A 57,671-nucleotide genomic window follows, 5' to 3' on the forward strand; every position below is an offset into this window, starting at 1 on the left:
GGAATGGAATGGCTTTTGCTCAACAAACCCCATAAACATTAAAAAATATCACAATGAACTTAATTATCCGACTTTTTATTACAGCAATTGTTGCTTATCTTTTAACTAAAATTTTACCGGGAGTGCAGTTTGAAGGATTTTCTTCAGCCATCATCTTTGCGATTGTACTTGGGGTTCTTAACATATTTGTAAAGCCAATTTTAAGTCTGTTTGGCCTTCCGCTGACTATTCTTACCTTAGGATTCTTTGCGCTGGTAATTAATGCCGCAATAGTCCTGATTGCAGACTATTTCATAGACAGTATGGTTGTAGATGGGTTCTGGTGGGCATTTATCTTCAGTATATTATTATCAATCGTAACTTCTCTGGCGAATTCAATGTTCTCAGATGGAGATTAATTAAAATCATAAAGATCAAAAAAGAAATCCGCTCAACGAGCGGATTTCTTTATTTTTTAATGAACTTCAGTAACACGAGGTCTCCTTTCGAATCTTTAAGCTTTAAAAAGTAATTTCCTGAAATAAGCTGACTAATTAAAATTTCTTTCATAAACTGATCTTTTAAAATCACCCTTCCATTCACATCTATAATCTCATATTCGTTGAAGTTCCGGTCAGTATTTACTTTTAAAATATCTGAAACAGGGTTCGGATAAACTTTGATTAAAACGCTTTTATTTTTAGAGACTGATTCATTAGATGCTAAAAATAAACATGAAGGCGGAGTGGTTATTACCCCATCTGTAAAATCATAATACAAAGTACTTCCCATCGGAATCAGATTGGTACTGACGGTAGCAGGAATATTCTCAAATAGAGTACAGTTATTAAAACGGACATTGGCACTTTCAAAATCTCTCGTAGTCTTATACCATGATTCACATCCGGCAGGTTGCATTACAACTCCGGGCCAGAATGTATCGATTGCAAATCCGTCTATAGAATTGGGACTGACCATATCAACCATTACACAGCTTCCTGATGCCCATGTGGAAGGTGCTTTAAAATAAATAGCAGCAGTAGGAATACTTCCTGTGTAATACTTTTTACTGATTACAGGAGACGAACTTCCTTGTCCGTTAACAAGAAATGCCTTGATCTCTTTATTCTGATCAATAGAAATCTGCACATTATTTACGGCAGAGGAAGAACTAATCGTCGGAGTGCTTCCGTCAGTGGTATAATAAATAGTCCCGTTTCCATTAATAGTGACCTGATAAGGATTATAATAATGATTGGGAAAAGGACTCATCGTAAGCTGTGAAAAAAAAAATGAGGACACACAAAGTGAAGAAAAAAGTATAAATTTTTTCATATTAAATGGGTATTAGTTTAGTTTTTTGTAAAACTAATAAAATTTTTGCCATACATAAATCAATTATTTTTCAACTTTAAAAACTTAATGTTAATTCTTTCGTCCGTTTTTATTTTAAATATTAACTTTGGCAATCTTTGAATTTAATAAAAGGATGTAGGAAATCAACTGATTTTGTACATCCGTTAAAAATGAATATCAACATATGAAACTTAAGTACAGCCTGCTGGCTTTGGCAGCTCCGCTTTTAATGAATGCACAACAAGTAATGACGCCTGAAATTCTTTGGACTTTGAAAAAAGTTGGGGTACAGGCAGTTTCACCAGATCAGGGTTCTCTTATCTATAAAGTAGGGCAGGTAGACCTGAAAACAGAGAAAACGAAAAATGAAAACTATTTTCTGAATGTTCTTAATAACCAGTCTTCCAAAATCGATTTCGGGAAAAAAGCCCTTATTCAGTGGGATAAAAACGGAATCTATGCTCAGGAAGGAGATAAAATCTATCTTTCTAAAGATGCCGGAAAAACCTGGACAGAATTTTATACCATTGGTGAAGCAGATAATATCGTAATTTCTCCTGACGGAAAGAAAATTGCTTTCAGCAAGCAGGTATTGGTAGAAAAAGTAATGGGGAAAGATAAATTCAGCGATACTCCTAAAACAACGGCTCAGGTATACACAGACCTGAATCACAGACACTGGGATTATTTCAATGAAGGAAAATATAACCATGTATTTGTAGTGAATACAGCCGATAAAGTAGAAGGAGCGAAAGATCTTCTGGAAGGAAAAACCTGGGATTCTCCGCAAAGACCTTTCGGTGGTGCTGAAGATTTTATCTGGAGCCCGGATTCTGCACAGCTTTTATATGTTACCAAACCTAAAAGTGGTAAAGAATATGCTACAAGTACCAATACCGATATCTTTGCTTATGATCTGGCATCAGGTACTACCAAAAACCTTACAGAATCCAACAAAGGATATGATGTAAACCCAAAATTCAGCCCGGACGGAAAATCTCTGATCTGGCAGAGTATGGCCAGAGATGGATATGAAGCAGATAAAAATGATGTGAAAATCCTGGATTGGAAGTCAGGGAAGACCACTAACCTTACCTCAGGCTGGGATGAAAGTGTTTCAGGAGACGTTCTTTGGGGAGCAGATTCAAAAACGATCTACTTCACAGCGGCATTCAGAGGTACAAAACAGCTTTTCTCGCTGGATTCAAAATCAGCAAAAGTACAGCAAATCACTAAAGGAGATTTTGACGTAAACGAAATCTTTACAGACAATAAAACTTCACTTTTAGTAGGAAGAACAGACGTAAACCATGCTACAGAATTATTCTCTGTAAACGTTAAGAATGGAGAAATGAAGCAGGTAACTGAAGCGAACAAGGAAACTTATGCTAAGCTGGCTCAGGGGAAATCTGAACTTAAAATGGTGAAAACTTCAGATGGTAAAGAAATGGGAGTTTGGTTCCACTATCCACCGAACTTTGACCCGAACAAAAAATATCCGACTCTGGTATATTGCCAGGGAGGCCCACAGTCTGCACTTACTCAGTATTTCAGTGTAAGATGGAACTTTGCTTTAATGACAGCTAATGATTATATCGTGGTAGCTCCGAATAGAAGAGGTATGCCGGGCTGGGGAACAAAATGGAATGAAGAAATTTCAAAAGACTGGGGCGGACAGCCAATGAGAGATTATCTGGCAGCCACAGATTTTGCGAAAACTTTACCATATGTGGACGGTGACAGGGTAGCAGCTGTAGGAGCTAGTTACGGAGGATACAGTGTATTTATGCTGGCCGGAATCCATGAGAACAGATTCAAAACATTTATAGCTCATGATGGTTTATTTGATATGAAATCATGGTATCTGACTACCGAAGAACTATGGTTTGCCAACTGGGATCTTGGTTCTCCATGGGAAAAACCACTTCCAAAAGCGTACACAGAATTCAATCCAAGCAATTTTGTAGAAAAATGGAACAAACCTATTATGATTGTTCAGGGAGGAATCGATTTCCGTGTTCCCTACGAGCAGGGTCAGGAAGCTTTCCAGGCTGCAAAATTAAGAGGATTAAAATCTAAACTGGTGTACTTCCCGAACGAAAACCACTGGGTACTTCATCCACAAAACGGATTGGTATGGCAGAGAGAATTCTTTGACTGGCTGAAGGAAACTTTGTAGACAAACAATATAAAATATCAATAGAAACGGGCTTTAGCCCGTTTTTTTAATTAAAAAAACAATGACTTTAGCCAAAACCTCAATAACTTCCTTCTTCAGGCTCCCGGTTTCCTGCCTAATTAAAATAAATTAAATCTTTATATTTGAATATGCAAAAGCGTATTTCTTCATTTCCACCCATTATTGACGCTCAGTCTGAAATTCTGATTTTAGGATCAATTCCCGGAGTGAAATCACTGGAAAAACAGCAGTATTATGCCCATCCGCAAAATAAATTCTGGAAAATCATTTTTGAATTGCTGAACGAACAATTTACTGATGATTACACACAAAGAATTGAAACGATAAAGAAACATCATATTGCCCTGTGGGATGTCATTGATTCCTGCGAGAGAAAAGGAAGTCTGGATTCTGAAATCAGGAATGAAGAAGCCAATCAGATTGCAGAACTGTTAGAAGAACATCCGAACATCCAAGCTATTTTCTGCAACGGCGGAAAGTCATACAAGAACTTACAGAAACTGCTCGGGAAAGATTATAAGCTGCCCGTTTTTTTATTGCCTTCTACCAGCCCGCTTCATACGGTTTCTTTTGAAAAGAAGCTGGAAGAGTGGAAAAGAATTTTGGAATTTTTGGGTGATTAGGAGTTCTGGAATTCGAGGTGCGGGATTCGGGATATTGACTGGGAGAGTTTGAGAGTTTGGGAATGAGAGGGTTTGAGAGGGAGAAGATAAAGCTAGATTCTTACGGAATGGACAACTGGGACGCTTTATTTATCCGTACACTTTGTCTTTCAGTAGGAATCTATATACTTTATAAACCCAGCCCTCAAACCCTCAAACTCTCCGACTCTCCACCAGCTCCCAGATATTCTCTCAATCCTTTCAACAGTTCCAATTGATTTTTAGTTCTGTCCAGATTGTGTTCAGGATGCGCGATAGAATAATAGGTACTCCCATTCAGATAATCGGTTAAGAAACGAAGTTCCTGAATATAAATGGCGACCTGTGCTGCATAATCGAGATTCTCAGTTTCCAGCGGTGTCAGTTTTTCTTTTAAATGAAATAAAAATCCTTCTTTTACGACTTTATACATTTCAGGGTTGAAATTATCTATGGCACTTCCATCATCTTCCTGGGTGGTATTGGTATACGACTGGATCATCGTTCCAAAATCATATAAAATGGTAGAAATCATTATGGTATCCAGATCAATCACAGCCAGCGGCTTATGATTCTGATCAAAGAGAATATTACTGATCTTTACATCTGCATGAATAATTCTTTTTGGGATCTGATTGTTTTTCTCCATTTCAATCCATCGGTCCGGCAAGGATAAAAGCTGGTTGGTGATTTCAATTTCAGCCCGGGCATTTTCTTTTAAATGAGGATCTGCATTTTTGAGTGAGTTTTTATAATCTGCAACCCTCTTCTCAAAATTGAGGAAATTGGGAAGAGAATCTTCAATGGCAGCCAGTCTTTCAGTATTTACCGTATTGAGAAAATAACTGAAGGTTTTAGCAGCATCAAAAGCCGTCTGCAAAGAGGGAGCAGTAAGGAATGTTGTACTGTTTTCTATAAAATTGAGCATACGCCATGGCTGGCCATTTTTATCTTTTACCAGAATTTTACCGGTAAGAGAAGGAACAGGTTCTATAATTTCAAATTGATAATGATTTGACCTGAGCACTTCATTGATCATTAAATGGTTATTAACGACCACTTCCGGCTGTTTAAAAACATGATTGTTGATTTTCTGCAGAATAAACTTTTTCCCCTGACCTTTATCCTCCAGAAGATAGGTGGTATTGATCAACCCGTCAGTAATAGGAGTAAGGTCATAACTATCCGTACCGATAAATTCAGCAACAATATCATTTAGCTCCATAGATTTTCCGGGTATCTGTTGTTTTTAATCTCTGAAATCAGAAAATCTTTAACTTCCTTTTTATCATCAGCATATGTAACTCCCATCCATGGGGAAGGAGATACTTTCACCTTTACCTTTACTCTGTTTTCATCCATCATTCTTTGTACTGCAGAAGGAATATAAAATTCCTGATCAGGCAGTGGATCAGATTCTATGAAATCATAAAAATAGGTGTCCAGATAACAGAAAATGTGAGGGTGGAAAATAAAAAAATTCATGGATACCAGGGTGTCAGGATCCAGTTGTATACTTTCTCCGTTTTCAATGTAAACAATTGAGTTATTTATTCTTTGAATGGATGTTTGTTCCACTACTTTGATCAGGTAGTTTTCAGCATCCAGCGTACATATTCCTCTGGCTACAGTACCATTTCCACTCAATGTTGTACCCACAGGATAAGCAATCATCCCTAATTGTGTATCTGATATATGATGATGGTTAATTTCATGTGCAGCGAGCTGATACACTTCTTTTCCGTAGAAATCATCCGCGTTAATCATCACAAAAGGTTCCTGTATTGAATATTTGGCGCAAAGTACGGCATGAGCGGTTCCCCATGGCTTATTACGATCGGGATAATCAAAACCTTCCAGTGAAATAGGAATGCTGTCTATCTCCTGATATACCCAAAGCAATTCAAAATTTTTAGCTTTTGAAATGCCGTTGAGCCTTTCAATATAACTTTCAGGAATCAGTTTGTTGACAATAATAACTACTTTTTGGAAACCGGCTTCCAGTGCATCAAAGATGGAATACTCAAGAATTGGCGAGCCGTTATCGAGTATTCCGTCTACCTGTTTAAGCCCCTTGTATCTGCTTCCTAATCCGCCTGCCAGTATAAGTAATGTTTTCTTAGAACTCATCGGTCATTCCAAATACAGGTTTACGGGTTTTCCATTTTCCATTGGTGAAATCAGGAATATCAACTACCTGACCTCCTTTGGCAATAGACTCTTCGCTTAATGGTGTAATTGAATACCACAATGCAAGATCATACACATCCATCGGGAACTCTATATTCCGTTTGATACATTCAATAAAAGTATTCATTACAAAGAAATCCATTCCGCCATGTCCTGCGCCTGCAGCAGTAGCTTCAAACTTTTTCCACATCGGATGATCGTGTTCTTTCATCCATTTTTCAGTATTGTCCCAACGGTGGGTATGGTTCATGGTTTTTTCAAAATAAATATGTCCCTGGTTGAAATCTCCCCATCCGAAATCCTGCCACAATCCTTCAGTTCCCTGAACTCTGAAACCAAGATCATAAGGTCTTTGTAAACTTGTATCATGAGTAAGAAGAATGGTTTCTCCATTGGCACAGGCAATCTGAGTGGTTACAATATCTCCCTGGTTGAATTTTACTTTGGCATTAGGATGGTTTTCTCCCCCTTTGGGATGCTCAACAATATATTTATGAAGCCCTACAGATTTTGAAGAGAATGAAGAAAGCCTTGTTAAACGGTTCCCTCTGTTGATATCCATCATCATTGCAACCGGACCTAATCCATGAGTAGGATAAAGCTCGCCGTTACGCTTTACATAATGTTCGGTTCTCCATTTTGCCTCACTGAAGCCTTTTTCTCCAAACTCAGCACCGGAATTGTATGGATTAACCCCGTCATTGAAAAGAACACCTCTCAGATCATGCTGATAACCGCCTCTTCCATGTACCAGTTCTCCGAACATTCCTTTACGGACCATATTCAGGATGGCCATAATATCTCTTCGATAGCATACATTTTCCATCATAAAGATAGGAACTTTCGTTTCCTCATATACCTTTACAAATTCCCAGCAGTCCTGAAGCTTTATCGCTCCGGAAACTTCCATGCCTACAATCTTTTTAGCGCGCATGGCTTCCACACCCTGGGTAAGATGCCATTCCCATGGAGTAGCGATCACAACAGCATCTATCGTTTTTAATTTTAAAAGATTCCTATAATCATATTCCCCGTTGGAAAACTCCTGGGCAGCCGGTTTATTGTTGTCTTTTAAGATTTTTTGAGATGCGGCAAGCATCCTTTTTTCCGGATCTGCAAACGCCACAATTTCCACATCATTACGTTTTGCTAGTAATTTTACATGCTCCTGGCCACGAAGACCTACACCGATAAAACCGACGCGGACTTTTTTATCTGTTTTAAAATCATTGGAATAAGCAAATAAAGAATTGGGTAAAACCAATGCCCCAAAGCTTGCCAAAGCTGCAGTCTTAAGAAAGGTTCTGCGGGAGTTACTATTGTTCATCTATATATTTTTTTTAAATATATTAAAACTTTTGTAAATCCCGGTAAGGTGATAGATAATTAGAGAATGAAGTGATGAAGGTGGTTTGTAAGAATTTGAGGCTTATTGGATTTTAAAATTGAACAGTTTTGTAGTTATTAAAATATAGATTATTAATTTTCACTTTTTTATTGGTTTTGCTCATTTATATTTTTTTAAAAATATTTGTTATATACGTGAAAATTTATTGATTGATCCAGTCTTTTCTTAATGCAATTTGTTTTGAATCAGGGTTGGAGTCATGAGTTACTTTTCCAGTGGCTTCATCATAACTAAAACTTGCTTTTTCCAGATATTCTTTTAAAGGAATGGGATGGCTGCCCTCAATATAGTCTCTGAAAAATGTTCGTATTTCAGAATAAGTCATTTTTGTAATCTCATCAAAAAGTTCATTATCATTAAAGTATGTACACTAAATCTCTTCACAATTTGTCTCTTTTATTTTTCCATATAATATACCTCCTCATAAGGCTGAATCAGTACCCATCCATGTCCTGAAAATTTCATCTGAAACTCTTCGCCGCTTCCTCTGCCGATAAGACTTTTGAAAGAAACATTCGTTTTCAGTTCCGGGCTTAGGTTTCCGGACCATGCCACAGTAGCATTCGGATCTGTAAATACAGGTGTATCAGGAGTTACAAGTAAAGTTAAAGGATCTCCGTGAGTTGTAATAGCAATATGGCCCGTTCCTGAAAGTTTTGCCTGGAAAAGACCTCCGGACATCATTCCAGCAATGCTTTTCAGCATAGTAATATCACTTTTTACGCTTTGTTCGTGGGCAAGGATATCATTTCCGTTTACACAAACAGATTCATTGTTCAGATACAGAATACGGACTTTCTTCCCGGAATCTGCAACATATAGTTTTCCGGTTCCTTCTGCTTTCATCAGCCTGGCTCCTTCACCGCTGATAGCTTTCTTTAAAAGATTTCCAATTCCTCCGGACAGCATTCCCTGTCTTTCAAAATTGATATTTCCCACATAGCTTACCATGCTTCCTCTTTTCGTCCATACTGCCTGATTGTTAAGGTTGATTTCCAGAAGATGTTTCGTTTCCAGTTCAAAATAATCTCTTTGCTGCGGATTTTCTTTGGTTTCGTTGATAAATGCTTCAATTGAATATTTACTCATAATGATATTTTTTAATTGGCTGTTTTTAGAGTGTTATTACTTTAGTTTGTCGAGTTTATACTCCCTTTTGTTACTTTTAGGATTCAGATCTACAAATTCATACGCTTCAAAATGGGCAAGTCTGGTTTTGAACATCTCAGTTGCCTTTTCCAGTGACCAGGTTTTAGGGTAATGAAAACCTTCAAATTCTGTATTGAAAATTTCCGCTTTGAAATCATGTGAAAACTCATAATCGCCTGCGTAGGTCAATGCTATTTTGCCTGTCCATATAATATCATACCGGTGATTCTCTTTTTTTGAAAACCGGATCTGATGTCCGGCACAGCTGTCATGCCCCAGCAGGTAGATGTTGAAAGCAAGATCATCATCATCAGAATGTTGTTCAGACGGAAGATCATTACTGAAAAGATCATTTTGAACAACAGCATCGAAATCTAATTTTTCATCAAGGTTATTAATTCTGATTCCTCTCTGTTCACCCCAATAGTTGGACGAGAGTGTACAGGCATGATAGTTTCTCCATACGATTTTGGAGTCCCAGTCGGACAGATCTTCGTCGTCGTCTTCCCCGTTTTCATCGTCATTGGCGTAATAATTTTCAGTTTTTAAATGAAAATCAAACCAGATAAATCCAGATTCATCAATTCTTCCACTCCAGCTAAAGGTTTCAATTTTGTGGCCATTAGGATACGGATTATCAATGAAGTATATTTTACTTACAGGTTCCATATTGAATTTTAATTTTTCCAAAAATACTCTTTTTATGTCTTGAAACTCCCCGTAAAATCACGGTTTTATATTTGATTGTAAATAATACTTGACAAAGGGGTGTTCAATGTCGTATATTTGCACTCCGAAAATTACACCTTGTAATTTCAATAATTTTTAAACCGTAATTTAAAAAATGAAAACATCAGATTTTAATTTTGATCTTCCTGCGGAATTATTAGCAGAACACCCATCAGAGCACAGAGACGAAGCGAGATTAATGGTACTTGATAGAAAAACACAGACTATCGAGCACAAATTATTCAAGGATGTTGTGGATTATTTTGATGAAGAAGATTTGTTCATCTTCAACAATACAAAAGTTTTCCCTGCACGTCTTTACGGAAATAAAGAAAAAACAGGTGCTAAAATTGAAGTTTTCTTATTAAGAGAGCTTGATAAAGAAACCAGAGTTTGGGATGTTTTGGTAGATCCTGCAAGAAAAATCAGAATTGGTAACAAATTATTCTTCACTGAAGATGAGTCTTTGGTAGCTGAGGTTATTGATAACACAACTTCAAGAGGAAGAACATTAAGATTCTTATTCGACGGATCTTACGACGAATTCAGAACAAAACTAAAAGAATTGGGAGAAACTCCACTTCCAAAATATATCAAAAGAGCTGTAGAACCTGAAGATGCAGAAAGATATCAGACAATCTATGCAAAAGTAGAAGGAGCAGTAGCTGCCCCTACAGCAGGTCTTCACTTCTCTAAGCATTTGATGAAGAGATTGGAGATCAAAGGGATCAATTTTGCTGAAGTTACCCTTCACGTGGGATTGGGAACATTCAACCCGATTGAGGTAGAAGATCTTTCCAAACATAAAATGGAGTCTGAAGAAATCATTATCGATGAGAAAAATGCTGCCATCATTAACAAAGCGGTAGAATCTCACAGAAGAGTATGTGCAGTAGGTACTACTACCATGAGAGCATTGGAAACTTCTGTTTCTTCAAACAAAAAAATCTCTGCTTTCAACGGATGGACAAACAAATTCATTTATCCTCCTCACGATTTCGGAGTAGCGAACTCAATGATTACGAACTTCCACACACCGAAGTCTACTTTAATCATGATGATTGCTGCATTTGCCGGAAGAGATTTTGTAATGCATGCTTATGAAGAAGCCGTAAAAGAAAAGTATAAATTCTATTCTTACGGTGATGCAATGTTAATTCTATAAAAAAGATAATAGGTAAAAGGTTGCAGGTAATAGTATCTGCAACCTGCCACCTAAAATCTACAACCTTACAATGAAAGATATCCGTACATTATCACTAGACCAGCTTAAAGAATACTTTGTGTCTTTAGGAGAAAAGCCGTTTCGTGCGAAACAGGTCTATGACTGGCTATGGAGTAAAAACCTCCATTCGATTGACGAAATGACGAATCTTTCAAAATCACTTCGTGAGAGAATTTCGGAAGAATATACCATTAATCCTGTTTCCGTAGACCTTCTTCAAAAAAGCTCTGACGGAACCATCAAAAACGGAGTGAAACTTCATGACGGACTGATGGTGGAATCTGTTCTTATTCCTACAGAAACAAGAACAACAGCCTGTGTATCTTCGCAGGTAGGATGCTCATTAAACTGCGAATTCTGTGCTACAGCAAGACTGAAAAGGATGAGAAACCTTGAAGTTGCTGAAATTGTGGATCAGGTAGCCCTGATTGACAGCCAGAGCAGAATGTATTTCGACAGACCGCTTTCCAATATCGTATTTATGGGAATGGGAGAGCCGATGATGAATTACAAAAACGTAGTGGAAGCCATCAAAAAAATTACCCAGCCGGAAGGATTGGGAATGTCTCCAAGAAGAATTACCGTTTCTACATCCGGTATCCCTAAGATGATCAAAATGCTTGCAGATGATGAACTGCGCGTGAAACTGGCTTTATCCCTTCATTCTGCTATCGAATCCAAGCGCAATGAAATTATGCCTTTCTCTGATAAGTTCCCATTGACGGATATTATGGATGCTCTTCAGTATTGGTATCAAAAAACAGGTTCTGTGATTACTTTTGAATACTGCGTATGGAAAGGAATCAATGACGGCGATGAAGACATTAAAGCTTTAATCAAATACTGCAAACAGGTTCCTTCAAAAGTAAACCTGATTCAATACAATCCGATCGGGGACGGAAAATATGACCAGTGTAACAAGCAGGCAGAAGAAAATTACATCCGTCAGCTTGAAAATGCAGGGATTACTGTAATGGTCAGAAGAAGCCGTGGAGGTGATATTGATGCCGCCTGCGGACAGTTGGCCAACAAAACAACAGATTAAAATTTCCTTAAAAAAAGCCTAAAACTTTCTTAAAAAATAGCTTAAAACCCTACCTTTGCACAAATTATTTTGTGATGATGGATTTTCTTATGAGCGAGGACGGGCTGGAAAATGTGTATGCATGGGCTATCCCATTGCATGCCACTGTTATTTTAGCGGAAATGATTTACAGCCACGTTTCAGAAGCTAAGTTATATAGCGGGAAAGATCTTGCCACCAATGTTTATCTTGCATTGATGAACTTTGGCCTTGACCTTATCATGAAGGCATTTGCTATGGGCGTAATGTTCTTCTTTTACCATCACAGGCTTTTCTCTTGGGACCTTAGCGTATGGTACTTGCTGGCATGTTTTATCATCACAGACTTTGCCTATTATGTGCTGCATTATGTGGACCACCGTTCCAGAGCATTCTGGGCAGTTCATATTACGCATCACAGCTCAGAATATTTTAACCTCACAACAGGATTCAGAAGCCCGGTATTACAGCCGCTTTACAGATATCTATATTTTTCGCCGCTGGCATTTTTAGGATTCAATCCCTGGCATATTATGGTGGCATACGCTATAGGACAAGTGTATGGAACATGGGTGCATACGCAGACTGTGAAGAGTATGGGATTTCTGGAATATATTCTGGTAACGCCTTCTCATCACCGTGTACACCATGCTTGTAACGTAAAATACCTGGATAAAAACATGGGAATGTGTCTCATTATCTGGGATAAAATATTTGGAACCTTCCAAAAAGAAGATCCGAATGTACCCGTGAAATATGGAATCTATCCAAAAATGCCGGATAACAGACCGGATACGGTATTATTTTATGAATGGAGAAAAATCTGGAAAGATCTGAAGCAGCCTGGATTAAAATTTACAGACAGAATCAATTATATCTTTAATTCCCCGGGATGGAGACATGATGGAACAGGAAAAACCGTAAGGCAGTACCAAAAAGAGTATTTTGCAAGACAGGCACAAAAGAAAGAACAACAGCAAAATCAGAAAGAGCAGAAAACGGCTTAACTTCTGATTTAAATCAATAGAAATCTAAGGGAAAAGCGGACTATTTTAGTCCGTTTTTCTATTTTTAGAATGGGCATTTTTCAAAGGCTATACAGTATTTATATTCCGTAGGAATCTCCACTCTTATCTCAAACCCCATCCCGAAACCCGTACCTCGCATCGCATGCAAACGCTTTTAGCTCAAACCCTCCAAGTCTCCAAGTCTCCAAGTCTCTAACTCACAATAAAACCTTATTTTTGTCTTATGAAAAAACTCCTTCTGATTGTTGCACTTTTCGTTGGCCAATCTGCATTTTCCCAGCGGACTGATTTTCTGAAAATAAAAAAATACAGAGTTAATTACCTAGATGATAAAATTCAGGAAACTTCAGGACTGAATATTTTAAACGGAAGATTGTATACATTCAATGACAGTGGAAATCCTGCCGAACTTTTTGAATTGGATAAAAAGAGTGGAGAAATTATCAGGACACTGAAAACCAATTTGATCAATACAGATTGGGAAGCGTTAGCTAATGACGGAGAAAATTTTTATATCGGGGATTTCGGAAACAATACCGGAACAAGAAAAGATCTGATGATTTACAAAGTCCCATACCAACGTCTCAATGAGTCTAATGATATTAAAATTCCCGGCTCGGAAAGAGCCTTTGACGGAACAAAAATTCTGTTTTATTATCCCGAACAGATTGAGTTTATTTCTAAAAACACAAAAAACGATTTCGATGCGGAAGCCATGATTTATCTGAATGGAAAGCTGCATATATTTACCAAAGAGTGGGCTTCAAAAGCAACCTCACATTATATCGTAGATCCGGAAATTTCAGAACTGCAGAAAGCAGAGAAGATAGAAACCTATAAAACAGGTTTCGTGGTTACAGATGCCTCTTATTTTGATAAAAAGCTTTATTTAGTGGGATATACCAGGAAAACGGAGATCTTTTTAGATGTTTTTGCAGAAACGGAACCCGGCATATTTTTTAAAGAAAAACCCAGACATTATTACCTTGGAACTGCGCTTTCATTATCACAAATTGAAGGGATAAGCGCAGATGAAAACGGAATTTATATTTCAGGAGAAAAATTCAGGTCTCCGTTGGGAACTGCAAAACCTTCATTTTATTTTATCCCGAAAGAACAACTCAAAGATTAATTTGCCTTAAAATTGAGCGAAAAAAATTATCTTTGTGAGAATTAATAATTATTCACCCAGCATCGCAGATTGTGGCAAATACAGTAGAAGAGATTAAACGACCGATCAATGATGAAATGAAACTTTTTGAACAGAAGTTTTATGAGTCAATGCAGAGTAAAGTAGCTTTATTGGATAAAGTAACCCGTTTTATTGTTACCACCAAAGGAAAGCAGATGCGTCCTATGTTTGTGTTTCTTTGTGCCAAACTGGTGGGTGAGGTGACGGAAAAAACATACCGCGGTGCTTCAATGATCGAACTGATCCACACCGCTACTCTGGTACACGATGATGTGGTTGATGAAAGTTTTAAACGTCGTAATTTCTTTTCAATCAATGCACTGTGGAAAAATAAGATTGCAGTTTTGGTGGGGGATTACCTTTTATCAAAATCAGTTCTACTATCTACAGACCACAAAGATTATGATCTGCTTGGCGTGATTTCCAGAACGATCCGTGAAATGTCTGAAGGAGAACTTCTTCAGCTGGAAAAGGCCAGAAAGCTGGATATTACGGAAGAGGTTTATTATGAAATTATCCGGCAGAAAACAGCAACACTGATTGCGGCATGCTGTGAAATAGGAGTTCTTTCCAATAATGCGGATGAAGCTTTAGCCAAAAAGATGATGGATTTCGGTACTTATACCGGTATGGCATTTCAGATTAAAGATGACCTTTTCGATTATTTAAGTTCAAACGTGATCGGTAAGCCTGTTGGAATTGATATCAAAGAACAGAAAATGACCCTGCCTTTGATTCATACCCTGAAAATAGCGCCTGAAAAAGATAGAAAGTATTATTTCGATACCATAAAACGATATAATAACAATCCCAAACGAGTAAAAGAGCTGATAGAATTTGTGAAAAGCTCAGGTGGATTGGATTATGCCATTACGGTGATGAAAGAATTTCAGCAGAAAGCTCAAAATATCCTGAATGAATTTCCGGATTCCGAAGCAAGAAAATCACTGCATATTATGCTGGATTATGTCATTGAAAGAAAATTCTGATATTAATTTTTTAATCAGTCCTGATTTTTTTATTATCCTATTTCCTTTAATCCTGCATGGTGTAACGGATCCTCATTATTGAAAGGAAAATAATCGTATCTTTCAATAATTCAATGAGTTGTGATTATTTTGTTTTTTTATAACAGTAAATTACTGTAAATTAATATTTTGCATAACTCTAATAAAATAATTGCGAATAATTCATTGATTTTCAAAATATTTGTTGTTTATTTGTCATTACAAAAAAACAACAAATAATGAAAAAAATAACAACTATGATGATAGCGTGTGCTATCAGTTTAAGCTTTACTACGTACGCACAGGTGGGAATAGGTACTCAGAATCCCCAGACAACTTTTCATATTGACGGCTCTAAAGACAATCCTGCAACAGGAATTCCTTCTGTAACCCAACAGGATAATGATTTCAGTGTAACTTCAAGTGCTAAAGTAGGGATTGGTACGGTTTCACCCACTGAAAAATTAGATGTTGCGTCTGGAAATGCCCGTATCCGTAATATTAATTCGAATATTGGTATCGGAGGAACCGACAGGGTAGTTGTAGCTGATGCTACCGGAATTCTGAAGACCATAGATTTTACTGCTTATTCACTGTTTCATGCGCGTTTAGCAGCGAATCAGAACATCAGTTCTTCTACGATCACGACTTTATTATTCGCAGCACCGATAGCGACTTCCCCTTTCTATTCTTATAATACCGGAACTGGGGTGATGACTTTTAACCAGCCTGGAAATTATCTGGTAACGCTGCAGGCAAGTTTTACCAATATGCCCGCAGGAACACAGCTGCTCATCGGTATCAGACCTGTACCGGATGCGAATTATCTGGGAAGAGGAAGCCATTATAACGCAGTTGCTGCTTCAGGAACTGTAGGTGAACTGATGAATTATACGACCGTGGTTGTTGCACCTACAGCCGGATATCAGATCCGTTTTACGGCAGCGCCGAATCAAAATTCTACGATTATTTCGACAGAAACCGGATCTACAGGAAGTGGAAATGTTACCAATGTAACTGTTCAGAAGATCTGATTCTATTTTTACTTTAATAAAACTAAAGTGCTGTATATAGATTTTCGGGAAACTGAAAATGTATATACAGCACTTTTCTTTTTAGATTCAGAATCTCATAGTGATTCAGTGTAAAAAATGAGAAAGAGCTGCTTAATGAATTTTTTATCTTCATATAATAATCCTTATTTATTACCTTTGATTGTTTAATTAAGCGAAAAATTTAAATTAAATAATTTTCAGGGTTACAATGATAACGGCTAGAACTATACAAAATAAAGCGATTAAAAATAAATAATCCGCAATGTTCTCAAACGTGTATTCCCGCTTACTATTTTTTGTTCTGATTGCCAGAAAGGAAAAGAAACAGCTGCAGGCAAAAAGAATACAGGCAAATCCTGCAAATTCGTCCAAATAGGTATGCTGACTGATTTTAGAGATTTTCAATGAGGTGATAATGAGTAGGGAAAATCCTAAAAGATTGCTGGAAGCATTCAATATATGTGGCGATTTTTTTTCCATCTTTTACATTTTTTTTCAAAATAAAGCACAATTTTTTTTATTATCAAATTTTTAAAAAAGATTATTAAAAATTAAAATTAATTTAAAAAGTGTATATTAGCAAAATACTTGAAGATTAAAAACTTTTTTACTTAGCTATGCAAACAACCTATATTGAAACACAGCAAATATCCTTTCAAGATTTTAAAAATCAGATACTTGAAGACTACAGGTTAGGAAGGATCTCTCGTGAAATGTCTTATCTCGGAAGGAGAGAAGTACTCACTGGAAAAGCTAAATTTGGAATTTTTGGGGATGGAAAAGAACTTCCTCAGCTTGCAATGGCGAAAGTTTTCAGAAATGGAGACTTCCGTTCAGGATATTACAGGGATCAGACTTTTGCATTGGCAATAGATGCCTTGACGGTAGAAAGTTTCTTTGCGCAGATGTATGCAGATACCAGCGTGGAAAGAGAACCTGCTTCAGCCGGAAGACAAATGAACGGGCATTTCGCAACAAGAAGTTTACATGAAGACGGAAGCTGGAAAGATCTGACAGCTCAGAAAAATATTTCTTCCGATATTTCTCCTACAGCAGGGCAGATGCCAAGATTATTGGGATTAGCTCAGGCTTCAACTATTTATAAAAGCGTAAAATTTGACGGTTCAGAAAAATTCTCAAGAGAAGGGAACGAAATTGCTTTCGGAACCATTGGGGATGCTTCTACAGCAGAAGGACACTTCTGGGAAACCTTGAATGCTGCATGTGCTCTTCAGGTTCCAATGATTGTTTCTATCTGGGATGATGGGTATGGTATTTCAGTTCCTACAAAAAACCAGAGAGCAAAAGCGGATATCAGTGAAATGCTAAGTGGTTTTCAGAGAAAAGAGGGAGAAAACCAGGGGTGTGAAATTATCCAGGTGAGAGCCTGGGATTATCCTGCATTATTAGATGCATACGCTAAGGCAGAACATTTTGCAAGAACAGAAAGTGTACCGGTGGTAGTGCACGTGGTTGATGTTACTCAGCCACAGGGACATTCTACATCCGGATCTCACGAAAGATATAAAAACGAAGAGCGTCTTGCATGGGAAGCTGAGTATGACGGTCTGGCGAAATTCAAAGAATGGATCCTGAACTATTCTATCGAAATTGATGGGAAAGAAGAAGTGATTGCTACAGCTGAAGAACTGGAGGCTATTGATGAAGAAGCGAAAAAAGCAGCAAAAGCCGGACAGAAAGCAGCCTGGGAAAATTATCAGAAAGCCATTTCAGAACTTATTCAGTCTGTTTTACCTTTAGTAGAAAACCTTAAAGGGCAGAATGCTGAAGTTGAAAATTATATCGCTCATTTCAACAAATTGATTTCAAAAGCTAAAAAAGACATCTTCCATCTGGTAAGACAGACTTTACTGGCGACAAGAGGAACAAATTCTGCGGAAAGAAATCAGCTGATGCAGAAATACAATGAAGTATCTGCTGTTGAAAAAGATAACTATTCTTCTCACTTATATTCTCAATCCCAATGGAAAGCTGAGAATGTTCAGGAAATCAAACCTGTATATTCTGACAGTTCCGAAGAGGTAGATGGAAGAGTAGTGATCAGAAACAATTTTGACAAAATTTTTGAAAAATATCCTGAAACTTTAATCTTTGGAGAAGATACCGGAAACATTGGTGACGTCAACCAGGGATTGGAAGGAATGCAGGAGAAATATGGCGCTTTACGTATCGCTGATACAGGAATCCGTGAAGCAACAATTCTTGGACAGGGAATTGGTATGGCGATGAGAGGTTTAAGACCAATTGCTGAAATCCAGTACTTAGACTATGTTCTTTACTGTTTACAGGGAATGAGTGATGATCTGGCAACGGTACATTACAGAACGAAAGGAGGCCAGAAAGCTCCGTTGATTATCAGAACAAGAGGTCACAGATTAGAAGGAATCTGGCACTCAGGTTCTCCAATGGCTGGTATTCTGAACCTTTCAAAAGGTATTTTGGTATTGGTTCCTAGAAACCTTACGAAAGCAGCAGGATTCTACAACACAATGCTTCAGGCTGACGAACCTGCGATCATCGTAGAATGTCTGAACGGATACAGATTAAAAGAAAAACAACCGGATAACTTAGGCGAATTCACTGTTCCTGTAGGGAAAATTGAAGTGACAAAAGAAGGAAAAGATGTTACTTTGGTCACTTACGGATCTACCTGGAGAATTGTAACGGAAGCAGCTAACGAATTGGAAAAATTAGGAATTTCCGCAGAGGTAATTGATATCCAGTCATTGATTCCTTTCGATTTATCCCACGAAATTGCTGAAAGTGTTAAGAAAACCAACAGATTAGTAGTGATTGACGAAGATGTGGAAGGGGGAACTACAGGATTCATCTTACAGCAGATCCTTGAAAAGCAGAAAGCTTTCAGATACCTGGATTCAGATCCGTTGACGATCTCCGCCAATGATCACAGACCAGCATATGCAAGTGATGGTGACTACTTTAGTAAGCCGTCTGCAGACGATATGGTAGAAAAAATCTACGCTATGTTTAATGAAACAAATCCTCAGAAATATCCAGCTATATTTTAATTGGGATTTTAGATAAATATGAAACCGCTTCCTTTTTGGGAGCGGTTTTTGTTTGCTAATCCTCTTCCGCCAAAGCAATCCTCAACTTATTCAAAGTATTCATCAAGGTAATACTTGCGGTAAGCTCTACAATCTCTCGTTCTGAAAATTGGTCTATCAGCTTTGCTTTGGTGCTTTCCAAATTATCTTTGCTGTAAATGACAGCTTCTGTCCATTCCAAAACAAGCTTTTGTTGATCATTGTAGACATTGGTATGCTTCCAGCCCGGAAGTCTGTTGATGAGATCCTGCTCAACGCCAAAATCAAAAAGTTCTTTAGCGTGATAACTACAGCAATAGGCACATCCATTGATTTGAGAAACACGCAGCTCCACCAAGGCAATTAGTTTTTCATCAATTCCGGATTTTCTAATGCTGTTGTGGGCTCTGTAGAGATTTCCAATGGTTTCTTTTGCAATTTCTTTGTAATTCATAATGAACATTTTTCTGCAAATTTGCATCAGAAACACTTTAGAAACTATATACTTACACTTTGGTGATATACTTACCTTTTTGAAAGTGTTATCCAAGATAAAAGGCTATCAAACATTGACAGCCTTTTTATTTTTTACATCTTCATTCAGAAAAGCACAATCTTTATCTTCATGCTGTCCTTTCACCTGATATTTTGCTTCCCACTCTTCCAGCAAATATAAAATCGGCAGTAGAGCCAATCCCTTTTCTGTAAGAGAATATTCCACTCTTGGAGGAAGTTCTTTAAACTCTTCACGAATAACCAATCCATCGGTTTCCATTTCTCTAAGCTGATCAGTTAATACCTTCCTGGAAATGACATTAATGCGTACTGCCAGTTCTCCAAAACGTAATTTTCTGTCTTTAATCACCAGAACAATAATAGGCTTCCATTTGCTTCCCAAAGCGGCCATGGCCTTACCCAGAGGGCAGCTGTATTGCATTAATTCATTCTTTTTCATAGAAAGATCTTTATTATTTTAATATCATATGAAACTGCAGTTTCATATGTTACTTTGATGTTACTAATGTAAGTTACTGCGAAGTTACCACTATTTTTTTAATAAAAGATACAAAAGTGAACTATTATTAGTTACTTTGTGTAACAATTATAAAATATAAATTTAAATATGAGCACATCATCATTATTTAAACCGTTTCAATATAAGAATTTACAGCTTAAAAATAGGATTGTAATGGCTCCAATGACCAGAGCACAGTCTGACAATGGAGTTCCCACTCAGAATATTGCAGATTATTATGGAAGAAGAGCTGCTTCAGAAGTAGGATTGATTCTATCCGAAGGAACTGTTATCAACAGACCTGGATCAAAAAATATGCAGAATATCCCGGATTTCTATGGAACAGAAGCTTTGAATGGCTGGAAAAACGTCATTGATACTGTACATCAGAATGGAGGTAAAATGGGTCCTCAGATCTGGCACGTTGGAGATACAAGAATGACAGAAGACTATCCGTTGGTTCCAATGGAAAAAGCTTCTACGATGACCATTGAAGATATCCAGGATACCATTGCACAGTTTGCTGCGTCTGCAAAGTCAGCGAAAGATCTTGGTTTTGACTGTATTGAAATTCATGGCGCTCACGGATACCTCATCGACCAGTTTTTCTGGGAAGTAACCAATACCAGAACCGATGAATATGGCGGTAAAACATTGAAAGAAAGAAGCAGATTTGCTGTAGAAGTAGTAAAAGCAATCAGAGCAGCAGTAGGAGAGGACTTTACCATTATTATCCGCCTTTCCCAATGGAAGCAGCAGGATTATAAAACCAGACTGGCATTCACTCCAAACGAAATGGAAGACTGGTTATTACCATTAAAAGAAGCTGGTGTGGATATTTTCCACTGCTCACAGCGTCGTTTCTGGGAGCCTGAATTTGAAGGTTCTGACTTAAACTTTGCAGGATGGGCAAAGAAAATTACCGGACAGCCAACCATTACAGTAGGTTCTGTAGGTTTAAATGGTGATTTCCTTAATGCTTTTGCAGGGCAGGGAACAGAAAAAAGAGACCTTACAGAATTGATCAGAAGACTTGACAATGAAGAATTTGACCTTGTTGCGGTAGGTAGAGCTATTCTTCAGGATTACCAGTGGGTACAGAAGATCAAAGACGGCAATACAGAAGCTCTTCTGGATTTTTCAGCAGAAAGTATGAGCGTCTTATTTTAATATCAACAAGGAATGGTGAATTCGCTTTGCTGTCGGTTAACAGCATAATTTTGGGGCTTGCGAAGTAGAATTGACTATCCTGACAGGTTTAGATCAGCATAATTCACTTTATTTTATATTTAATTTTCACCTATTTATTAAAGAACCGGCTTTCAGGATTTCCTGAAAGCCGGTTTTGTAAATTTATGGACACCCAACTGAATCCAGGACACATTTCCAGCGAGGAGGGATTCCATTGCTGCCAGGAATGTAGCAGGCTGTAGTCCCTTCCGGACAATCAGGAGCATTTCCACCATTGATTTTTTTTAGATCTGGTTTTAATAATTTTCTTAGATTTTTCATAGGTAATAATTTGTTGATTTACACAAATATAATATTTTTTGAAAACGCAACAACACTTTACGGATAATAATGTGAAATACATTATTTAAATACGACAAGATAAAATAAACCCGCTCACAGAATTTTCATGAGCGGGTCTTAACAGATTTAAATATCTAAAACTGCCTGTAAATTGGCAGAAATGATTTCCTTATAAACCAATATTCTTGGTCGGTTTCAATTGTTTTAAGATACTTTTCGGGATGGCATTCTTGTGAACAAGGATTGCTGTTGATTTGTATTCAACATAAGGTCTTGTTACATAAATATATCCGGCAAAATCATTGGTTACACCCCATGAATTTTTCACCATATAATATTCTTTACCAGTCTGGTCTTTTGCCAAACCTACGATATGCATGCCGTGGTCATCCGTTGTAGAAAGATTATTAAGTGCTTTCTGACGCATGTCTTCAGTGATGCTTTTATCCTTTTTAGGCTCTGTAAATAAAGTCTGCTTGTTCTCAGCGGTAATCTGGTCAAGATCCATGTCCGGAACATAAGCTACCCCGTTTTTGTAAGAGAAATAAGGTTCAGAAACATCCGTTGCCCAACCTACAGAATATCCTTTATTTACAGCGTTATCAATAATTGCAGTAAGATCTTTCATCGGAACATTCCAGTCAGAATCGTGGCTCCAGTTATCAGGAATCGGAACTACAAATTTCTGAAAATATGGATAATCTTTATAGGAAGATAATTCTACATAATCTTCAGGGTTGATTCCTACTACTTCTTTAGCAAATGTTTTCGGAGTATAGTTTTTCCCTTCATAAGTGAAGTTGGCAGGTACTTTTCCTAAATATTCATCAAGAATAGCATCTACAGAATCCATCCAGTTATCGGTCAGTTTTCCTTTTGAAGAAGCCTGAACAAGGCTGTCAAGAACAGGTTTCAGTTTTCCCTGCATTTCCTTGAAGTTATTGGTAGTCTGTCCTGCTTTTAATCCTGTGTAAACATCCTGAGGAACTGCACCGTACTTTTTGTACATATTGATTACGTCATGAAGTTCTCCTCCGTCACCCCAGCTGATAGCGCCATTATTCAAAACATATAATTTTGCTTTATCGTGGTAAGAATTTCTTGCGGTAAAGATTTCAGCAAGATCTACAGGTTTTTTGCCCATTCTCTGCATTTCAGATTCAAGGAAAGAGTTTCCGGAGTAGCTCCAGCAAGTTCCTGATGAACCCTGGTTCTTTACAGAAGTCGCACCTACGTCCTTTAACGTTGTGAACTGAAAATTAGCATTTTGTGATTGATTGTTTTTTAACTTGTTGATTAAGTCATCTTGGGCAAACATCATACTTCCTGCAGACAAAACAAAAAGTAATGATGCAATTTTGGCATTTTTCATTACTATAAAAAGATTATTTGTATTAATAGTCGTTGATAATAGAGATTTGTTACAAGGGGAAAAGTTAAATTTGAAATTAAAAAAAGACTCAAAAGAAGTAAGAAGTTGCTTTATATTTTATTTTTTAATTATTTTCTTAAAAAAGTTGATCATGTTTCCAACCCTTTCAAAAGTTTCCGCATCTATCATAGTATAACTCCTGACTATGGAACAAGAATTATTATTGGAATGCCAGCGTAACAACCGCAATGCCCAGCGGAAGGTTTACGAGAAAATGGCGGGCAGACTCTACGCAGTCTGCAGACGCTATCTGAAAAACGACGAAGATATAGAAGAAGTATTGGCTGATACATTCTATAAAATCTTTACGAAAATTACTCAGCTTCAAAATACCGAAACTTTTGAAGCATGGGCAAGAAAGATAGCGGTAAACGAATGCCTGCAGAAGTTGAGATCAGATAAAGGACTGTTTATTTCCCAGAAAGAAAATTTTCCTGCTCATCCTGAAGGAACTACAGAAAACCTTTCTCTGGAAAAAGATATTCTGAGCTTACTGAATTTTCTTCCTGAAGGCTGCAGAGCCATCTTTAATCTTTTTGCTATTGAAGGATATCCTCATAAGGAAATAGCGGCGATGCTTTCCATCAGTGAGGGAACATCAAAATCCCAGCTCAATTTTGCAAGGAAAAAGCTGCAGGAACTTCTCGTAAATCAAAACATTTAAACTTTTACAACAATGGAAAATAATCATATAGATCAACAATTCAATGAAGCTTCCAGGCTTTCAGAAGAGCCAGCTGTTTTTCCTGGTTTTGAGAAAGTATGGGATAAAATTGAAGAGAAATTAGATAAAAAAGAAGATAAAAAGAAAACAATTCCACTTTGGCTGCCGTATGGTATTGCCGCAAGTTTGATGATTGGTTTAGGGGCTTTCTACTTTATGAATAAAAAAGAGACTGCAGAACCTTTACAACCTGTAATTGCAGAGAATACAAGTTCAAATGGCCCGATTAACAAAACGGATATTGCAAAGATAGACAGGACTATCAAGGAGAATATCAGAAAAGAAGAATTGCCTGTAACGGTACCTCTTCCCACAGAACTTAAATCTTCATCAGTTGCAGGAATAGATCCGTATCAATCTCATCCTACCTGTAATATACCGTCAGTGGAAGCTTCTGACAGAGTAACAGCATCTCTGCCTCAGGTATACAATGACACCTTAAAAACAAAAGAAATTGACGAAGTTGTTGTCACTGCGTATGGGATTAAAAAGAGTTATGAGTCCGTTACAGCATCTTCAACAGTTATGATTGCTTCTACAGATAAAATTCCTGTGCATGCTCCGGCTGCCGTTTCTTCACTAGCTGGAAGAGTTGCCGGGGTAGAAGTGTCAACCGGAATTAAAAAGAATGATGCTATATTAATACGGGGAACAAAAAGTATAGATGGTCGGTCGCCGGCTCCTTTATATATTGTTGATGGAGTTGTGTTAGGCAGAGAATCTGGATTTTTAAATACTCTGGATCCTAAAAAAATAAAAGAATTGAAAGTACTGAAAGGGCTTGAAGCTACTGCCCTGTATGGAAGCAAAGCTAACAACGGAGTTGTTGTAATTTCCACAAAAGGATTATCTACAGAAGAAATAGAAAAACTTAAAAAAGTTTCTTCAGAAAGTAAAGAAGAAATAGTAAAAGAACCTGAAGAACCTGAAAAAGTACTTCCAAAAGCAGGCCAGCTCACAGCAGGAGAAGTTAACGATTTTTCTAAGTGGGATTATTGGAAAGATATTGCAGTTCCTATTCTGGATCAGTATAAAAATACATGGAAGTTCTTCCCTGATAAAAGGGTTTCAGTTCAGTTGGTCAATAAAGACCGAAAACCGGTAATAGGGGAGAAAATAAAACTATTGGATGACCAGAAAAATACAATTTGGGAAGCTGTTTCAGATAATCTGGGCAATGTGGAATTGTGGATATCACCGATGACTGATAGGAAATCAGCCCCAGGGAAATATTATTTATCTGATGGTTCAGGGCAGATCATCAGCAGCAATCTCAGAACCTTTAAAAATGGACAAAATCTGATTATTCTGGATAAACACTGTCTGCAGAAGCGTGTATTGGATCTTGCCTTTGTAGTGGATGCTACCGGTTCTATGGGGGATGAGATTTCTTATCTTCAGTCTGAACTTTTGGATGTTTTAAAAAAGATCGAAGGACAGCTTAAAAATATAACAGTAAGGTATGGATCCGTTTTTTACAGAGATCATGGAGATGAATATGTGACCCGAAAATTCGATTTTTCAAATAAAGCAGAAGATCTTGTTGGATTTATTAAAAGACAGAAGGCCGGTGGTGGCGGCGATACGCCGGAAGCTGTTGTAGAAGCACTAAAAGTTTCTGTTGATGAGCTGAAGTGGAGTGATGAAAATTCTACTAAAATAATGTTTTTGATTCTGGATGCACCACCACACCATTCAGAACAGAATATAGAGAATTTATATAATACAATAAAAGCTGCAGCAAAGAAAGGAATTACCATTATTCCGCTGGCTGCCAGTGATACTGATAAACAAACGGAATATCTGATGCGTACATTTGCTTTACTCACCAATGGAACTTATACTTTCCTTACAGATGACAGTGGAATAGGAAACAGCCATATCAAACCTACCATAGATTCTTACGAAGTTGAAAAACTGAATGATTTATTATTAAGATTAATCCTTCAGAGAGCTGTTTTACCAGAATGCAGCGCAGGAATTTCAAATGATAACATCAACAAAAAAATGGAAAAAGAAATTGATAGTCAGATTGATATTAAAACCGTACTATTTCCAAATCCTACAAAAGGTCAAATGCAGATAAAAACAAGAAAACCAATTGAAGAACTGTTTATCTATGATCTTGCCGGAAAGATTATTATGAGAAAAGAAAAACTGCCGGAAGGTAAAAATACAATTGATTTAACTTCTTATCCTCAAGGGATTTATCTTGTACGTATTCATACTAATGATCTGTGGGAGACATTTAAGGTCATAAAAAATTAATTATCTTAAAAAAAGAAATTTCCCCGGAAATTTCTTTTTTTATATTTTTAAGCATACTAATAATTGATGAAAAAGAATTATTTGCTGTTATTGCCATTTACGATTACCTTATTACAGGCACAAAATTCACAATTGTACTATTCCGGAAAATTTTTAACATCTAAGGATAAAGAACAGAACTTTTTAAAGGTTTATAATAAAAACAGTGGTATTTATGAGCTGACTGATGAAAAAGGATTTGCCATTATTGCAGCTAAACCTTATGATACCCTAGTGTGGAACCAGGGGAAAAATACCCATGTTATTTCTTCTTATGAACTCAGGGAATTAAAAACGATTCTGGAAAATCAGACAGGAAGTAAAAGTGTAGAAAATGTTTACAGTAAAGCCTATGACAGTCTTGTTTCAAAGGAGATTAAAGACGATTTCAGTATTGAAAAAACTAAAACTCAACTCAGTAAAAGATCACATTCTTATTTTGATAAAATAAGAAAATTAAAGCAGAAGAATGATAGTGTTTATGTTTTAAAAAGGATCAATAAGACAACTTTGCTTTTTAACGGAAGCTTTACCACGTCTTTTGATATTAAAAGCAGGAATGCTGTTCCGGGGACTCAAAATAAGTATGTCCAGGGAAGATCTGAAAATGGAAATCTTGTTTGGAAAGGCCCTGAAACGAATGAAATGTTCAGTTTTGGACCAGAGCTATCTACCCTTGGATTTAACGGATTACCTTATGAGTATGATCAGAATGGAAAACTGATTCCATGGGTTGATGGACTTCAGGGTGCAAAAAGATATGATAATAACCTTTTTAAAACCACAGTAGGTTATAATAACCAGTTGAATCTAAATGCTTTTATACAACAGGGTAACAATGAAAAACTCCGTCTTGCACTGAATCTGGGGCAGCAAAAGAACCAGATGTACTTTATGGATCAGTTTGATATTACCAATACCCTTAAAGCAAAGCTGAATGCAGATTTGGGTAGATATTACATTAATCTTGCTTTTAATTATGAAGAAAATAAAGCTACGAATACCAATAGAATAGGGCTGTTCAACAGAGCTTACCAAAACTCATTGTTAACGCCGGTTTCTTTTTCAAATGAACAAAATACTCTCCTGAATAACGGTTCGCAGAGAAGCTACAGCAAATATGCAGACAATCCTTCTTTCCTTTTTGAGCAGGATAACAAATACCGCTACAAGAATCGGGACAGACAGTTGAGTCTCAACGTAGCGAAAGACTGGGATAAGTTTAAACTGAATATTACTCAGTCCTATGAAAGTATTACTACCTGGAATCAGGACCAATATAAACCTTCTACTTATGGTTTCATCAGCGGTGTATCGAATGAAAGGATTCAAAACAACAGCTCTTATCATTCCAATTTACAGGGCTCTTATTCATTGGGAAACTATGACTTTAGAAATACTTTCAGCCTGAATTTTATTTTAAATGATAAAAAATCTGACATTTATAACAGCCTTACCCATCAAAGATATCTTTATCAGAGAACTTCACAGGATCATATTTTTAATTATAATATGAATATCCGCGATTATGATTTCGAAGCAGGTTTTAATCTCGGGAATTCATTTTACATATCCAATACTTCACTTAAAAATAATTATTGGCTTCCAAAAGCTAACTTTTATCTGAAGTTCAATGAGATCTTCAATTGGTATAATTACAATTTTAAATTGTTGGGAAGCTACACACAATTAAGTTCCGAACCGGAAATTACAAGATCCTATGCTTCGTATTCTAGTACTTTGCTGAAGGCGGAAAATTATAATCAATACTTTCCGGTACAGGAAGTAGAAAGTTTCCGGGGTTTATCAAATATTGATACTCGGGAATGGAAGATTGGAGCCAGGCTGAATCTTGGGTATAAAATAAGTGTAGATGGAGAATATTTTAATAAAAAGAATACTGACGATATATTTCCTATCTTTGAAAACAATCAGCTGAGGTTAAAGAATGTAGCAGATCATACCTACAGCGGATATGAATTCAATTTTGCTTACGAACGATTACGTCTGGGATACGATATGTATACCACCCATAAAGTTTCCTTTTTCAAATATAAAGATATTGTAGACCGCATGGCTCCCGGATATCAGAACCTTGCCGTTTCGGGATTTAAAGACATTTACAAAACATTGGCAGAAGGTCAGGTTTTGGGTGCTGTCATGGGCAGTTACTTTGAAAGAAATGCAGCCGGACAACTGATCATTGATGAGTTTGGGTTTCCTAAAAAAGCAGACGGAATGAAAATTATTGCAGATCCTACACCGGATTTTGTGATGAAATTCAATCACAGTTTTGCCTATAAAAACTGGTCTTTAGATATCAATTGGGAATGGAAAAAAGGAGGCCACCTTTGGAACGGGACACAGGCGGTTCTCGATTACTACGGTCGTTCTTACGGCTCAGGAGAAGAAAGGAATATCAAAAATTATATTTTTGAAGGTGTACAGGCCAATGGAACTGTCAACCAGATTCCTGTGGACTTCTATGATCCCAACCAAAATGTTATGGAAAACAGATGGTCGAGGTACGGTTATTTAGGCGTGGCTGAAAATTATGTTCAAAAGGCAGATTATATAAGAATAAATAACCTTTCACTTTCCTCAGATTTCCCTATTAACAACAGGAAACAGAATCTTAAACTGACTTTTTATGTAAACAATATCATGCTCTGGCAGGCTAATAATGGGGTAGATCCCAACCAGAATTTCTACGATATGAGCAATGGAAGAGGATTGGATTTTTTTAATCTTCCTTCCTTTAAAACATTTGGCTGTATTGTTTCACTTAAATTTTAACTCATGAATCTCAAGTTTATATCCAACTATATCATCCTGCTGTGCTTATTGTTTTCAGCCTTTTCTGTGAAAGGCCAGCAACCATTTCAGGATTTTGAAAAAGAAAAGACCTACATCCAGACCAATCATGTTTTTTATAAACCTGGGGAGCAAATGTATTTTAAAATATATGTTGTAAAAGGAAACAATAATTTACCGGTCGAAGAAAGCAGAGTAGTAAATTTCGAAATAACAGACCCTGCAGGAAGTGTTGTGAAAAAATTGAAATATGAAATTACCAATGGATACGCCCGGGGAGATTTCTATTTTGCTGAAGACATGAAGGGTGGCATCTATAAAATCAGAGCTTTTACCAACTGGATGCAGAACGAAGAAGGGAAAAATACCTTCGAAAAAGAAATTACCCTCCAGAAAATTGTATCTCCAAGAATTTTAATGAAACTGGATTTTCCTAAAAAAGGTTATGGCCCTGGAGATGAGGTAAGTGCTTATTTTTCAATGAGAAGTCTTAGTAATCTTCCGATTCCTTTTTATGAAGCAGATTACACCGTAATGCACAACGGAGAAACGGTTTCAGAAGGAAAACTTATTACCGATAAAGAAGGTAGAAAACTGTTAACCTTTAAGCTTCCTGAAGTTTTGAAATCCTCTGACGCTCTTTTGAATATCAAGGTGAATTTTGACGGATTTACCGAATCCATCTCCAGAAATATTCCTGTTGTCCTGAATAATCTGGATGTGAAATTCTTACCTGAAGGCGGAACTTTTGTCAATGGAATAGAACAGAATATCGCTTTTAAAATTCTGGATGAGTTTGAAAAACCTGTAGATGCTGTTTTGGCAGTTTACAATCAGAATCACGAAAAAATAAAGGAAATTTCAGCCTATAATTTCGGAATGGGAAACTTCCGGTTTACGCCTAAAATAGGAGAAACTTATTATGCAAAAGTGCTGAAACCGGAAAATATTACCCAGACTTTTAATCTCCCGGTAGCAAAAAATGAAGGACTGGTTTTGAATATTCGGAATGAAAATAAAAACCTGAATGTTACCATCGTTTCTACCCGGGAAAAAACAATTACCCTGTTGGGAAGTTTCCGCGGAAAAGACGTTTACAGCAAAATCATTTCGCTGAAAAAAGGAATGAATTCTTTAAAAATTGCAGAAAAGGATTTCCCTACAGGAATCTGCAGGTTCACTGTTCTGGAAAACAGTATGCCGATTGCAGAAAGGATTGTTTTCGCTAATAAAGTAAACCAGCTGAATATAAAAGTTACCCCTGTAAAGCAACATTATCTGCCGAGGGAAAAAGTGATGCTGAATATTGAAACTACCGATGAAAATAATAAACCTGTTCCCGCTAATCTTGGAATAAGTGTTGTAGATGATAAGCTATGGACATATGCTGATGATAAACAGAATCATATTATTTCCTGGCTTTTGATGGACTCTGAGCTCAAAGGGAAAATTGAAAAACCTCAGTTTTATTTCGATAAAAAAGAAGAAAAAGCAGATAAAAGCTTAGATCTTGTGATGCTGACAAACGGTTACCGATATTTTGAGCCTATTCCGGAAATTGTGAAGAGTAATAAATACAAATACCTTCCTGAAAAGAAAAACACAATCTATGGCGTGGTAGAAGATGAAAACAAAAAACCGGTGAAAGCAGATGTTTTTCTTTTGGACACCTATAATAAAAAGATCCTCAAACAGACTGTTGCTGAAAACGGGAAGTTTTATTTTTCGGATTTAAATGCAAATAATTCTTATAAAATTATTGCAAAGTCTTTTCAGCCTAAACATCAGCTGAAAATCAAAATTCTGTCTTATAATCTGGATATTAATCCTTTAGCAAAACAGAAACTTACCCATATAGACGTAGAAGAAATTGTAAAGGAAGCTGAAAGAAAAGAAGAAGTAAAAAAAGAAAACAGAAACAATACCAGTCAGCTGAATAATCCCGGCAGAGCAAAAACCGATACCATCAGTAGAAATAAGAGTATTGAAGAAGTAATTGTTGTGGGGTACGGTGTAAAGAAAGATCAATTAACGGTTGCTTCTACCACAGTATCTTCTTCTATGGAAATGCAGAATGCCAGCGTAACTTCTCTGTTGAGTGGAAAAGTAGCAGGATTAGTTATAACAGGTACCGGACAGTCGGGGACAGGTGAACAGATCAATATCAGAGGAACGGCCTCTATTACCAATAAGAACCCGCTATTCATTGTGGATGGTATTCCTGTCGAAAACTTTAATACGACGATTAATCCAAATGATATCAACAGTATTACCGTTTTAAAAGATGCTGCGGCTACCGCTATTTACGGAAGCAGAGCTGTGAATGGAGTAGTGATCGTCAACTCATCCAAAAATAGAAAATCAGAAATAAGTTTTGATATTACACCGAAATCTTACCTTGCCATAGAAGCCGTGCCTTATGGAAAACTAATAGCATATGAGGGGGCAAGAGAATTCGTTTATCCTGAGTATAAATCCACCAATACCTCTTACCGTTTTGATTACAGAGAAGCGCTTTACTGGAATCCGGTAGTAGAAACCGATAAAAGCGGAAAAGCAAAAGTGGAGTTTTATAATTCAGATGCGAATTCCACTTTCAGAATTATGACAGAAGGAATTGCCGCATCAGGACTTTTGGGAAGAGATGAAACAACATATGCTGCCCAGAGTCTGATTTCGATAGATACTAAAATTCCTCAGTACCTGACGAGAACAGATCAGATGACAATTCCTGTGGTAATTAAAAATAATTCTTCTGAAACGCGTAAAATGACCATGGACGTTATTGTACCGAACCATGTGAAACTCATCAGTTCTGATAGTCTTATCACTCTGAAACCATTAGAATCAGGAAGATTATTTGTGAAAATACAGGTTGATGAGATTGTGAATTCTGATATTCAGTTTTCAGTGAGATCAGGAGATTTCAGAGAGACAATGATTCTTCCGTTTAAAGTAGAAGAAAAAGGATTTCTCCATCAGTTTTCCATCATTAATAATAAAACAGAAGATCTCAAAATCAATATACCGGAGTATATCAATGGAAGTCTGTATTCATCCTATTATGTATTTGAAAGTACGGCTTTGAAGATGTTTGGAGACATAGAGCAACTTAAAAAGGAACCTCATGGATGTTTTGAACAGCTTTCCTCAACAGTATATCCTAACATTTTTATTCTTGATTATTTAAAATCAAATAAAAAAATAGACACCGCAACTGAAAATCTGGTGATAAAAAACCTGAAAAAAGGCTTCCAGAAGCTGCTGAGTTATAAAAATAAAGACGGAGGTTTCGGATATTTCAGCTCCGCAGAATCAGATGTTGCCCTTTCAGCATTTGCATTACTGGAATTTACGGAGTTAAAGAAGTATGTGAACCCGGATGCTAAGCTCATCCAGGGCCTTTCCTCATTTATTTTGTCAAAAAAGAATGCAAACGGATTATTCGAAGTAAGAAAACCCTATGAATCCCAAAAGGACTTTTCTGAATTTTCCTGGTCGAGAAATATGTATGTTGTATATGCTTTATCCAAACTGGGCTTTAAAAATGAAATTGAAGATTCCTTTCAGGTAATGCTGAAAAGAGCTTTGGCTACAAAAGATTCTTATCAATTGGCTTTACTTGCTAATGCAGCAGCATATCTGGGAAAACAAAAAGAATATGACGATATGATAGACATTCTGGACAAACAATATAAAACAAAGAAGGTAAAATCTGAAGTTACTTTTACTGGTTCATGGGGAATGTCTGCAGATGCAGAAACACTTTCATTATATATTATTGCGCTTCAGAAAGATGAGAAACTCAATCAGTTGAAAATCGCTGAAGCAGCTGATCAGCTTATTGGTTTGAATGGTTATTTCGGATTCGGCTCTACACAGGCCACAACACTGGCAATCCAGGCATTATCTGATTTTTTCTCTAAAAATGAGAAATTGTATGGAACTGAAAAACCGGTTATTAAGATTAACAAAGCGAATACTTATCCTAATATAAGTCTGTCATCAGCATATAAAACAGGGGAAAATGATATCACTATTCATTATCCATCACAAAAAGGACTTCCTTATAAGCTGGAATATCAATATTACACGCTGCAAGCTCCGGAAAGCAAGGATATTCCACTTACCATGGAGACCAAATTAAAATCCGGAATGTCAAAAACAGGGGAGACCAGGAGAATGACCATTACTGTAAAAAATAAAATAAACGGTGAGCTGCCGATGACCATAGCAAAGATTGGTATCCCGGCAGGACTAACGCTGCAAAATGCTTTACTGAAAGATATGGTTGATAGAAAACAGGTTTCTTACTATGAGATTTTCGATAACTATCTGGTTTTATACTGGGAACATTTCAATGCTGAGGAAACAAAGACTATTAATCTTGATCTCAAAGTAGAATTTGCCGGAACGTATACAGGAAAATCGAGTAACGTATATCTGTATTATATGCCGGAAGCAAAATATTGGAACCAAGGGATTACAACCACTATTGAGTCTTAATTTTTATAAACCGAAACAGACATCTATTGATCCTTGTCAAGGTTTTAAACCTTGACAAGGATCATTAAAAATCTTTTTAAAAGAAATAATCTTAAATTAATTTTCAAAAATTATTGAAAATTCAAAAAATATAATTATATTTGTTACAGAAATTTAAAAGAAGAAAACATGCAACTTTCAGAAGCCAAAGAAAAATACATTCAGACCTGGGGAACCTTTGCTACCAATTGGGGAATCAATCGTACGATGGCACAGGTGCATGCATTGCTTCTGGCGAGCGGAAAACCTCTTTCTACAGATGAAGTCATGGAACAGCTGGAGATTTCAAGAGGAAATGCCAATATGAATCTACGTGCTCTGATAGACTGGGGCATCGTGAAAAAAGAATTTGTAAAAGGCGACCGTAAAGAATATTTCGTAGCAGAAAAAGATGTCTGGTATCTGTTCAAACAGATTACCAAAGAAAGAAGAAAAAGAGAAATAGAGCCTGTCATTTCCTTTCTTGAAGAGTTAAAAAATATTGAGGATAAAGATTCAGAAGAAGCACAGGAATTTATCAAGCTGATGAATGATTTCAGTTCTGTCACCGGAAAAATCAATAACATCATGGATCTGGCGATAAAAAGTGATGACCACTGGCTGGTAGGGAAGATTACCAATCTGTTGAAATAAATTTTCAAAAAATGAGAAATCTTTTGTTACTATGTCTTTTAACTCTGATGATGAGCTGTCAGAAAAATGTAATGGCAAATTTCGATATTCATATAGAAAACTCTGATAAATATGATAATGGGCGTCACGATTTGTACAAAATTGAAATCTATAAGGATGAGAAGATTTTCAAAATTCTAGAACCTGAAGGGTCTGCTCTTTTCTTAAATTCCAATATAAAATTTGACAGTTTAAAAGAAGGAAAGTATTCATTTGTTTATGAAAATCTTTTTGGAGAAACCATAAAAAAAGAAATAAAAGTTGATGAATCTAAAACATACAGAGTTAGTATTAATCCTGATTATTTATTAAAAAAAAATAATAAAACTGTTTTTGAAAATCTAAAAGACTCGGAAGCAAAATTGGTATTTCAATCAAGAGGATGTTTTCATCAGGGTAAAGATTCAATAATCATCATTAATAAGGGAAAGAATTACTTTCTCCGACTGAAAAATGGTAGTTTGAAGATTTTGGATAAAGAAGCATGGGCGTATTTGGTAAAAACGGAAAATATAATAAGAGAAATTCCTAAAGATGGAGAGTGTACCACAAGAGATGAATATATTTTCTGTCATAAAGGAAAATCCGATACCATTAATGACACTACATGTAGATTTTCTACTTGGTATACGCTAAAAGACTATTTAAAAAAGAATAAGCTACAATAAAATAAATCTGGATGAAAATCCTTTTTTATTTTAATTTAATTTTCAAAAATTACTGAAAATATAAAATTAATAATAATTATGAGAAATTTAATCATTCATTTATTCCTGATTATTTATTTCAGAAGAAAAGGATCACTTTAAAACCATTGCTGCCATGAAAACATTTGCAAAATATGATTATTACATTCAGTTATTCTTTATAATAATTGGGCCTCAGGTTTTTATATTTGGTGGTTTGTCTGGATTTGTTCTGTTTTATTTTATAGTAGGAATTCCTCAATTGGTAAGTTTCCTGATCAAACTGTTTTTCAAAACAAAAAAGTCAGCATTGTATATCGCGTATGGAATTGTAATAGTACCGGTCTGGATTATTGTAACCATCTTGTTTACAGAGAAACACATCAATGATTTTTTTGGATATGTTTTAATGGCTGTTCTTTTATATAGCCCTGTGATGGCAGCGGCGTATGTTTATGACTGTTACACTACTTATGAATCTTATAAATCACAATTATGAAAACGCTCAAAAACCACACATTAATCTACGACAATGAATGTCCTATGTGCAATCTCTACTCCAAAGGTTTTACTAAATGCGGAATGCTGGATGAAGATGGAAGAGAAGCCTTTACAGAAATCACATTGAGAAATAAACTCCTGATAGATTTCAACCGTGCGAAAAATGAAATTGCTCTGGTAGATCACAACAAAAATGAAGTCGTTTACGGATTAGACAGTCTGCTCCTCATCATTGGAAACTCTTTTCCATTGTTGGCAAAAATTGCACGGACAGAACCTCTGTATTGGTTTTTTCAAAAACTGTATTCTTTCGTTTCTTATAACAGGAAACAGATCATTCCTTCCTCAAAAGACTATACAGAACAATCCTGTGTTCCGGATTTTAATCTGAAATACAGAATTGCATACATCGGTTTTGTTGTTATTTTTTCAGCATATATCCTAAGTATATTTTCCGGTAAACTGAACTTGAATTTAGAGAGGAATTTCGTGAGAGAATTTGCCGTTTGCTTTGGCCAGATCCTTTGACAGACTATCTTTTTAAAAGCTTATCTCAAAGATAAAATTTGGGATTATCTCGGAAATATGATGACTGTTTCTTTAATCGGAACTTTACTGTTAATTCCTGCGCTGATGACCAGTTTTACTCCTGTTTTTTATATGATATATTTTGGAATTGTAGTAGTGATCATGTTTCTGGAACATATCAGAAGGTGCAGAATACTAAGGCTGAATTATCTTCCTACCATTTGCTGGATATTATTTAGATTAATAGCGCTAACAATCATTATTCTGACCACTTTTGGAATTAAAATATAACAAGCTAAAATGTTTTAAAAATGTCAACCATCTATTTAAATACAATCATCAAAGCAGATATTCACTATGTTTTTGATCTGGCAAGAAATATTGATCTTCATCAACAGTCAACCTCAAAGTCTCATGAAAAAGCCATTGCAGGACGTACTTCTGGATTAATTGAAGAAAACGAAACCGTAACCTGGCGGGCAAAACATCTGGGAGTTTATCAAAATCTCACCACGAAAATTATCAGCATGGAAAAACCGTTTCAGTTTATTGATGTCATGCAGAAAGGAGCCTTCAAATCCATGCGCCACCGACATATTTTTAAATCCGTAAATGGAAATACCCTGATGACAGATATTTTCGAATTTGAATCTCCGCTGGGTATTTTAGGGAAATTATTTAACTCAATTTTTCTTAAAGGATATCTAAGGAAATTTTTACTCAGAAGAAATGAAATGATCAAAACTATTGCAGAATCTTCTGTCCGTGACGGGATTGCGATTTTTTAACCTTAAAAACAGTGTTATGAACTTTTTAAAAGCAAAATGGCGAAAGCTGGCCATCATCAATTACGAAATCAATCCTCAAGTTTTGCTGCCCTACCTTCCAGGAGGAACAGAACTCGATTTTTATAAAGGCAAATGCTATGTAAGTCTGGTAGGATTCATGTTTTTAAATACCAAATTATTGGGTATACCGGTCCCTTTTCACCGGAATTTTGAAGAAGTGAATCTAAGATTTTATGTAAAGAAAAAAGAAAACGGAATCTGGAAAAGAGGAGTGGTGTTTATTAAAGAAATTGTCCCCAAACCTGCATTAAGTCTGGTCGCCAATGCTGTTTACAAAGAAAATTATCATACCATGCCCATGAAAAATCAGATGGAAAAAGGAGAGGAAGAACTGCTGATCCGCTATTCATGGAAGGATAAAAACTGGTATTCCATTCAGATTATGGCTGAAAATGTAACAAAACCTATGGAAGAAAATTCAGAATTTGAATTCATCACAGAACATTATTTTGGCTTTACCAAAAAAGAAAACACAACTTCTGAATATGAAGTCTGTCATCCGAAATGGGAATGGTATACTGTAAAAGAATATCAGTTAGAAGTAGATTTTCAAAAGATCTATGGAAATAATTTTGAATGCCTGAATCATCAGCTGCCTCTTTCCATAATGCTGGCCGAAGGCTCCGAAATTCAGGTCAAAACCAAAAAATACATTCATTAAAAAGTACAAGAGTAAAGAACATCTTTCTCTATCCAGGATCATCTGTGCCAATCAGTGAAATCTGTGGGCAAACCATAAACCTTAAACTTTAAACTTTGAACCCAAAACATTAAATCTCAAACAATGAAAATAATCATAGCTGGTGGAACCGGATTCCTGGGCGAAAATTTAGAAAAATACTTTACAGAAAAAGGACATCATGTTTATATTTTTACCCGCAATCCTCAACGTAAAAACGAAATCTATTGGGATGCCCAAACGGTAGGTGAATGGAAAGACAGCCTTGAAAATGCCGATGTTCTGATCAATCTTACGGGGAAATCTGTTGATTGCCGGTATCATGAGAAAAATAAACAGGAGATCTATTCTTCAAGAATTGATAGTACAAGAATACTGCAGGAAGCGGTAGACCAATGTTCTGAAAAACCAAAAATATGGCTGAATGCAAGTTCTGCAACCATTTACGTTCATTCCGAAAACCACCTCAATACAGAAGAAAACGGAATTGTAGGAGATGATTTTTCCATGAATATCTGCAAAAGCTGGGAGAACGAATTTTTTGCAGTTAAAAATGAAGAAATACGAAAAGTTGCTCTCCGAACTTCTATTGTTCTGGGAAATACTGGCGGTGCTTTTCCCAAACTGAAAATGATTACAAAACTGGGTTTAGGAGGAAAACAGGGAGGGGGAAATCAGATGGTAAGCTGGATTCATGTTGATGATTTCTGTAGAGCAGTAAACTGTATTATTCAGAATGAGAATCTTTCGGGAACAGTAAATATAACCGCTCCGAACCCTCTTTCCAATCAAAGCATGATGAGAAAACTGAGAAATAAAATAAGAATTCCTTTTGGACTTAATGCTCCTGTATGGCAGCTCGAAATAGCCTCCATATTTCTGAATACAGAAACGGAATTATTATTAAAAAGCAGAAACGTCTATCCGGAAAAACTTATAAAAAACGGATTTAAGTTTTCATATTCTACATTTGATGAAGCGATTCTTAATCTCCTGGAATCCTAATGTTTGCAGGTTTCCCTAAGGATAATTAAATTAGCGGAAAACTATTCCTTATGCTGGTTATATCCAAAATAAAACCCTTTTTCCTTTCATCCCTTTTTATAAGTTCAATTGCATTTTCACAGGCTCATAATGTATCAGATGGATATCAGAAGCCCACAGACCCTTTGGTGGTACAAAATCTGGAACAGTGGCAGGATATGAAATTCGGATTGTTTATGCACTGGGGAACCTACAGCCAGTGGGGAATTGTTGAAAGCTGGAGCATATGCCCGGAAGATGAATCATGGACACAGAGAAAACCCGAACACGGGAAGTCATATTACGAATATGTAAAAAATTATGAAAATCTTCAGACTACCTTCAATCCAACCCGATTCAATCCTCAGAAATGGTCAGACGCGGCGAAGAAGGCAGGAATGAAATATGTGGTTTTCACCACCAAACATCACGATGGTTTTGCCATGTTTGATACCCGGCAGTCGGATTATAAAATTACTTCTCCCCAAACCCCTTTTTCAAAAAATCCAAAATCTGATGTGACGAAAGAAATTTTCAATACGTTCAGAAAAGCAGGATTTAAAATTGGTGCTTATTTTTCAAAACCTGATTGGCATTCCGATGATTATTGGTGGTCTTATTTTCCGCCCAAAGACAGAAATGTCAATTATGACCCAAAGAAATATCCGGAAAGATGGGAGAACTTTAAAAAGTTGACCTTTAATCAGCTGAACGAAATTACTTCCAATTACGGGAAAGTTGATATTCTCTGGCTGGATGGAGGCTGGGTACGTCCTTTTCACACCATAGATCCAAAAGTAGAATGGCAGCGCACTATCAAAGTAGAGCAGGACATCGATATGGACAAAATAGGCACGATGGCTAGAAAAAATCAGCCGGGAATCATCATTGTAGACCGCACCGTTCCGGGAAAATGGGAAAACTATGTTACTCCTGAGCAGGCAATTCCGGAACATGCTCTTTCCATTCCGTGGGAAAGCTGCATCACCATGGGAGATTCCTTTTCTTATGTTCCCAATGACAACTATAAGACCTCCCAGAAGATCATTGAAACATTGGTTAAAATCATTTCAAGAGGAGGAAATTACCTTATGAATATTGCACCAGGACCTAACGGAGATTACGATCCCATTGTATATGAAAGGTTACAGCAAATTTCAGGCTGGATGGATAAAAATCAGTCTGCGGTTTTTGCAACAAGAAGTATTGCACCTTATCACGACGGAAATTTTTATTATACACAAAGCAAAGATGGAAAGACATTGAATATTTTTCACTTGGATGAAAAGACAAATTATGAGTCTCCATCAACATTAAGGTTTACCATTCCTGATCATTTTAAACCGAAATCTTTGAAAGTTTTAGGCTTATCAAACAAAATTCAATGGAAAAAATCAGGGAATTCAATTGAAATTAACTTGCCGAAAGAAAGAACTCAATTAAAATATTCAACTGTCATTCAAATCGTTCAATAATGAGATGTATTTGTTTTAAACTTGCCGGAGCCGCATTATTGTTGAATGTTGTGATTACTTTTGCTCAAAAACCTTTGTATAAAGATCCCAAGCAGCCCATTGAAACCAGAATTCAGGATCTGTTGAAGAGAATGACCCCAGAAGAAAAATTCTGGCAGTGTTTTATGATTCCCGGAGATTTGGATAACGTCCCGAAAGGACAATATTCACATGGAATTTTTGGACTTCAGGTGAGCGCAGGAAATCAGGGAGGCGGAGCAGCAGGACAACTGCTGAAATACAATGCCAGTGAAGATGCAGAAATACTGGTGAAAAAGATCAATGCCATTCAGAAATATTTTGTGGAAGAATCACGATTGGGAATTCCCATGATTCCTTTTGATGAAGCTTTACACGGATTGGTTCGGGATGGCGCTACTGCTTTTCCGCAGGCAATCGGCCTGGCTGCTACTTTCAATCCTGAATTAATGACAAGGGTTTCAACAGCGATTGCAAAAGAATCAAAACTGAGAGGAATCCGCCAGATTCTGACACCTGTAGTAAATCTTGCCAATGACGTCAGATGGGGAAGAACAGAGGAAACCTATGGTGAAGATCCATTTTTGACATCCGTAATGGGCGTAAGTTTTGTCACTTCCTTTGAAAAGATGGGAATTATTACCACTCCCAAACACTTTTTGGCCAATGTAGGAGAAGGAGGAAGAGATTCATACCCGATTCACTGGAGCAAAAGATATCTGGAGGAAACCCATTTAATTCCTTTTAACAATGCTTTTACAAAAGGAAAAAGCCGTTCTGTGATGACTTCCTATAATTTGCTTGATGGAAGACCTTCAACTGCAAACCATTGGCTGTTAAAGGAAAAATTGAAAAAAGACTGGAATTTCAAAGGCTTTGTCATCAGTGATGCCAGTGCAGTAGGAGGCGCCAATGTCCTGCATTTTACAGCAAAAGACTATGATGATGCTTCTGCACAGGCTATCAATGCAGGACTTGACGTGATTTTTCAAACCGAATATAAACATTATCAGCTCTTTATACCTCCGTTCCTGGATGGAAGGATTTCAAAAGAAAGAATAGACGATGCTGTATCAAGAGTATTGAGAGCCAAATTTGAGCTTGGATTATTCGAAAATCCCTATGTTTCTGTTAAGGAAATTGAAGAATTAAAAAAACTCAATCATAAACCTTTGGCAGAAAAAGCAGCAGCAGAGTCTTTTGTTTTGCTTCAGAATAATAACCGGACGCTTCCTGTTCCTGCGAATGTTAAAAAGATTCTGTTGGTAGGAACAGATGCTGTGGATGCAAGATTAGGAGGTTACTCAGGGCCCGGAAACAAAAAAATAAATATCCTGGATGGCCTTAAAAACTATGTGAACAATACAGAGACTGAAATTATGTATTCAAAAGGAATTGACTGGAATGTAAAAGATTTTACCACAATTCCAAATGAATATCTGTCCTCTGAAAATAAAAAAGGATTAACAGGATACTATTTTGCCAATACTGATTTAAAAGGTAATCCGGCTTTTGGAAGGCAGGATGAAAACCTCAGTTTCAAATGGACTTTATATTCTCCTGATCCGGAAAAATTGCAGTCTGACAATTATAGTATCCGGTGGACCGGAAAGCTGGAAGCTCCCAATTCCGGAAAATACCAGATCGGCCTGCGTGGAAATGATGGCTTCAGATTATACCTGGATGGAAAATTAGTGATTGATCAATGGGAAAAGCTGAGCTATTCCACAAAAACAACGGAGGTAGACTTCGTAAAGGGGAAAAAATATGACATTAAGATCGAATTCCATGAAAATCGTGGCGAAGCCAATCTGGAATTGATCTGGAACTATGGTTTATATGATTATCCGAAAGATTTTAAAGAAGCTTTGGACCTTGCCCAAAAAGCAGACTATATTCTTATTACGGCAGGAATTCATGAAGGCGAATTTCAGGACCGCTCATCACTGGGGCTGCCCGGAAATCAGGAAGCATTTATTCACGAAATTTCAAAATTAAATAAACCCACTGCCGTTGTTTTAGTAGGAGGGTCTGCCATAAAAACAACATCCTGGAAAGATAAAGTAGGAGCGATCCTGGATATTTGGTATCCGGGAGAAGAAGGGGGAAATGCGGTGGCAAAAACACTTTTCGGAGCTGAAAATCCATCCGGAAAACTGCCTGTCACTTTTCCGGTTCAGGAAGGTCAGTTACCTTTAACCTATAATCATCACCCGACAGGAAGAGGAAATGATTATCATGACCTGAGCGGAGAACCGTTATATCCCTTTGGTTTCGGATTAAGCTATACTACTTTTGAAATTTCTGACCTTCAGTTGAGCAAGACTCAGTATTTTGAAAATGAAACCATTGTTGCTGAAGTCAAGGTGAAAAATACAGGTTCAAAAGCCGGAAGTGAAGTCGTTCAGCTGTATGTGAAAGACCTGCTGGCTTCCGTTTCAAGACCAGTTATTGAACTGAAAGGATTTCAGAAAGTAGAACTAAAACCTGGAGAATCAAAATCAGTCACTATAGAAGTTCCTGTAAAACAATTACAGTTTTTAAATGAAAAAATGGAATGGGTGGTAGAAAAAGGAACGTACAGAGTTATGATCGGTAATTCATCGAAGAACCTTCCTTTAAAACAAAATATTGAAGTTTTATGACCATAAAAAAGAGCAGAAATTTCTGCTCTTTTTTGTATCTATTATTGAGATTGTCTAGTATTTTCTGGCCAGTAAAACGTTCAGTAAGAATGTTCCTGCCCAGTTACTGTTATTGGTTGTTACACCATTCGTACCGATAAAGTCTACACGGGCAACAGATACGGTAAGCCTGGTTTTACCGCCAGTACCGTTATTGGCCAGACTTACAAAAGATGCTGTAAACACATCCGGGAAACTTGAGTTGTTTCCTGCGGTAAGAATAGGATACATATTGGTAACATTGAAAGGAGTACCCTGATATTCATACACGAGGGTCATTCTGCTGGCATTGGAGTAGGAAGCAGTCTGGGCTCTGTCCACAGATGTTTTGCTCACAATCCACCACCTGTCTGTTGCAGCACCTGAATCATAGCCTGCATTAGCATGATTGGTCCAGTCAGCAAGGGCTGCTGTTCCAAGGGCATGAGGAGGAATGAAAAGCTGTGTACCATAAATTTCTACATTGCTTGGTTTTGGAAGAACTGTAAAAGATAAATCCCATGTTCCTCCGGAAGTATTACTGTTGTTTACTACTTCGGCATATGCTCCAGTAGGGATTACAAAAGAAGCAACAGGAGTATTGTCTATTCTTAAAGTATTTCCACTGGAAGCCTGTAATGTAATAGCATTGGGAGAAATGTTCTTAATCTTATAAATTCTTCCTGTAAAACTGGTTGTCCCGGTTCCGATCACAGGAAGGGTAAAGGTGGCATCTGCAGTTCCGTTATAGGTAATATAATGATCAGTAGCCAGAATATTATACGTTGTAGCAGTAATCTGAGTATAGCCAGCCCTTAAAGAACCGTTTACAGCAAGCGTACTGTTAGGTGTTGTTGTATTAATGCCTACTTGTGCAGTTAAGGGAATAGCAGCCAATAAAAGGATCGAAATGTATTTTCTCATATTGCATAATTTAATTAACACAAAAATATAAAAAAAACATATGAAAATTATTTGATAATGAATATTTTAAATGTTTTTTAAATAAACCATTAAGATTTTAATATCAATAAATGTTCGGCATTTCTCAATGTACACTATTTTAAGCGGAATTATCTCCTTGAGATACATACTATGCTTTCTTTAAAAAATCTTGGTATGATATATGTAAGATTTATCATGAACCGGAATGAATTTCATTAAATGATATTGGTTTAATTGAAAACATTCAAAAATATGAACATTATGAAAAAGTTATTAATTTCAACAGTATTGTTATTAGGTTTATCCATGAATGTTGCTGCCCAGAAACATCCGCCGGTACCTCCGCATCCTTCAAAAAGTGAGTTGGTCAATATTAAAATGCAAGAACTTACCAAAAAATACAATACTGAAAAAAAACTGATCCTTAATCACCCGCTTGCGACCAAAAAGATGAAGAGAGATCAGATGAAAGCTTTGAATGAAAGATATGCAGCTGAAAAACGATTGCTTAGACAGGCAAGATAATACAGTATTTTTGCAGTTTTTAAAATGGTAAAACCAGTTTTTTATCCGTAAAGTTTTGAAAAGTTTTCAACGTAAGGAAAGTTTATTGAAAGAGAATGCATTGTGTATTCTCTTTCTTTGTTGAAAATTGAATGAAAACAGCTTTATTGGTGCATTTTAAGATCAGTTTGAAGAAACATAAAACATCCAATATTTTTCCTTAAATTCGCATAAAAATTTTTAAAGTAATGAATTACGATATTATTGTCATTGGAAGTGGTCCTGGTGGATATGTTACTGCGATCAGAGCAGCGCAATTAGGTTTCAAAACCGCAATTATCGAGAAAGAAAATTTAGGAGGAATCTGCCTTAACTGGGGATGTATTCCAACTAAAGCTTTATTGAAATCTGCTCAGGTTTTTCATTATATCAACCATGCTGAAGATTATGGTTTGAATAAAGTGGAGGCAAGCTTTGAATTCCCGAATGTGATTCAGAGAAGCCGTGGTGTTGCCAGCAAAATGAGCAAAGGAATCGAATTCTTGATGAAAAAGAATAAGATTGACGTAATTCTTGGTACTGCAAAAGTACAGAAAGGTAAAAAAGTTTCTGTTACAGATAAAGAAGGAAAAGTAACTGAATATACAGGTACTCACATTATTATCGCTACAGGAGCTCGTTCAAGAGAATTACCAAACTTACCGCAGGATGGTAAAAAAGTAATCGGATACAGACAGGCATTATCTCTTCCTGAGCAGCCGAAATCTATGATCGTTGTAGGTTCCGGAGCTATCGGGGTAGAATTTGCTGATTTCTATAACACAATGGGAACTAAAGTAACCATTGTTGAATTCATGCCAAACATCGTACCGGTAGAAGATGAAGAAATCTCAAAACACTTGGAGAAATCTCTGAAGAAGACAGGAATCGAAATCATGACAAACGCTTCAGTGGAAAGTGTTGATACATCTGGTGAAGGAGTAAAAGCTACTGTGAAAACAGCTAACGGAAACATCACTCTTGAAGCTGATATCTTATTATCTGCTGTAGGTATTGCTGCTAATATCGAGAACATTGGGCTAGAAGAAGTAGGAATCCAGACAGATAAAGGAAGAGTATTGGTAAACGAGTGGTATGAAACTTCAGTACCTGGTTACTATGCGATCGGAGATATTATCCCAACTCAGGCATTGGCTCACGTAGCATCTGCAGAAGGAATTACTTGTGTGGAAAAAATCAAAGGAATGCATGTTGAGAAAATCGACTACGGCAATATTCCAGGATGTACATACTGCCACCCTGAAGTAGCGTCTGTAGGTCTTACTGAAAAGCAGGCTAAAGAAAAAGGATACGAAATCAAAGTTGGTAAATTCCCTCTTTCTGCAAGTGGTAAAGCTACTGCAAACGGAAACACAGACGGATTTATCAAAGTGATTTTCGATGCTAAATACGGAGAGTGGTTAGGATGCCATATGATCGGTGATGGAGTAACAGATATGGTTGCTGAAGCTGTTGTAGCGAGAAAATTAGAAACCACAGGTCACGAGATCATCAAATCTATCCACCCGCACCCAACAGTTTCTGAAGCGATTATGGAAGCTGCAGCTGCTGCTTACGGTGAGGTGATTCATATTTAATCTGAAATACAGAATCTTATATATAATTTAAACCCGGATTTTCCGGGTTTTTTTAGTGAAAGTAATAATAACTTTGTAAATCTCTATTGCACATTAATAGCTTTGGACTGCATTTCTTCATTAAGTTTATAGCTATCCTCCAGAAAATGATATTTCACAATTTTACCATTCACTACTTTAAAAATCACAACAAATTCAGTAGTAAATATCTTATTGAATTTTAAAATTTTTGAAGACAGATATCCAGTAGCAGTGGCATTTTCACCATTAACAGCTATAAAGTCGATTTCAAATTTTTCAGGTTTGACATTTGAGTATAATTCTTCAAAAAATTCTTCTATTTCCTTCTTAGTTTGCCTTTTACCTGTCCACGGAAATTTTTGTTTATTTCCAGGCAAGTCCCAGTCTGCATGATCAGAAAATAAATCTAAAATATTTCCTTCCTTTTTTCCGGATTGTAAAGCAAAAAATTCATCTATTACCTCTTTTGTTGTTTTTAGAGATTCTTTGTTGATAGGTAACGATGGATTTTTAAATATATTTATTCTATCTACATCTTCTGAAGTAAAATCAGGATCTACATACACATGTATACGTTTGATAAATTCATCTTCGAATTCAAAAACATTGCAGAATTTACCATAAGAAATCTTATGATCAGGCCACTCCTTTCCGGATTTTGTAATTCCCCTTTCTGTCCCTTCTACCACAATACTATGGTCAGAAATTACATATTTAAAATTATCAATATCATGGCTGAGGCTTTGAAGATGAGCACCCATTACTTTTCCAAAATTTGTGATTCCATTTTTTCCCTTTTCAAACCCGAATTTAGGATAATATATTTCTACATCATCTGTATAGAGATTAAAATATTCTTCGTCAAATCGCCCTTCATCCACTTTTTTGAAATACGTTTTCACTTTGTTTTTGCGAAGTGTCGCAAGATCTGTATTGTTCATATTTTTTTGTTGTTGTATTGCTGACCTGTCCTGAGCTTTCATATTGGTAATGTTTGTGAATATCAGAAGAGTAGCTGTTATTATGATATTGTTCTTCATTTTTATTTAAACCGATCGTTCCAGAATTTGATAAAAAAATTATTTCTTAATTTGATCTATTAAAAAATCAACCATTTCCATTACTTCCTTTTTATTTTGGGTCAGGTTATAATGGCTCCAGAAACTGCTGAAAGAAGATAATATATAGCGGGCAATAATCTGAGCTGAAGTTGTACTTTTGATATTTCCATCTTCCTGAGCCTGTAATATTGCTTTTTCTAAAATAGCCAGTAAAGATTTGCTACTTTTTAAAATAAGCTGCCTGGCTTCCTGATCTTCCGGAACAATTTCGAAAATGGTTTTCACCGTAAGGCATGCTTTATTATCAGTTACAGTTTGTTCAACAACATCACGGATAATGTTTTCAAGCGCGGTTATACCTTCATTTTTTGCTTGTAACGCCTGGTAATATTGATTTTCTTTGAAATCAGAATAATTGGATAAGCATTTTAAGAACAAATCATGTTTATTACCATAGGTATCATAAATACTGCTTCTGTTCAGCTTCATAGCATCTACAATATCGTGCATTGAGGTAGCGTGATATCCATTTTCCCAAAAGAGATTACGGGCTAATTCCAGTTTTTCCGTATAGTCGAATTCTTTATTTCTTGGCATACTGCAAATATACAATTTAAACCAATCGTTCCAAATTGAATTTATTATTATTTAGATTCTTTATTAGCGTGTAAGGCTGGCAATTGATTCTTTAAACATGTAAAAATAACCTAACAGGTTTTTAAAACCTGTTAGGTTTAATGCCCATCTAATTGATAAGAAAATCAATTCGCTCCAGGATTAATCATACAACCAAAGATTTTTATCTGTGGTTTTTTATAGAAAGTATACTCATTAGTGTTTTTCAGGATAAAAAGCTTAGTAAAAAACCTAATAGTGCTCCTCCGATAACTAAAAAAGCACTGTTTAGTTTTTTAAATCCGAATACAACAGCTATACTTATACAGGCGATAAGAGTTGTTTTCCAGTCGGTAATGCTGTCAATTCCCATAGTGATGCATACAGACAGAATGAGAGCTACAGAAGCCACATTTACACCGTTAAGAAAAGATGAAAATGTTGCAGAATTTCTCATTTTATTTATGAAAGGACCAGACAACGCAACAAATATAAAAGAAGGAAGGAATATGGCTAAAGTAGATACCAAAGCTCCCGAAAGTCCATTGATCTGGTATCCGATAAATGTCACTGAAGAAAACACAGGCCCCGGAGTAAACTGGCCTACGGCGACTGCATCTATAAGTTCCTGACGGGTAATAATCCCTCTTGAAACAAGTTCTGTATCCAGAAAAGCGAATAAAACATATCCACTGCCATATAATATGGCTCCGATTTTCAGAAAGATCCAGAATAATTTTAAATTGAGCAGAGAAGATGTGTTAGACAGTAAAAACTGAAGTGGACTAATAAAAATAAAATTGTTCAGCTTTTTATTTCTTTGATACTCTATTATCAATATTAAAAATCCGGCTCCGAACATTAATACTATTTCATTGATTTTTAATAAAGAACATAGGAGAACAATTCCTCCCACAGCCACTAATGGGAAAGTTTTTACTGATTTTTTTGCCAGTGGGAATACAGCACCTATTATAATCGCTATAATGGCAGGCTTTATTCCATAAATAAAAGGAGATACTTCGGGAAGCCGGCCATATTCTTTGTATAGCCATGCAAAAATACCGGTAATAATAACCGCAGGAAATATAAAACAAAGCCCGGCAACTATAAGTCCTTTCCAGCCTGCTCTTTCACGCCCTATATGGATTGCCATTTCAGTACTGTTAGGACCGGGAATGAGATTGGTAGCTCCAATAAGATCCAGAAATTCCTGATCTGTCAGCCACTTTTTTTCAGCTACCACTTCTTTTTGCATCATTGCAATATGGGCTGCCGGGCCTCCAAATCCAATGATTCCCAGCTTCAGAAATAATTTGGCAAGGGCTTTTAAGTCATTATTATTGTTCACTTTAAACGATTTGTTTTACAAGAACCATTTATTAAAAATTGATTTGATAAAAGTAAAAAACTATAGGATATATTTTAATATCTGCATGATCATTTTTACATTAATTTTGAAAAGTATGGGCTTTAATAGCAGACTATAAGGTCAGGCCGCTTAAGGATTTAAAGCTGTTTGATTGAATTTTAATGTGATTACAGCGATTTTTCTTAAAATAATTTTAAAATTAGCATATTTATAAAAATTAACTTAATTATTTCAGACTGTTTTCTTACATTTATTCAATGAATTTTGAGAGAGTAGGACTTGTTTTATCAGGAGGCGGTACCAAAGGAATCGCTCATGCAGGAGTATTAAAATTCTTACAGGAAAAAGGTATTGAGATAGATATTCTTTCCTGCTGCAGCGCAGGATCTATTGTAGGATGTCTTCATGCTGTCGGAAAAACTCCGGAAGAAATCCTGGAATTCTTCAATTCTGTCTATTTTTTCAATTGGAAACACTTTACGTTCAATCAGCCGGGACTGGTTTCTTCAGTGATCTTCAGAAACTACCTGAAACCTATTTTCCACGAAATGAAATTAGGTGATCTTGATATTGAAGTGAAAATCGTAGCTACAGAGTTGGTTGCAGGTACCCAGAAAATTTTTGATAAAGATTTTGAAATTGTTGATGCCATTATTGCCTCTTGCTCCATTCCGGGAATCACCACTCCTTACATCATTGGAGATGAAATGTATTGTGACGGAGGAGTACTGAATAACTTCCCCGCAGATATCATCAGGGAAGACTGTGATAAGCTGATCGGTGTATTTGTATCTCCGCCCAATGAAGCAAAGATCAAGGATCTGAACTCTATTAAAGCAATCGTTTCCCGCTCTTATGACCTTCTGTCCTACAGAATCGAAAAAATAAAATTTGATTACTGTGACTGGTTCATTTCTTCCCAGAAACTATCGTCTTACGGGACTTTTGAACGAAGAAAAGACAGGTTGGAAGAGATTTTCAATATCGGTTACAAAGCAGCAAAAGATAGCTACGAAGAAAGTAGTTTTTTTACGGAATTAAGACAATCCGGAACATAAAAAAATCCTGTATCATACAGGATTTTTATTTTATAAAAGCTTAAAACGGTTTTGAGTTCTTAAAGAGAAGTTATAGAAAGACGATAACAACTTCCAGCTTCTCACCTCCATCTTCCAGCTTTAATTCTTCACTACATAGCCATCCTGGCGAACAATTTCACGATCATTCGCATCATTTACAACCAACGTATAAGGTGCTTTTTTGGGAGAATCTGTAAGGTAATTTCTCCAGATCTGATAGCTGTGTCCTTCATTGCTGAATTCGATATAATAATTTCCTCCTGTACCGTCAGGAATCAGTTCACCATCGCTGATGATCATGCTTGGCTTAGCGGTGATCTTTGAATTGGCATTCCAGGACTGGTAAAGGTATTTTCCATTCGGTTGTTTGTCGATTCTGATCTTGAACTTTTTGGTTTTAATAATAACAGTCTTCGGTACCTGCTGAAGGGCAGAAGAAGTTATAAAACCATCTGTCTTCGGAGCGGGAACTTCTTTAGCCTGAACAAAAGAAAACTGGGCTAAACAGAAAGTCCCTAATAAAATATGCTTTATCATATTGAGTGGTTATTGGTTAACATTTCAGATTCTATCAAATATAAAGCCATATTTCAGCTGAATGTTCTTTTTAGGAACAAGTGCGTAAAGTTTATTACAATGATTTTTTAATTATAATAAATTTGTATGAACTAAAAATAGATTAAAAATAATTATTTAAATATTTCTTTGAACTCATCTGTGTAAGATAACTTTTCATAACCTAAGTGCTTAAAATTTCCTTGAATGTAATTTTTTACCTGAAAATAATTTTTATGATAGAATTGCGATATTTTTACAACTTTATTTCCATCTTTATACAAATAAAGGTATTCATAAGTTCCTCCTTTACCTGTCAAATAGCTAAATTTCCAACCTTCAATTTCAGAAATTTTATAAGTTTTAGTTAAAAGTCCAAAAAACCTTTTAGCAACAATATCATTTTTGTTAATTGTTATACTGATACATTTTGTTCTTACTTCTCCAAAGAGTACTACGAAAGAAAAAATAAGTATGCTTGGGATAAATATTCTTGGAAATAATGGGGTATTATAATTTTCTGTAATAAATATCCCGGGGATAATTGATATAATAATATATAAACAGGCAATCAACAATAAAGCTGGTAAAAAAGCTTTAAAAGTAAATTTTGTATTCATAATTACAAAATAGACCTCCTAATTTAATGTTCAGGTTTAATCTCAAAATTCTGTGTATAACTTGCAAAAGCATCTTCCAGGCTTTCAAATTTACCTTTGAATTCATCAATAGGGCAGTCCTGAAGAATATTTCCTTTATGGATAAGAATAACTCTTGAACAAAGAGCTTCCACTTCCTGCATGATGTGAGTAGATAGTAAAACAGTCTTTTGCTGTCCGATCTGTTTCACCACATTACGGATTTCAATAATCTGATTGGGATCCAGACCATTGGTAGGTTCATCCAGAATCAGCAGATCCGGCTGATGAATGATAGCTTGTGCCAATCCTACACGTTGCTTGTATCCCTTAGACAACTGTCCGATTTTTTTTGATTTTTCCGGAGTAATTCCTACGAGTTCAATCACTTCATCTACTCTGGATTTGGAAATTTTGTGGATGTTGGCTACAAACTGAAGATATTCTTTCACATACATCTCCAGATACAGCGGATTATTCTCAGGAAGAAAACCGATTTTCTTTTTGCTTTCAATCTCATGGTCTGAGATATTCATTCCATTAAAAATAATTTCACCCTGATCAATTTTCAGAGCCCCCACAATAGATTTCATCAGGGTAGATTTTCCGGCACCGTTCGGACCAAGAAGACCGATGATTTCATTTTTATCAATAGAAATGTTGATGTTGTCAAGAGCAGTCTGTTCACCAAATTTTTTGGTTAAATTGATTATCTGAAGCGGCATAAATTGTAATGTCTTTCTGCAAAAATAAAATAAAAAAACTCATCCGATAGAATGAGTTTAGCAATATTTATAAAATATAATTATTTTCTTGATTTTTTCTTGGCTCCGCCAGATGCCGGAGTTGCTGTAGAAGCAGTGTTGGTGGCTCCTTTTACTGCTGAAGGGTTTATACCGGAAGGTTTGTCATACATGGCATACTTTCCATTCGTTCTTCCAAAAATTTTCTCCACCTGTTTTTGGGTTAAAAACTGTGATTTTCCAATGTATTTCCGGTTCTTGTTGATCACCTGAATAAACTGCATGGTCTGCTGCCCATAGTTTTTTTCATAATGAAGCTCTATGATATCATTAGGCAGTTCCAATATAATATTTTCTTCTGGAGTGGAAATAAAACCATCCATAATCAGTTTATAGAGCCCGGCAACATCTCCATTAAGGTTCTGGAATGAAAAAGACCGGATTGTATTCAGGTTGCTGGTGTTCAGATCCTGGTAGTTCACTGTAAATTTATCTTCCTTTTTATATAGACCAACGGAATTATCTTTACCAATTTCCACCAAACTTTCATTTTTCAACACTTTGATCTGTGAGAAAACTGAAATACCGAACATACATGTAATAAGTAGAATTATTTTTCTCATGGAATGAATTTTAATGTTTTATAACTTGGTGCACATAAATTTACTCATAAAAAAGCTAAAAAGCAATTTTAATTCGTTAAAGCAAAAGTAACATTTTTTTTTAATACTTATAAGAGATCATCTGCTGATGTTATGGGCTCCATTGTTTATGTAAAGAGTTGTGATTCATAGGGTTTTAATCTCTTTTGTGACAGTGCTGTTATTTTTGTATATGCCAGGTTTATAATTCAAATCTGGTGTAAGGTGTTGAGAAACAGAGTGAAATTTACTCAGGTGTTATGAAATTAAAAATTTATTAAAAATAAATGTTAAAAATGAGGTTTTGTGAATAATCAATAAAAAATATTAATGAGAAGCTATAGCTGTAAGAATCACATTCTTTATTGCAGCCTCTTTGAAACTCCAGTATTCACGGTTTTCAGGCATCTGATTCTCAAGAATAATGAGGGTAGTATCAGTGGAAGGAAAATAAGCGTTAAGGCAAGTGAAACCATCACCAAGACCTGTGACTGCAAAATAATCCAGTCCTGCCTCTCTGATAAATCTTACATTATACCCGAATCCCATACTTTCTTTTCCGAACACATTATGCTGGGAAGTGGTAGAAGGTGTCAGCATCAGCTTTTGAAATTCAGGAGAGAGAAGTTTTCCTTTAAATAAAGCCTGATCCCATTTTGCAAGATCCTGCACCGTAGAAATGACGCCTGCAGCAGGAGCAATATCATCATTCAAAAAGGACTCTTTTACTTTTACAAACTGATTGTTTTCATTCATATAACCTGCAACCAGAGATTGATTATTCTTTGTATTGTAAACAAAAGTCTGATCCATTTTCAACCTTTTAAAAAGAGAACCGGCAAGTTCAGTAAAGCTTTTTCCTGTTGTATTTTTAAGGATTTCCCCCAGCATGATATAAGAAAGGTTGCCATATTTGAACTGGGTACCGGCTTTGAAAGCTGCAGGTTTTTCAAGATTGCTAATCCCGTGGGTATGGTTCAGAAGATGGTGTACTGTAACTGTGTCGGCCCAGGTTTGGGTAAGAGAAGGAAGGTATTTTCTGATAGGAGTATGAAGATTCAGCTTTCCCTGTTCGGCGGCCTGTAAAACCAATACTGCGGTAACCTGCTTAGAATTGGACATGATTTCAAACTGATCTCCTGTTTTCAAAAGAATTTTTTTATCAAAATCTTTGTAGCCATTGGATTTCAGATAGTGTACTTTTCCTTTCTGAGCCACCAAAACGACGCCATTGAAAGCTATCGGGTTGGGAGACGTTATAATACTGTCGATTTTATGAGTGTAAGCGTCTTGTTTCTGAGCTGCTGCGGCAACAGATAACAACGTAGAAAATACACTGGTGAAAAATAATTGTGTTTTGGTCATTACTTATTTTTTTGCTAAAAATTGAGATGTAAGAAAATTCTTATTGAATCTTTTGTAAATGGTTGTTTTTAAAGATTTGAGCTTCCAAATATATCTTTTTCCTTAGATTCTACAAGTAAATATTTGTCAATTAATATGAGTGAAAGCATAAACCAGTAAGATAAAAGTCTGTATTTTTAAAGTTGGTTTGAATTTATATGAGTAATAATACTCAAAAATGCTGATGATACTCTATCCGGAAATGTCAATAATCAACTAAATTTCTTTTTTATGGAAAATACAGAGCATAAGCATGGAGCATCTTCTTCCATGGAAGTTGAAAAGCATTCAAAACGTTCTTCCTCTACAATGTACGGACAATTTGTATTGATGGCTGTAGTGATGTTTTGTGCGATGTATATCATTATGTATGCTATGATAGACAGCCTGAAGAATCTTATTTCGAACATTAATAATCTATATATGGCTTTGTTGATGACTTCAGCGATGCTTCTCATTGAATTGTGGGTGATGCGAAAGATGTATACCAACAAAGCAATAAATTGGACTATAGTGATCATTGCCGTAATATCAGGTATTTTTTCCTGGTTCGGAATCAGAGAACAGATGAATGTTGATGACAGACAGTTTGTCAAAAGTATGATTCCTCATCATGCAGCAGCTATTTTAATGTCACAAAAGGCTCATCTTACCGATCCGCAGCTGATTACCCTGCAGAAAAATATTCTTAAAACCCAATCCGAAGAAATCAAGCTGATGAAGCACAAACTCAGAGAATTTGAAAAAAGGTAGGACAGGAATCTGAAATAACACGAATATAGATATACTGTTATTTAATCAGAATATTTTAATAATTTAGTTTCCATGAAAATTAAAACTATTAGCCTTTCTATCATTTTTTTCACTATTATTTCCTGTAAAAAGGATAAAGAATATCCTAAATATGTTGAATTGGAATCGGGAAATGGAAGCTATTCACTTTTTATAAAAGATGGAAATTTTGAATTTTTAAAAACAGAATTTGTAAGCTATGATCATATGGTAACAGCTCCTTTTTCAGAAGGTAAATATAAGATATCAGGTGATGAACTGATTTTGAATAGTGATAAAGGAAAAAAATATATTTTCAAAATAGGGAATGATTCAGAACTGATTCCTGCAAAAATGGATTCCCTGAAAGATATGAAAGGATTGTATCCTGTTCAGATTCTTCATAACAATAAAATGCCGAAAGAAATGGGACGCCTGGATTCTTTAGGAAGAAAAAATGCGTTGTGGCTTTATTTTAATGAAAAAGGGAAGGTGATTAACCAGAGATTGTATAAAAATGGAGAGCTGGTAAAAGATCATTACAAGTCGGATATTGTTATAAAATAAAGAATAAGCAAGAGACCTGGAAATAAACAGTATGCAATTTTATCACAGATAAAATCCTTGCGCCTTATAGCAGTCTTCTTAATAGAACTTTGCGTCTTTGCGTTTTCCAATTATACCTTTCTTATTTGTGTGTTTTTGAAAACGAAAAACGCAAAGTTTTTTTAATTCCATAAATAATTTTAAGGTGAAAGAAGATCAAAGGTTTTTAGCAAATGAAAGTCAAAAATATATCAGCACCTTACCTTAGTCAATAAAAAAAGGCGCCACTTACAAGTAAATGGCACCTCGTTACTGAATATATTTGAATGTAAAATTGTTTTTGGTTTATCTACTCATTCTGCTTGATTTGTGGGTTATTATTAATCTCTTTATTAGGAATCTGGAAGCTGAATTTATCAGGAGTCAGGTTGAATCTTCCAAAAGTATGATTCGTTCCTGTGTATACCCTTTCTAAAGGGGTGTTTAATCTTTTCATATCAAACCAGGCATAGCCTTCACCCCAAAGTTCTATTCTCTTTTGCAGGACAATTTCATTAATCAGCTCGCTGCCTGATTTCGTAGATAATGTGTAAGCCTGATCTCTTTTGGAGGTAATGTCAAATAATACCTGTCTTGCTTCGGCTTCTCTTCCTTGTCTGGCAAGAGCTTCCGCTTGTATATAATATAGTGAAGATGCTCTGATGTAAATATAATCTCCTTCAAAAAGCGTAGGATCCTTAAACTTCCAGCTTACGTAAGGCGGATAATTCTTCGTTTTTCCGTTGAATGTATATGCAGCATTCTGGTTTCCATTGAATACTTTTTTACGGTAATCCGTTGCCGGAATGGCTTCATAAAGACGCTTGTCAATCAGCTTACGGATCTGTGCGGCTCCGGCATATCCTTCATTCGTATTATCAAACATGGAGAAGAAAGAAGCATAATAATTTCCGATGCTCATTGTGGAAATGGTATTATGAAAACCCCATATTACCTCAGGATTATTGATATTGGAAAATCCGGTATTGGTATAATCATCCTCGGTCATCAGGGCAATTCCCTGCTTGCTTTCCTCAGCATATTTAGCCGCTTTGATATAATCTCCTGTTTCCAGAAATACTTCTGCGGCAATAGCTTTAGCAGTTCTTTCGTCTATCTGGGCTCTGGAAGGTCTGGTGTAAGTATCCAGAAGCGTTACAGATTCTTCTATATCTTTTTTGATTTGTGAATAGACCTCAGCAACTGTTGATCTCGGAAGTCCCTGACTTGGATTAGCTGCGGTAAGAACCAATGGAAGGCCGGGCTCAGACTGATGTCCGTTATAATCATTGGCATAAAAACGCACCAGATAAAAGTAGGAATAAGCTCTTAAAGCGAGCAGCTGTCCTGCAATGGCTCTGTTTTTTGCATTGGCATTTTTATCCAGACCATCCAGCAGCTTGTTGATTACGAATATTCTTGCATAAAAAGTAGTCCATACAATCTCAGAAGCAATATTACTGGCATTGGTGGCTTCATAATTATAAAACATTCCTAAATGCTGGTTGGTAGACTGGATCACATCATTAGACATCAGATCAGCACCTGCTTTAATTCCCATGATTCCGAAATCTGAGTGAACGGTGGTACCGCCTGCACCATTGCTTCGAAGATCAAGATAGATGCCACCCAGAATTTTTTCCGGACTGTTTGCATCGTTATTGAGCTGCTCCCCGGAAATATCCCCTTCCGGTAACGTATTGAGGTCATTGGCACAGCTGGTAGCCAAAAAACTTAGGGTTACAGCTGTTATAAAGTATTGTATTGTGTTCATTCCTGTTCTTTTAAAAATTAAGTTTAAAGCCTAAAGAGACACTGGATAAAAGAGAATAGCGGTAAGCATCTGAAACTCCTGTCAGTGAAGCTCTTGGATCATATCCTTTTCTCTTAGACCATAGATACAGATTGTTTCCTGTTACATAAATTTTCAGGCCTGATAAGCCTGCCTGCTGTGCGAAACCGTCAGGAAGCTGATAGGAAAGGGTTACATCCTGAAGACTGATATAATCCGACTTGATCAGATACAGCGTTGAATTTCCGTTCTGGTTTGTAGCGGTAAGATCTACTCTTGGTAAGGCAGCCGTTGGGTTTTCGGGAGTCCAGGTTTTATCCAGATCTGTTGAATAGTTGGAACCATAGCTGTCAGAATGGAATAAGCTTCTGTAAATATCATCATATCCATAGCCTCCGAACTGGTAAGCGAAATTTACTGCCAGATTAAATCTTTTAAAGCTGAAATCTGTTCCGAATCCTCCATATACCTTTGGAATAGCAGACTTTCCGGTGTTATAGTCGGTGGCTTCCTTATAATTACTGGTCACTGTTCTTTCTTCCTTTTGGGTCGTTG

General features: G+C 36.3%; 52 protein-coding genes (1 of these 52 running past the window's edge). 29 read left to right on the forward strand and 23 right to left on the reverse strand.

Annotation, left to right across the window (positions count from 1 at the left end; all coding sequences use genetic code 11):
* Positions 1-53 precede the first annotated feature (53 nt).
* A complete protein-coding gene (locus JNG87_RS14965) occupies positions 54-398 on the forward strand; it encodes a phage holin family protein (RefSeq protein ID WP_114821738.1) in 345 nt (114 codons plus the stop codon).
* A 49-nt stretch (positions 399-447) separates the two neighbouring features.
* On the opposite strand, the gene JNG87_RS14970 is transcribed toward JNG87_RS14965, so the two are convergent.
* Positions 448-1,314, reverse strand: a complete 867-nt coding sequence (locus JNG87_RS14970) for a chitobiase/beta-hexosaminidase C-terminal domain-containing protein (protein ID WP_202839223.1) — start codon at positions 1,312-1,314, stop codon at positions 448-450.
* 205 nt (positions 1,315-1,519) lie between these two features.
* Between JNG87_RS14970 and JNG87_RS14975 the strand changes: the two genes are divergently transcribed.
* Together JNG87_RS14975 and JNG87_RS14980 are read left to right on the forward strand one after the other, a co-directional pair.
* Entirely contained in the window at positions 1,520-3,514 is a 1,995-nt protein-coding gene (locus tag JNG87_RS14975; protein ID WP_120231784.1) for a S9 family peptidase, read from the forward strand.
* Between the two features lie 149 nt (positions 3,515-3,663).
* The gene (locus tag JNG87_RS14980; RefSeq protein WP_202839224.1) at positions 3,664-4,158 is read left to right on the forward strand and encodes a DNA-deoxyinosine glycosylase; all 495 of its coding nucleotides are present in this window, start codon (positions 3,664-3,666) and stop codon (positions 4,156-4,158) included.
* Positions 4,159-4,342: 184 nt separating this feature from the next.
* Here the strand turns inward: JNG87_RS14980 and JNG87_RS14985 are convergent, their stop codons facing one another.
* The 6 genes from JNG87_RS14985 to JNG87_RS15010 all read right to left on the reverse strand — a co-directional run bounded on the left by JNG87_RS14985 (position 4,343) and on the right by JNG87_RS15010 (position 9,613).
* Positions 4,343-5,401, reverse strand: coding sequence for a phosphotransferase enzyme family protein (locus JNG87_RS14985; RefSeq protein ID WP_202839225.1), 1,059 nt, complete (start codon positions 5,399-5,401; stop codon positions 4,343-4,345).
* Positions 5,392-6,306 carry an NDP-sugar synthase gene (locus JNG87_RS14990; RefSeq protein WP_202839227.1) on the reverse strand — a complete coding sequence of 305 codons (915 nt, stop codon included), beginning with the start codon at positions 6,304-6,306 and terminating at the stop codon, positions 5,392-5,394. The genes JNG87_RS14985 and JNG87_RS14990 overlap by 10 nt, the downstream gene beginning before the upstream one ends.
* Positions 6,296-7,693 carry a Gfo/Idh/MocA family protein gene (locus JNG87_RS14995; protein WP_202839230.1) on the reverse strand — a complete coding sequence of 466 codons (1,398 nt, stop codon included), beginning with the start codon at positions 7,691-7,693 and terminating at the stop codon, positions 6,296-6,298. The genes JNG87_RS14990 and JNG87_RS14995 overlap by 11 nt, the downstream gene beginning before the upstream one ends.
* 223 nt (positions 7,694-7,916) lie before the next feature.
* Positions 7,917-8,099, reverse strand: a complete 183-nt coding sequence (locus JNG87_RS15000) for a hypothetical protein (RefSeq protein WP_202839232.1) — start codon at positions 8,097-8,099, stop codon at positions 7,917-7,919.
* A gap of 71 nt (positions 8,100-8,170) precedes the next feature.
* Positions 8,171-8,863, reverse strand: a complete 693-nt coding sequence (locus tag JNG87_RS15005) for an AIM24 family protein (RefSeq protein ID WP_062672057.1) — start codon at positions 8,861-8,863, stop codon at positions 8,171-8,173.
* A gap of 36 nt (positions 8,864-8,899) precedes the next feature.
* Positions 8,900-9,613 carry a hypothetical protein gene (locus tag JNG87_RS15010; RefSeq protein WP_202839234.1) on the reverse strand — a complete coding sequence of 238 codons (714 nt, stop codon included), beginning with the start codon at positions 9,611-9,613 and terminating at the stop codon, positions 8,900-8,902.
* Positions 9,614-9,767: 154 nt separating this feature from the next.
* Between JNG87_RS15010 and queA the strand changes: the two genes are divergently transcribed.
* From queA to JNG87_RS15040, 6 genes are all read left to right on the forward strand, one after another.
* A complete protein-coding gene (gene queA / locus JNG87_RS15015; RefSeq protein WP_034696367.1) occupies positions 9,768-10,817 on the forward strand; it encodes a tRNA preQ1(34) S-adenosylmethionine ribosyltransferase-isomerase QueA in 1,050 nt (349 codons plus the stop codon).
* A gap of 70 nt (positions 10,818-10,887) precedes the next feature.
* Positions 10,888-11,922, forward strand: a complete 1,035-nt coding sequence (rlmN, locus tag JNG87_RS15020) for a 23S rRNA (adenine(2503)-C(2))-methyltransferase RlmN (protein ID WP_202839242.1) — start codon at positions 10,888-10,890, stop codon at positions 11,920-11,922.
* A 74-nt stretch (positions 11,923-11,996) separates the two neighbouring features.
* A complete protein-coding gene (locus tag JNG87_RS15025; RefSeq protein ID WP_062672048.1) occupies positions 11,997-12,947 on the forward strand; it encodes a sterol desaturase family protein in 951 nt (316 codons plus the stop codon).
* Between the two features lie 244 nt (positions 12,948-13,191).
* Positions 13,192-14,100, forward strand: coding sequence for a hypothetical protein (locus JNG87_RS15030; RefSeq protein ID WP_202839244.1), 909 nt, complete (start codon positions 13,192-13,194; stop codon positions 14,098-14,100).
* Between the two features lie 71 nt (positions 14,101-14,171).
* Positions 14,172-15,149, forward strand: a complete 978-nt coding sequence (locus JNG87_RS15035; protein ID WP_202839246.1) for a polyprenyl synthetase family protein — start codon at positions 14,172-14,174, stop codon at positions 15,147-15,149.
* Positions 15,150-15,406: 257 nt separating this feature from the next.
* Positions 15,407-16,201: a hypothetical protein gene (locus JNG87_RS15040; RefSeq protein WP_202839248.1), complete on the forward strand. Its 795-nt coding sequence runs from the start codon at positions 15,407-15,409 to the stop codon at positions 16,199-16,201.
* Between the two features lie 207 nt (positions 16,202-16,408).
* Here the strand turns inward: JNG87_RS15040 and JNG87_RS15045 are convergent, their stop codons facing one another.
* The gene (locus JNG87_RS15045; protein ID WP_110010441.1) at positions 16,409-16,702 is read right to left on the reverse strand and encodes a hypothetical protein; all 294 of its coding nucleotides are present in this window, start codon (positions 16,700-16,702) and stop codon (positions 16,409-16,411) included.
* 137 nt (positions 16,703-16,839) lie between these two features.
* Between JNG87_RS15045 and JNG87_RS15050 the strand changes: the two genes are divergently transcribed.
* Entirely contained in the window at positions 16,840-19,272 is a 2,433-nt protein-coding gene (locus tag JNG87_RS15050; protein ID WP_202839249.1) for a thiamine pyrophosphate-dependent enzyme, read from the forward strand.
* Between the two features lie 55 nt (positions 19,273-19,327).
* Here the strand turns inward: JNG87_RS15050 and JNG87_RS15055 are convergent, their stop codons facing one another.
* Positions 19,328-19,744, reverse strand: coding sequence for a carboxymuconolactone decarboxylase family protein (locus JNG87_RS15055; protein WP_202839251.1), 417 nt, complete (start codon positions 19,742-19,744; stop codon positions 19,328-19,330).
* A 108-nt stretch (positions 19,745-19,852) separates the two neighbouring features.
* Positions 19,853-20,245 carry a winged helix-turn-helix transcriptional regulator gene (locus JNG87_RS15060; protein WP_047388122.1) on the reverse strand — a complete coding sequence of 131 codons (393 nt, stop codon included), beginning with the start codon at positions 20,243-20,245 and terminating at the stop codon, positions 19,853-19,855.
* Positions 20,246-20,413: 168 nt separating this feature from the next.
* Between JNG87_RS15060 and JNG87_RS15065 the strand changes: the two genes are divergently transcribed.
* Positions 20,414-21,475, forward strand: coding sequence for an NADH:flavin oxidoreductase (locus tag JNG87_RS15065; protein ID WP_202839253.1), 1,062 nt, complete (start codon positions 20,414-20,416; stop codon positions 21,473-21,475).
* A gap of 152 nt (positions 21,476-21,627) precedes the next feature.
* Here JNG87_RS15065 and JNG87_RS15070 read toward each other — a convergent pair whose 3' ends face one another.
* Positions 21,628-21,771 (reverse strand): hypothetical protein, encoded by a 144-nt coding sequence (locus tag JNG87_RS15070; RefSeq protein WP_202839255.1) that lies wholly within the window; start codon positions 21,769-21,771, stop codon positions 21,628-21,630.
* A 236-nt stretch (positions 21,772-22,007) separates the two neighbouring features.
* Complete coding sequence (locus JNG87_RS15075; protein ID WP_202839256.1) at positions 22,008-23,210, reverse strand: aminopeptidase C; 1,203 nt, start codon at positions 23,208-23,210, stop codon at positions 22,008-22,010.
* A gap of 205 nt (positions 23,211-23,415) precedes the next feature.
* Here JNG87_RS15075 and JNG87_RS15080 point away from each other — a divergent pair, with 205 nt between their 5' ends.
* The 13 genes from JNG87_RS15080 (at position 23,416) to JNG87_RS15140 (ending at position 42,735) form a co-directional block, all read left to right on the forward strand.
* Positions 23,416-23,934 carry an RNA polymerase sigma factor gene (locus tag JNG87_RS15080; RefSeq protein ID WP_202839257.1) on the forward strand — a complete coding sequence of 173 codons (519 nt, stop codon included), beginning with the start codon at positions 23,416-23,418 and terminating at the stop codon, positions 23,932-23,934.
* Between the two features lie 12 nt (positions 23,935-23,946).
* The gene (locus JNG87_RS15085; protein WP_202839262.1) at positions 23,947-26,262 is read left to right on the forward strand and encodes a T9SS type A sorting domain-containing protein; all 2,316 of its coding nucleotides are present in this window, start codon (positions 23,947-23,949) and stop codon (positions 26,260-26,262) included.
* 66 nt (positions 26,263-26,328) lie between these two features.
* The gene (locus JNG87_RS15090) at positions 26,329-29,097 is read left to right on the forward strand and encodes a hypothetical protein (RefSeq protein WP_202839264.1); all 2,769 of its coding nucleotides are present in this window, start codon (positions 26,329-26,331) and stop codon (positions 29,095-29,097) included.
* A gap of 3 nt (positions 29,098-29,100) precedes the next feature.
* Positions 29,101-33,621 (forward strand): TonB-dependent receptor plug domain-containing protein, encoded by a 4,521-nt coding sequence (locus tag JNG87_RS15095; protein ID WP_202839266.1) that lies wholly within the window; start codon positions 29,101-29,103, stop codon positions 33,619-33,621.
* Between the two features lie 168 nt (positions 33,622-33,789).
* Positions 33,790-34,293 (forward strand): GbsR/MarR family transcriptional regulator, encoded by a 504-nt coding sequence (locus JNG87_RS15100; protein WP_034696386.1) that lies wholly within the window; start codon positions 33,790-33,792, stop codon positions 34,291-34,293.
* Between the two features lie 71 nt (positions 34,294-34,364).
* A complete protein-coding gene (locus JNG87_RS15105; RefSeq protein ID WP_202839268.1) occupies positions 34,365-35,000 on the forward strand; it encodes a hypothetical protein in 636 nt (211 codons plus the stop codon).
* Between the two features lie 154 nt (positions 35,001-35,154).
* Positions 35,155-35,517, forward strand: a complete 363-nt coding sequence (locus JNG87_RS15110) for a hypothetical protein (protein WP_202839270.1) — start codon at positions 35,155-35,157, stop codon at positions 35,515-35,517.
* Positions 35,514-36,047 (forward strand): DCC1-like thiol-disulfide oxidoreductase family protein, encoded by a 534-nt coding sequence (locus JNG87_RS15115; RefSeq protein ID WP_202839271.1) that lies wholly within the window; start codon positions 35,514-35,516, stop codon positions 36,045-36,047. Before JNG87_RS15110 ends, JNG87_RS15115 begins: the two co-directional genes overlap by 4 nt.
* Positions 36,048-36,358: 311 nt before the next feature.
* The gene (locus JNG87_RS15120) at positions 36,359-36,835 is read left to right on the forward strand and encodes an SRPBCC family protein (protein ID WP_202839272.1); all 477 of its coding nucleotides are present in this window, start codon (positions 36,359-36,361) and stop codon (positions 36,833-36,835) included.
* 16 nt (positions 36,836-36,851) lie between these two features.
* Complete coding sequence (locus JNG87_RS15125) at positions 36,852-37,556, forward strand: YqjF family protein (RefSeq protein WP_202839273.1); 705 nt, start codon at positions 36,852-36,854, stop codon at positions 37,554-37,556.
* Between the two features lie 123 nt (positions 37,557-37,679).
* On the forward strand, positions 37,680-38,579 hold the full coding sequence (locus tag JNG87_RS15130) for a TIGR01777 family oxidoreductase (protein ID WP_202839274.1): 900 nt from the start codon (positions 37,680-37,682) through the stop codon (positions 38,577-38,579).
* Positions 38,580-38,629: 50 nt separating this feature from the next.
* Entirely contained in the window at positions 38,630-40,072 is a 1,443-nt protein-coding gene (locus tag JNG87_RS15135) for an alpha-L-fucosidase (RefSeq protein ID WP_202839275.1), read from the forward strand.
* A complete protein-coding gene (locus JNG87_RS15140; RefSeq protein ID WP_202839276.1) occupies positions 40,072-42,735 on the forward strand; it encodes a beta-glucosidase in 2,664 nt (887 codons plus the stop codon). The genes JNG87_RS15135 and JNG87_RS15140 overlap by 1 nt, the downstream gene beginning before the upstream one ends.
* Positions 42,736-42,789: 54 nt before the next feature.
* On the opposite strand, the gene JNG87_RS15145 is transcribed toward JNG87_RS15140, so the two are convergent.
* Complete coding sequence (locus tag JNG87_RS15145; protein WP_202839281.1) at positions 42,790-43,677, reverse strand: hypothetical protein; 888 nt, start codon at positions 43,675-43,677, stop codon at positions 42,790-42,792.
* Between the two features lie 282 nt (positions 43,678-43,959).
* Here JNG87_RS15145 and JNG87_RS15150 point away from each other — a divergent pair, with 282 nt between their 5' ends.
* The gene (locus tag JNG87_RS15150; protein ID WP_238349598.1) at positions 43,960-44,223 is read left to right on the forward strand and encodes a hypothetical protein; all 264 of its coding nucleotides are present in this window, start codon (positions 43,960-43,962) and stop codon (positions 44,221-44,223) included.
* A gap of 227 nt (positions 44,224-44,450) precedes the next feature.
* Positions 44,451-45,839: a dihydrolipoyl dehydrogenase gene (lpdA, locus tag JNG87_RS15155; RefSeq protein WP_202839283.1), complete on the forward strand. Its 1,389-nt coding sequence runs from the start codon at positions 44,451-44,453 to the stop codon at positions 45,837-45,839.
* Positions 45,840-45,922: 83 nt separating this feature from the next.
* On the opposite strand, the gene JNG87_RS15160 is transcribed toward lpdA, so the two are convergent.
* The 3 genes from JNG87_RS15160 to chrA form a co-directional block, all read right to left on the reverse strand.
* Positions 45,923-46,900: a nuclear transport factor 2 family protein gene (locus tag JNG87_RS15160; RefSeq protein ID WP_202839284.1), complete on the reverse strand. Its 978-nt coding sequence runs from the start codon at positions 46,898-46,900 to the stop codon at positions 45,923-45,925.
* Positions 46,901-46,939: 39 nt separating this feature from the next.
* Positions 46,940-47,518, reverse strand: a complete 579-nt coding sequence (locus JNG87_RS15165; RefSeq protein ID WP_202839286.1) for a TetR/AcrR family transcriptional regulator — start codon at positions 47,516-47,518, stop codon at positions 46,940-46,942.
* A gap of 244 nt (positions 47,519-47,762) precedes the next feature.
* A complete protein-coding gene (gene chrA, locus JNG87_RS15170; RefSeq protein ID WP_202839288.1) occupies positions 47,763-48,887 on the reverse strand; it encodes a chromate efflux transporter in 1,125 nt (374 codons plus the stop codon).
* 278 nt (positions 48,888-49,165) lie between these two features.
* On the opposite strand from chrA, the gene JNG87_RS15175 reads away from it, so the two are divergent.
* Complete coding sequence (locus JNG87_RS15175; protein WP_202839290.1) at positions 49,166-49,966, forward strand: patatin-like phospholipase family protein; 801 nt, start codon at positions 49,166-49,168, stop codon at positions 49,964-49,966.
* A 120-nt stretch (positions 49,967-50,086) separates the two neighbouring features.
* Here JNG87_RS15175 and JNG87_RS15180 read toward each other — a convergent pair whose 3' ends face one another.
* The 5 genes from JNG87_RS15180 to JNG87_RS15200 form a co-directional block, all read right to left on the reverse strand.
* Positions 50,087-50,524, reverse strand: coding sequence for a hypothetical protein (locus JNG87_RS15180; protein WP_202839291.1), 438 nt, complete (start codon positions 50,522-50,524; stop codon positions 50,087-50,089).
* A 152-nt stretch (positions 50,525-50,676) separates the two neighbouring features.
* A complete protein-coding gene (locus tag JNG87_RS15185; RefSeq protein WP_202839293.1) occupies positions 50,677-51,162 on the reverse strand; it encodes a hypothetical protein in 486 nt (161 codons plus the stop codon).
* Between the two features lie 23 nt (positions 51,163-51,185).
* Complete coding sequence (locus JNG87_RS15190; protein ID WP_202839298.1) at positions 51,186-51,905, reverse strand: ABC transporter ATP-binding protein; 720 nt, start codon at positions 51,903-51,905, stop codon at positions 51,186-51,188.
* Between the two features lie 80 nt (positions 51,906-51,985).
* A complete protein-coding gene (locus JNG87_RS15195; protein WP_110010465.1) occupies positions 51,986-52,546 on the reverse strand; it encodes a hypothetical protein in 561 nt (186 codons plus the stop codon).
* A gap of 345 nt (positions 52,547-52,891) precedes the next feature.
* Positions 52,892-53,929 (reverse strand): serine hydrolase domain-containing protein, encoded by a 1,038-nt coding sequence (locus JNG87_RS15200; protein ID WP_202839299.1) that lies wholly within the window; start codon positions 53,927-53,929, stop codon positions 52,892-52,894.
* Positions 53,930-54,199: 270 nt separating this feature from the next.
* Here JNG87_RS15200 and JNG87_RS15205 point away from each other — a divergent pair, with 270 nt between their 5' ends.
* Together JNG87_RS15205 and JNG87_RS15210 are read left to right on the forward strand one after the other, a co-directional pair.
* The gene (locus tag JNG87_RS15205; RefSeq protein ID WP_202839300.1) at positions 54,200-54,721 is read left to right on the forward strand and encodes a DUF305 domain-containing protein; all 522 of its coding nucleotides are present in this window, start codon (positions 54,200-54,202) and stop codon (positions 54,719-54,721) included.
* Between the two features lie 72 nt (positions 54,722-54,793).
* Positions 54,794-55,306, forward strand: a complete 513-nt coding sequence (locus JNG87_RS15210) for a hypothetical protein (RefSeq protein ID WP_202839301.1) — start codon at positions 54,794-54,796, stop codon at positions 55,304-55,306.
* Between the two features lie 328 nt (positions 55,307-55,634).
* Here JNG87_RS15210 and JNG87_RS15215 read toward each other — a convergent pair whose 3' ends face one another.
* Together JNG87_RS15215 and JNG87_RS15220 are read right to left on the reverse strand one after the other, a co-directional pair.
* Entirely contained in the window at positions 55,635-57,098 is a 1,464-nt protein-coding gene (locus tag JNG87_RS15215) for a RagB/SusD family nutrient uptake outer membrane protein (protein ID WP_202839306.1), read from the reverse strand.
* Between the two features lie 10 nt (positions 57,099-57,108).
* On the reverse strand, positions 57,109-57,671 hold the 3' portion of the coding sequence (locus JNG87_RS15220; RefSeq protein WP_202839312.1) for a SusC/RagA family TonB-linked outer membrane protein. The gene runs 2,392 nt beyond the window's last position; only the last 563 of its 2,955 coding nucleotides appear in the window; the start codon falls outside the window, past its right edge; its stop codon occupies positions 57,109-57,111.

Origin of the sequence: Chryseobacterium cucumeris, from assembly GCF_016775705.1 — a bacterium.
In the GTDB taxonomy this organism is placed as follows: Bacteria; Bacteroidota; Bacteroidia; order Flavobacteriales; family Weeksellaceae; genus Chryseobacterium; species Chryseobacterium cupriresistens.

Coding starts and splice junctions, on each gene's coding strand:
- JNG87_RS14965 (WP_114821738.1), top strand. CDS start 54: ATGAACTTAATTATCCGACTTTTTATTACAGCAATTGTTGCTTATCTT.
- JNG87_RS14970 (WP_202839223.1), bottom strand. CDS start 1,314: ATGAAAAAATTTATACTTTTTTCTTCACTTTGTGTGTCCTCATTTTTT.
- JNG87_RS14975 (WP_120231784.1), top strand. CDS start 1,520: ATGAAACTTAAGTACAGCCTGCTGGCTTTGGCAGCTCCGCTTTTAATG.
- JNG87_RS14980 (WP_202839224.1), top strand. CDS start 3,664: ATGCAAAAGCGTATTTCTTCATTTCCACCCATTATTGACGCTCAGTCT.
- JNG87_RS14985 (WP_202839225.1), bottom strand. CDS start 5,401: ATGGAGCTAAATGATATTGTTGCTGAATTTATCGGTACGGATAGTTAT.
- JNG87_RS14990 (WP_202839227.1), bottom strand. CDS start 6,306: ATGAGTTCTAAGAAAACATTACTTATACTGGCAGGCGGATTAGGAAGC.
- JNG87_RS14995 (WP_202839230.1), bottom strand. CDS start 7,693: ATGAACAATAGTAACTCCCGCAGAACCTTTCTTAAGACTGCAGCTTTG.
- JNG87_RS15000 (WP_202839232.1), bottom strand. CDS start 8,099: ATGACTTATTCTGAAATACGAACATTTTTCAGAGACTATATTGAGGGC.
- JNG87_RS15005 (WP_062672057.1), bottom strand. CDS start 8,863: ATGAGTAAATATTCAATTGAAGCATTTATCAACGAAACCAAAGAAAAT.
- queA (WP_034696367.1), top strand. CDS start 9,768: ATGAAAACATCAGATTTTAATTTTGATCTTCCTGCGGAATTATTAGCA.
- rlmN (WP_202839242.1), top strand. CDS start 10,888: ATGAAAGATATCCGTACATTATCACTAGACCAGCTTAAAGAATACTTT.
- JNG87_RS15025 (WP_062672048.1), top strand. CDS start 11,997: ATGATGGATTTTCTTATGAGCGAGGACGGGCTGGAAAATGTGTATGCA.
- JNG87_RS15030 (WP_202839244.1), top strand. CDS start 13,192: ATGAAAAAACTCCTTCTGATTGTTGCACTTTTCGTTGGCCAATCTGCA.
- JNG87_RS15040 (WP_202839248.1), top strand. CDS start 15,407: ATGAAAAAAATAACAACTATGATGATAGCGTGTGCTATCAGTTTAAGC.
- JNG87_RS15045 (WP_110010441.1), bottom strand. CDS start 16,702: ATGGAAAAAAAATCGCCACATATATTGAATGCTTCCAGCAATCTTTTA.
- JNG87_RS15050 (WP_202839249.1), top strand. CDS start 16,840: ATGCAAACAACCTATATTGAAACACAGCAAATATCCTTTCAAGATTTT.
- JNG87_RS15055 (WP_202839251.1), bottom strand. CDS start 19,744: ATGAATTACAAAGAAATTGCAAAAGAAACCATTGGAAATCTCTACAGA.
- JNG87_RS15060 (WP_047388122.1), bottom strand. CDS start 20,245: ATGAAAAAGAATGAATTAATGCAATACAGCTGCCCTCTGGGTAAGGCC.
- JNG87_RS15065 (WP_202839253.1), top strand. CDS start 20,414: ATGAGCACATCATCATTATTTAAACCGTTTCAATATAAGAATTTACAG.
- JNG87_RS15070 (WP_202839255.1), bottom strand. CDS start 21,771: ATGGTGGAAATGCTCCTGATTGTCCGGAAGGGACTACAGCCTGCTACA.
- JNG87_RS15075 (WP_202839256.1), bottom strand. CDS start 23,210: ATGAAAAATGCCAAAATTGCATCATTACTTTTTGTTTTGTCTGCAGGA.
- JNG87_RS15080 (WP_202839257.1), top strand. CDS start 23,416: ATGGAACAAGAATTATTATTGGAATGCCAGCGTAACAACCGCAATGCC.
- JNG87_RS15085 (WP_202839262.1), top strand. CDS start 23,947: ATGGAAAATAATCATATAGATCAACAATTCAATGAAGCTTCCAGGCTT.
- JNG87_RS15090 (WP_202839264.1), top strand. CDS start 26,329: ATGAAAAAGAATTATTTGCTGTTATTGCCATTTACGATTACCTTATTA.
- JNG87_RS15095 (WP_202839266.1), top strand. CDS start 29,101: ATGAATCTCAAGTTTATATCCAACTATATCATCCTGCTGTGCTTATTG.
- JNG87_RS15100 (WP_034696386.1), top strand. CDS start 33,790: ATGCAACTTTCAGAAGCCAAAGAAAAATACATTCAGACCTGGGGAACC.
- JNG87_RS15105 (WP_202839268.1), top strand. CDS start 34,365: ATGGCAAATTTCGATATTCATATAGAAAACTCTGATAAATATGATAAT.
- JNG87_RS15110 (WP_202839270.1), top strand. CDS start 35,155: ATGAAAACATTTGCAAAATATGATTATTACATTCAGTTATTCTTTATA.
- JNG87_RS15115 (WP_202839271.1), top strand. CDS start 35,514: ATGAAAACGCTCAAAAACCACACATTAATCTACGACAATGAATGTCCT.
- JNG87_RS15120 (WP_202839272.1), top strand. CDS start 36,359: ATGTCAACCATCTATTTAAATACAATCATCAAAGCAGATATTCACTAT.
- JNG87_RS15125 (WP_202839273.1), top strand. CDS start 36,852: ATGAACTTTTTAAAAGCAAAATGGCGAAAGCTGGCCATCATCAATTAC.
- JNG87_RS15130 (WP_202839274.1), top strand. CDS start 37,680: ATGAAAATAATCATAGCTGGTGGAACCGGATTCCTGGGCGAAAATTTA.
- JNG87_RS15135 (WP_202839275.1), top strand. CDS start 38,630: ATGCTGGTTATATCCAAAATAAAACCCTTTTTCCTTTCATCCCTTTTT.
- JNG87_RS15140 (WP_202839276.1), top strand. CDS start 40,072: ATGAGATGTATTTGTTTTAAACTTGCCGGAGCCGCATTATTGTTGAAT.
- JNG87_RS15145 (WP_202839281.1), bottom strand. CDS start 43,677: ATGAGAAAATACATTTCGATCCTTTTATTGGCTGCTATTCCCTTAACT.
- JNG87_RS15150 (WP_238349598.1), top strand. CDS start 43,960: ATGAAAAAGTTATTAATTTCAACAGTATTGTTATTAGGTTTATCCATG.
- lpdA (WP_202839283.1), top strand. CDS start 44,451: ATGAATTACGATATTATTGTCATTGGAAGTGGTCCTGGTGGATATGTT.
- JNG87_RS15160 (WP_202839284.1), bottom strand. CDS start 46,900: ATGAAGAACAATATCATAATAACAGCTACTCTTCTGATATTCACAAAC.
- JNG87_RS15165 (WP_202839286.1), bottom strand. CDS start 47,518: ATGCCAAGAAATAAAGAATTCGACTATACGGAAAAACTGGAATTAGCC.
- JNG87_RS15175 (WP_202839290.1), top strand. CDS start 49,166: ATGAATTTTGAGAGAGTAGGACTTGTTTTATCAGGAGGCGGTACCAAA.
- JNG87_RS15180 (WP_202839291.1), bottom strand. CDS start 50,524: ATGATAAAGCATATTTTATTAGGGACTTTCTGTTTAGCCCAGTTTTCT.
- JNG87_RS15185 (WP_202839293.1), bottom strand. CDS start 51,162: ATGAATACAAAATTTACTTTTAAAGCTTTTTTACCAGCTTTATTGTTG.
- JNG87_RS15190 (WP_202839298.1), bottom strand. CDS start 51,905: ATGCCGCTTCAGATAATCAATTTAACCAAAAAATTTGGTGAACAGACT.
- JNG87_RS15195 (WP_110010465.1), bottom strand. CDS start 52,546: ATGAGAAAAATAATTCTACTTATTACATGTATGTTCGGTATTTCAGTT.
- JNG87_RS15200 (WP_202839299.1), bottom strand. CDS start 53,929: ATGACCAAAACACAATTATTTTTCACCAGTGTATTTTCTACGTTGTTA.
- JNG87_RS15205 (WP_202839300.1), top strand. CDS start 54,200: ATGGAAAATACAGAGCATAAGCATGGAGCATCTTCTTCCATGGAAGTT.
- JNG87_RS15210 (WP_202839301.1), top strand. CDS start 54,794: ATGAAAATTAAAACTATTAGCCTTTCTATCATTTTTTTCACTATTATT.
- JNG87_RS15215 (WP_202839306.1), bottom strand. CDS start 57,098: ATGAACACAATACAATACTTTATAACAGCTGTAACCCTAAGTTTTTTG.